Source organism: Pseudobutyrivibrio ruminis HUN009, from assembly GCF_000703005.1.
In the GTDB taxonomy this organism is placed as follows: Bacteria; Bacillota; Clostridia; order Lachnospirales; family Lachnospiraceae; genus Pseudobutyrivibrio; species Pseudobutyrivibrio ruminis_A.
The window spans coordinates 1237793-1292500 of record NZ_JNLH01000001.1 but is presented as its reverse complement, the minus strand read 5'-3'; the positions used below and the strand labels follow the sequence as shown (position 1 = coordinate 1292500).

Genomic DNA, 54708 nt, shown 5'->3' with positions numbered 1-54708 from the left:
TTATACCGAAAAACTTTTCACACTGCATCATGCGATACCGTGCGCTTATGCGGTATTAGCAGTCGTTTCCAACTGTTATCCCCCTGTACAAGGTAGGTTACCCACGCGTTACTCACCCGTCCGCCACTCAGTCAACAAATCGTCACCCCGAAGGGATCGTAATAAGCTGCTTCGTTCGACTTGCATGTGTTAAGCACGCCGCCAGCGTTCATCCTGAGCCAGGATCAAACTCTCATGTTAGACGCACAGTTCCATCGAAGATGGGACTGTGCTAGTAGCAAGCTTGCTTGCTACATTTAAAAAGTTTAATTCCGAATCAGTATAAAACTGACTTGTTTACTAATAAAGGTTTCGTTTCATTAAGAAACTTAAATGAATTTCAAGGATACATGTTTATATAAAAACTTGTATTAATTCAAGGTTTGTTTCACTGTTCAGTTATCAATCTTCGCTTTGTTGTTGCCCTCAGCAGCAACTCGTTTATATTATCACGATGCTGTTGTTTTGTCAACAACTTTTTTATTTGTTTTTCTTGATTTTCTTTGAAAAATCAAGGGCTGTGACTCTTTCGAATCAGCTTGTAAATAGTATCATCTGCGTTGATTTTTGTCAAGCATTTTTTACTATTTTTTGCCGCTGTTTTAGCGGAGCTTTTCGCTCATGCGACAGCTTGTTTATAATATCAAACAGCCCTTTTGGTGTCAACAACTTTTTGCAAACTTTTACAAGATTTTTTTCAATGCCTCAACATCCTCTTTTGTAGTTCCCCAACTGGTTGCAATTCTAATAACAGTATGAGCTTCATCATACTTTTCCCAGAAGTCATAAACCACATTTTCTTTAAGTTGTTCTAGCTTGGCATTATCCATAACAACAAAAATCTGGTTAGTAGGATTTTCCATATATAATGTATAACCCTTCGCCCTCAAATCTTCTCTGATAGAATCTGCCCACTTAACACCATTTCTTCCCATAGACATATATAGATCATCAGTAAACAGTTCTACGAATTGAATACCAAGCAATCTACCCTTAGCAAGAAGAGCTCCATGCTGTTTAATCTGAGTAATCATATGTTTAGGTGTATTGTTCTTTGTGAATACAACTGCTTCACCAAAGAGAGCACCGACTTTTGTTCCACCAATGTAAAATACATCACATAGTTTAGCAATATCTGCCATAGTCATATCGTCTGCGGCAGCAAGTCCATATGCTAAACGTGCCCCATCTATAAATAGAGGTATCTCATATTCATTACATATAGAATAAATAGCCTCCATCTCTGCTTTAGAATACAATGTGCCATACTCAGTTGGATATGATATATAAACCATTCCTGGATTAACCATATGTTCACAGCTCCCGTCTGCATAATGATCTGCAAGCATTTGCTTTAATTCATCAGCATAAATCTTTCCTGCATGACCAGGAAGAGTTATAACCTTGTGTCCACTATATTCAATTGCACCTGCTTCATGCACTGCAACATGACCAGTTGCTGCAGCTACAACACCATCATAGTTTTGTAGCATAGAGTCAATAACTGTTTGATTAGTTTGTGTACCACCAACTAAGAAATATATATCAGCATTAGGGCAATTAATGTAGTCTCTTATTTTTGCCTTTGCAGATTCACAATATGGATCTTCTCCATAACCCGAAGTAGAAAGCATATTTGTTTCTCCAAGAGCCTTTAAAATATTAGGATGACACCCCTGCGCATAATCACATTGAAAGTAAAGCATAACATTCCTCCTTTATACATCTGGCTAACACTAATATATAAATGAATATAACAAAAAAGGCAACCACTTTCGTGATTGCCTTATCCAGCGCAGAGGGTGGGATTCGAACCCACGCGCCCTTGCGGACAAACGGTTTTCAAGACCGCCTCGTTATGACCACTTCGATACCTCTGCATGCATCTCTCGAGCACGTTATGTATAATATCACCCTATAAGATGGATGTCAACAAAAAATCGTAAGTTTTTTTGAAAATCCTTGAATTCAGAAAATTGTGACAACGCCGCATTTTATCGTACTTTTCTGTATGTTTTTAATGGTGGTTTCTAAGTATTGCTTCTCCGAAGGTTGCATCCTCTGGAGTAGTCACTTTTATGTTCATATATGACCCCTGAATCATGTGTACATCATGGTCAGTTGCCATCTCTACCATCATAGCATCATCAGTGATTGATGGGTCTGCATTAGGCATAATTTTATCGTATGCGCCTCTAATAAGGTTGTATTCAAAACACTGTGGTGTCTGAACGGTCCATACAGTGCTTCTATCAGGTGTATCTAATACTTTTCTATGTGTATCTGTAATCTTGATTGTATCTTTTGTAGGCATACCTACAACACATGACTCATATAAAGCAACAGCCGACATACAGCGGTGGATTATATCCTCTGTAACAAATGCTCTTGCACAATCATGAATCAAAACATAACCATCATTGATAGCTTTGAGACCTGCGTATACGGAATCGTAACGCTCCTCTCCACCTTCAACGATAGCAATGCACTTATCTATGTGATATCTTTCAATTATTTCTTTACGGCACTTTTCTACATCACCTGGTGCCACTACAAGTACAATTTGAGTAACCTTGCTTTTCTGGAATGTACGAAGACAATGAGACATAAGTGGGGCTCCACCTATATTCATATACTGCTTAGGAACTTCCTGTTCCATTCTTTTACCACTACCTGCTGCAAGTACAATCGCTGTAAATTTATTCATTGTTATCTTTCTCCCAGTTTAAGATTTGGGATAGCATTTAAATCCCAACTATCCCTTCTGCCTGCCAAATATTCATAATATCCAGCAGCACCAATCATTGCCGCATTATCTGTACAAAGAATTGGTGATGGATGATAGAATTCTACGCCCTTACTTTTACACATCTCTTCCATGGCTGCTCTAAGTGTCTGGTTGGATGCTACGCCTCCAGCTATAGCAAACTTATCCATGCCAAATTCATCAATAGCCATGGCGGCATGTTCGCATAACGTATCAATAACCGTCTGCTGGAAGGACGCTGCAATATCTTTATCGTTAACTGTCTCACCCTTCATCTGAGCGCCATTTATATAGTTAAGTACCTGAGATTTAAGTCCACTGAACGAGAAGTCATAGACTCCATCCGATACTTTTGGGCGTGTAAATGTAATTGCATGAGGATTTCCTTCATGAGCCGCTTTTTCGATTTTAGGGCCACCTGGATAGCCCAGTCCGATAGCTCGAGCTACTTTATCAAACGCCTCGCCTGCAGCATCATCCCTGGTACGTCCAAGTATTTCGTATTTACCATAATCCTCTACTCGAACAAGGTGGGTATGACCCCCAGAAACCACTAAGCATAAAAATGGTGGCTTGAGTTCCTTATTTTCGATGTAATTGGCGCTAATGTGGCCCTCGATATGATGAACGCCAATTAAAGGCTTGCCTGTAGCAAACGCTATTGCTTTAGCCTCTGCAACGCCAACAAGTAACGCACCAACTAAGCCTGGACCATATGTGACAGCAATTGCGTCCATATCTTCCAAGCCCATATCAGCTTCTTCTAATGCCTGCTCAATTACCTGATTAATTCTTTCTATGTGTTTGCGGGATGCAATCTCAGGAACTACCCCTCCATAAAGTGTATGAAGTGGTATCTGAGTAGATATGATATTACTTCTAACATCTCTTCCGTTAACAACAACAGCTGCTGCTGTTTCATCGCAAGAGCTTTCTATTGCAAGAATTTTTATTTCTTTAGTATCCATTTATTTCGTCCTCTGTGGACAGCCTCCATGTAAGAATCTTCCAATTACCATCTGAATCTTTTCTCAGGCAGAAATCTTCGTATGTACGAGTATACGAACTTCCCTCGCGTACAAAATAATACGCTGAAACAAAAGCACACTCATAGCCATTTATCTTTTTATACTGAACTTCACCTGACTCACTAACAGAGCTCGATACGATAACTCTTTGACGATTATGATAATCCTCTATTTCAAGATTTAATGACGCAATGTAGGTATCTTTTGGATTGTATTGTAACAACTCATCATCCATAAGCTTTCTAGCCTGATCCGCCATCTGTTCAAGCTCTTCTTGAGTAAACTCTTCTGCATAGTAGGCTGTAATTATTCTATTGTACCATTTAACCACTGCACGAGGTGTAGCAGGGTAATTCTTATCAAAATCCTTTGAAATAATTGCCTGTACCTCTGACAGCTCAACACTATCATCTGCGGAAACAGAATCATTGCGGCGTGACAAATAAGCATAGTATCCCACTACAAGAGAAACCATACAGATTACCGCTATTCCTATTCGCAGTACCTTTTTCATCCTACTCCTCCGAAAAATCAAGTTCTATAAACTTGCCGTCTTCTCCCAATTGTGCCTGTGGAAAAATATCACAGACAGCTTTCATATATCTTTTATGCCCGGTCATGGATGGGGAAAAATGTGTAAGCCAAAGCTCAGATACATGAGCATCCTTTGCGACCTTTGCTGCTTCATAGAATGTCATGTGTTTATTCTGACGAGCTTTTGCAAGCTTTTCTTCCTCAGCATACATTCCTTCGCAGATAAGCAAGTCCGAGCCCTCGGCTGCTTCTACCAGTGATTGTGTAGGCCTTGTGTCAGTACAATATGTGACCCTCAAGCCCTTTCTAGCCTCGCCCATAACCATGTCAGGGGTGAATGTTTTTCCTTCGAATTCTACTGTTTGCCCCTTTTGTAATGGGTTCCACAGCTGAACCGGCAAGCCTAATGCTTTTGCTCCTTCTACGTCGAATCTGCCTTTTCTAGGTATATCTATCGTATATCCATAGCATAGCACATTATGATTAACTTTGAACGCGTGAATGTGATAACCCATTATCTCGAAACGTTCATCAGGCTCTGTAATTTCATGAAAATGTATTTCAAATGGAAGCTCAGGTGCGATAACCCTAAGTGAATTAACCACCCTTTCAAGCCCCTTTGGACCAACAATTGTAATTGGCTCAGTCCTGTCAGAATTGCCCATGGATAACAAAAATCCAGGTAAACCACTGACATGGTCTGCATGATAGTGAGTAAGACAGATAATAGAAATAGGATTAGGCGAAAAGCCTGCCTCTCTAAGAGCCACCTGTGTCCCCTCACCGCAATCTATAAGTAACCCCTCACCATTGAATCTCATAAGACAAGAAGTTAACCATCTATTAGGAAGCGGCATCATGCCAGCCGTTCCCAACAAACAAACATCTAACATTTATAAATCCTCTATAACCCTTATTACAAGCTCTTTGACATACAAATAGCATCTTCTATTGGGTTTGAATAAAAGTATTTGCGCTTTCCAATTTCTTCAAACTCAAAACGCTGATAAAGATTACGCGCTGGAGTATTTGAAACTCGAACTTCTAAAAATATAGTTTCAACATTTCTTTTTTGAGCCTCAGATATGGTGTATTCCAACAATCCTTTTCCAAGGCCTTTTCCCTGATACTTTGTATCTATTACAATGTCTGGGAGTTCAGCCTCTGGTGCTGTTATGTATAAAACCGAAAAGCCACAGATTATATCATTTTCTGTGACAACCATAATCAATGAATAATCAGAATCAAACGCCTCCTGAAAAGATTTCATAGACCATGGTGTAGGCATAACCGCCTCTTCTATTTGAAAAATAGCCTGCAAATCTGCTGATGTTGCATGTCTATATTCAAAGGCCATTAAGCTTTCCCTTCCTTTTCCATGCGCTCTCTCTCTGCCTGTGACAATCTGAGATAATCAGGTCTGTGATCAGCCGCTGGCTCGCATTCACCATTTTGATAGTATATCTGGCCCAAAGTTGCAACTGATGCTGCATGCTGTCTGTTCAGGTGGGCAGGTGCAAATCGGAATGGAACCTTTATGAGATTTGGTATTTCCTCCTTGAATACAGGAACACCATCACCTATAAATGTAACTGGCATTTGTAATTCGTTTATCTTTTCTGCTATTACTTGAAAATCCACCGCACACTGGCTGTGAATAGTATTGAAATGTCCATCCTGATCAAAAGAGTAAAGGCCTGTGTATACCTGTCCTCTTCTAGCATCCATGATAGGGCATATAAGCCCTGACTGGCCCCATAGGTTGAAAGCCATAGCATCAACTGTAGGGACAGAAACTATTGGGCATCCCAAAGCCAGGCCTAATCCCTTTGCAGTTGCCGATGCAATTCGAAGACCTGTAAAAGAACCTGGTCCTGCAGCCACTGCAATGGCATCGATAGTGTTTAAATCTAACTCAATCATCTTGCCAAGCTCATCAAGCATTGGAAGAAGAGTCTGAGAATGAGTCTTTTTGTACCCTGTAGTGTACTCACCAATTAAATTATCATCCTCTACAACGGCAACTGAAGCAACAAGCCCAGAACCGTCAATTCCTAATATCTTCATACTATATTTGCTCTATCGTAATTTTGCGATAGTCGAATCCTTTTTCTAAATTTTTCTCTATTGTGACCTGAGTGTAATGCTCAGGCAAAATGTCGGTGATAAGATTAGCCCACTCAATAAGAGAGACACCATCTCCATAGATGTAATCCTCGTATCCGATTTCATCCATTTCTTCGATATCGCCTATACGATATACGTCAAAATGATAAAACGGCAAGCGTCCTGTGTCGTAGACCTGAACAATAGTGAATGTAGGACTACAGATTGCTTCGTCTATTTCAAGACCATCTGCAAAGCCCTGGGTGAAGACTGTTTTGCCAACGCCCAAATCACCGATTAAGGTAAATACCTGACCAGGACTAGCTTCGCTAGCAAGCTTACGTCCAAGCTTTTCTGTTTCTTCTGGTGAATTTGTTTCTATTACTTCAATCATTTTATTTGAATCTTATAATCCTCTACGTGAGTTTTGATGTATGCAACAGCATCTTCATATTGGCTGGCTATATCTTCCTTTGGGATAATATAGGCATTAATCCTGTTGCTGTAAATAAGGAGATAATCCTTCCAAGTGGAAATCTTGTAGATGTACTCCCATGGAAGCTCCGAATCCTCCTCAGATACCGGTGAACTGACAACTATGCCTGTGTCAGTGAAGCGATATGTAAGAGGATGCATAAATACTTTCTGAGCCATCTGGGCCTTAGCTCTCATCTTGAGAGTCATAGGAATGTATAGTAAAAAAACTATTGCTACAAGCGGATATGCCACTCTGTATATTGGTGATAAAACTGAGAAACGTAATATCCAAACTGCCACTAAAAGCACAAAAAGAACTATTGAAAAGATTCCCTGTGTGCTGGTATATGCGTGATGGATATTGTAGCGATATAAATCCTCTTCTTTGATTTTTACGCTAAATGTAATTTCCTGTCCCATAATCCCAAAATCTCCCTATTTTTTGATATTTTACCATACTTTTGCGCAAAAAAATAGAGCAAGCCGAAACCCCTAACGACTCGCTCTAACCCATTTCTCCTAAAAAGCAAACTGACTGTTACTTTCTCTAACTAAAGTAGAGTATAGGAGTATTAGTTATAATTGTCAATATAATATAGCTTCTATTGATACAATTTGTACAATTACCACAATTTGACATAATCATTTATGTATATGATTACCCCTTGCAAAATAATTTGTTACTTATCTTTCTTTCCAAGCTTCATTGTAAGACTGATTCTGCCCTTCTTTTCATCCACTGAAAGGACTTCAACGTCAACAATATCGCCTACAGATACAACTTCCAAAGGATGCTTGATATATCTATCTGTCATCTGAGAAATATGAACAAGGCCATCCTGATGCACTCCGATATCAATAAATGCGCCAAAATCAATTACATTTCTGACAGTACCCTTGAGCTGCATTCCTGGCTTAAGGTCTTTCATCTCAAGTACATCACTCTTAAGGATTGGTTTTGGCATATCTTCACGAGGATCTCTTCCTGGCTTTTCAAGCTCCTTTATGATATCCTCCAAAGTCATCTCTCCAATGCCAAGTTCTGTGGATAACTCTTTGATATTATTAATACTCTTGTGAATATCTTTAAGAGTGCCTGCTGCAATATCCTTTGTATCGAAACCAAGCTTTTCAAGAAGAGCCTTTGCCGCATCATAGCTTTCTGGATGAACCGCTGTAGCATCAAGAGGATTTTTTCCTCCGATAATACGCATGAAACCGGCACACTGTTCAAAGGCTTTAGGTCCAAGCTTTGGAACCTTTTTTAGCTCCGCTCTTGAATTGAATCTACCATTTTCTTCACGGTAAACAACAATGTTCTTTGCAAGAGTTTTGTTGATACCTGATACATACTCCAGCAATGATGCTGATGCAGTATTTAAATCTACACCAACCGCGTTAACACAAGTTTCTACGACACCTGCAAGTGTCTCATCAAGCTTCTTTTGATTCATATCGTGTTGATATTGACCTACACCTACTGATTTAGGGTCGATTTTTACAAGCTCTGCCAATGGATCCTGAAGACGGCGAGCCATAGATGTAGCAGAACGCTGTCCAACATCAAAGTTAGGAAACTCCTCTGTGGCAAGCTTACTTGCAGAATAAACTGAAGCACCAGCTTCGTTTACAATGATGTACTCAACCTTTTCTGGAATCTCTTTTAGCATATCTACAATGATTTGCTCTGATTCACGGCTAGCAGTACCATTTCCAAGAGAAATAAGAGAAACATTGTATTTTTTGATAAGTGCTTTTATTACTTTCTTTGTCTCTTCTACTTTGTTCTGAGGAGCTGTTGGGTATACAACTGTTGTATCTAATACCTTTCCCGTTGCATCTACTACGGCAATTTTACAACCAGTTCTGAATGCAGGGTCCCAACCAAGGACATTACGACCTGCAATTGGAGGCTGCATGAGAAGCTGTGTAAGGTTCTTACCGAATACCTTGATAGCTCCGTCTTCTGCAACTTCTGTAAGGTTGTTTCTGATTTCATTTTCAATAGAAGGCGCAATAAGTCTTGTGTATGCATCTTCTATAGTTGCTTTCAAAACTTCATTCGTATTTACGTTATCTTTGCTGATTACTTTCTTTGAAAGGTAATTAATTATATCCTCTACAGGAGCCTCGATAGAGACCTTGAGAATCTTTTCTTTTTCACCACGGTTTAAAGCGAGAATACGGTGACCTGGAAGCTTTGCAATTGCCTCATCATAATCATAATAGTTTTCGTATACCGATTCTGCTTCGGCGTCCTTCGCCTTAGAGATAATTCGACCGTTTTTGAAAGTCTTCTCTCTAATCCAGGTACGATAATCTGCATCATCTGAAATGCTTTCTGCAATAATGTCACAAGCTCCAGCTATTGCATCTTCTACAGTCTCAACACCCTTTTCCTCATTGAGGAAAGCCTTAGCTTCTTCCTCAAGAGATTTGTTGGTCATCTGAAGAATGATGATATTAGCAAGTGACTCTAATCCTTTTTCTTTTGCGATAGTAGCTCTTGTACGGCGCTTTGGTCTGTATGGTCTATACAAATCATCAACAGCAACCTGTGTTGTTGCTTCAAGAATAGCTTTCTTTAACTCTTCTGTAAGAAGCCCCTGCTCTTCAATCGATGCTAAACAAGTGGCTTTCTTTTCTTCCAAATTACGTAAATACGTTAATCTTTCTGAAAGTGTACGAAGCTGTTCGTCATTAAGACCTCCTGTAGCTTCCTTACGATATCGAGAAATAAAAGGGACTGTATTTCCTTCGTCCAATAATTTAATTGCTGCATCTACCTGAGCTGGTCTAACCTGAAGCTCTGATGCTATCTGTTTAGTAATATCCATGTTGTACTCCTGTTTTATTATTTTGCCTTCTTTGGAAATAGAAAAGCATTTACCTTTGCTGAAAGTTTTATTACAAGCTCTGCTCCGCCCCAACTTAAAAGAACCATCATAATAAAGGCAACAAACAAATCCTTGCTTGTATATCCTTGAACATCTCTTGTTGAGAAGAACAGCCCAATTAATGCATGATGTACCAAAATAACACACCAGCTAATCTTTGAAATATAAGCAACTGCTGCATACATTCTGCCATCTTCCTTGAGAGTAACATCGCGAAGGCCAATAATCATAGCAACTGACCATATCGCAAATGCGATTTCTCCCGCTTCAGCTGAAAGCATGAACAACGCAGACTCAGGCGCAAAGCCCTGCACTAAATAATGACCCCAAATGAGAACTGTTATGACAAGGCAAACCCACTTAGTCCATGTAGGGATTTGCTTGGTTCCTATTGTTTCATGCATGAGCATTCCAATGTAGAAATAAACTAAAACAAAAAGAGGATTCATCAGTACATTTATTTGGAATGGATTGTAAACAAAAAGCATTACATTGCTAATAATCAAAAGAACTGCAAGGGTGATGAATTTTGCTTTTTTGAGAAGCCATGCCAGCAATGGATACACTGCATAACAAATAACAATACAAGACATGAACCACTCACCAATAAGGTAGAAGTTGGCCTCAACCTGGAACATCATTCCATCAATGCCTAATATGGTATAAATGAATTTCCATGGCTGTACAAATGAAGCTGTAATTCCATTATTTACAAAGAAATACAAGCATGTCATCAGTGTGTATGCTACATAAAAAGGAATGTATAATCCCTTAAATCGTTTAAGATAATACTGTTTAAGAGAAATGGTATCCTCCTTGTTGTACATAAGGGCATAACCCGAGATTATGAACAAGAAAAGACTGGCTGGTCTAGCCATAACATTAAAGAAATAATTAATGCCTGGCATTATGGAATCAGTTCCATTTCCTCTGTAAATATAGTCCACCGTAAAGTGATAGCAAAAAATAAAGATTACTCCAATGACTCTAAGAATATCAAGTCCTATGATTCGCTTTTTCATAAAACACTCCTAACTTAAATTATCTAGTTTAGTATATGCAATGTGGATATAAAAAAGCAAGTGGATAAACCACTTGCTTTCTCTTTATAAGCATGAGCCGGATTATACTGCCTCAACATTTCTAGTTGCTACAACATCCACGCCTGTGCCACATACATTTTTAACTACTACATCGCCAATGTGAACAGGAGCCTTCATAACGGCTGCATCAATTTCTTTCATAACATCATCAATTTTATCCTTTGGAATATTGCTTGCAGTTTTAACTGAAACTCTTGGCTTATCTCCTCCAAGAATAACAGCTGTAGATGTAACTGTTCTCTCAGGATGTGTCACTTCATTTCTTGCATATTTATCACCAATGCCACATGTGTTACCTGTCACCGATACAACTTCGCCATCATTTAATTCTACTGTAATCTGGCATCCCATTGGGCAGCCAATACATGTTAACTCTCTCTTTTCCATTTTCTGCCCCTCCTTACTCATTTTCAATCTTTACTGTAATTTTCTTTAAACCAGGCTTTTCTTCTAGCTTAGATTTAAGCAAGATAACCTGTTCCATCTCTCCAGGAGCCATAATACGTTTTTTGTTATGCATTACTCGCTCATCATCAAAATATACACTTACATATGAATCCTTATATACAGCGCCAACTCTGAATCTTACAGTAAGTTTATCATCCATTCTTCCAAGGTCGATTGTTGAAGGAACAGTATAGCGAGCACCTTCTGTAGCCACGATTTCAATTTCTTCTCCACCGTTATCAGCAAGCTCACCCTTGATGAATTTTGCTGCATTCTGTCCCGCTCTATCAGCTTCTTCCGAAACATAGTCAACAAGATCATGTACATGAAGAACATTTCCACAGGCAAAGACGCCTGGGATGTTTGTTTCAAGTGACTCGTTTACAATAGGTCCACTTGTAATTGGACTCATCTCTACTCCTGCATTTCTTGATAACTCATTTTCTGGAATCAATCCGCAAGAAAGAAGAAGCGTATCACATGTATATCTTTCCTCTGTTCCAGGAATTGGCTTTCCATGATTATCTACCTGAGCAATTGTAACTGCTTCAAGATGTTCTTTTCCTTCAATATCTACAACTGTGTGACTAAGCTTAAGTGGAATACCAAAGTCATCAAGACACTGAACGATATTTCTCTTTAATCCACCAGAATAAGGCATAAGCTCTGCAACTACTTTGACCTTTGCTCCTTCAAGTGTCATACGGCGTGCCATAATAAGTCCGATATCACCAGAGCCCAGAATAACTACCTCACGTCCTGGCATATATCCTTCGATATTTACAAGACGCTGAGCTGTACCTGCAGAGAATATTCCTGCTGGTCTGTAACCAGGAATGTTTAAAGCTCCTCTAGGACGCTCACGGCATCCCATTGCAAGAATAACTGCACCAGCCTTGATCTGATACATTCCATCCTCTCTGCTCATAGCTGTAACTACTCTATCTTCAGAGATATCCATTACCATGGTGTTCAGCTTATATTCGATTTTTGCATCAAGCACCTTTTCAATAAATCTATATGCATACTCAGGGCCTGTAAGCTCTTCTTTAAACGTGTGGAGTCCGAAACCATTGTGGATACACTGATTTAAGATTCCTCCTAATTCCTTATCTCTTTCAAGGATAAGAATTTTATCTACACCTGCGTTTCTAGCAGCTACTGCTGCTGCAAGTCCTGCTGGGCCTCCGCCAACGATAACAATATCATAATTAAGCATTACTGATTGCCTCCCTTCTGGTTCTTTGTACGATGTGTAACAATCTTTGATTGTCCACCACTCTTTGTAATCTCCTCATAAGGAAGACCTAACTCTCTGTGGATAATTTCCATAACCTTTGGTGAGCAGAATCCTGCCTGGCATCTTCCCATTCCTGCTCTTGTTCTACGCTTTACACCATCAAGTGTGCGAGCACCAAGAGGTCTGTGAATTGCATCTAAAATCTCGCCCTCTGAAATAGATTCGCAACGGCAGATGATATTTCCATAAGCTGGATTTTTCTTAATTAATTCATTTCTTTCTTCAAGAGTAAGATTCTCAGGATTTAAAATATCCTTACGTGTTCCCACCCAGTTTTCTTTCTTTGTGAGATTCATTGCCTCTTTAAGAATATCAGCTACCATCTCTCCAATTGCTGGACTAGCTGAAAGTCCAGGAGACTCAATTCCTGCACAATCAACAAATCCCTTAGCATCCTCTACTTCGCCAATGATAAATTCATGGCCGTCTTCATGAGCTCTAAGTCCTGCAAAGGATGTAATAACTTTTCTCATTGGAAGGTTCTTTACATGATCATTTGCCTTTGCAATAAGGTCGCCGATTCCTTCTCCTGTTGTATTTACCCCTTCTTTGTTTTCAATATCAATTGCTGTTGGCCCAACTAACAAGTTGCCATGTACTGTTGGTGTAACAAGAACACCCTTACCAAGGTCTGTTGGCTGAGGGAAAATTGTGTGTGTAACATGATTTCCAGCTTCTTTATCAAGCAAGCAGTAATCACCTCTTCTTGGAGTGATATGAATTTTCTTTGCACTAACCATGTTGTGAAACTTATCAGCATATACACCAGCAGCATTTACAACATACTTTGTGATGTATTCACCATTGTTTGTACGAAGATGCCACATTCCATCTTCACCTTTTTTGATATCTTCAACTTCAGTGTTAAATCTGAATTCTACGCCATTAACATTTGCATTTTCTGCCATTGCAATATTGAGCTTAAATGGGCAAATGATTCCACCTGTTGGAGCATATAAAGCGCCTTCAACGTTGTCTGAAAGATTTGGTTCCATTTCAAGTGCTTCTTCTCTGGTTAAAATCCTAAGACCCTTTACACCATTTTTTACACCTCTATCGTAAAGGTCCTGAAGTCCTGGTAATGCCTCCTTGTGAATGCAAACTACCATAGAACCATTTCTCTTAAATGGAACATCCAAATCCTTGCAGATTTCGTCCATCATCTCATTGCCTCGAACATTTAACTTGGCCATCAATGATCCCTCTGCTGCATCAAATCCAGCATGAACAATGGCTGAATTTGCTTTTGTTGTCCCCTCACAAACATCACTGCACTTATCTAAGACACATACATTTGCATTGTATCTTGATAACTCTCTTGCAATGGAGCTACCTGAAACGCCAGCTCCTATGATTACTACATCATACATATTATCTACTCCTTCTTTCTAATCCTTCACTAAGATTTCATATAAAAAAGAGTTGGCAAAGAGACGCATCGTAAATGCGTTTCTATACCAACTCCAATCTCACGGTATCATATTATTTAATTAATCAGTCTTTAGCCCAACCTCTTGTGGCTGCAACTGCCTTTGCCCATCCCTTGAGGGCTTCCTTACGCTTTTCGTCTGTCATCTCTGGCTTGAACTCGCGGCAGATGCCCCAGTTCTTGATGACGTCTTCTTTGCTGTCCCAATAGCCAACAGCAAGTCCTGCCAAGTATGCAGCACCCATAGCTGTTGTTTCTACACAGCAAGGACGAACTACGTTTGTATTTATTATATCAGACTGGAACTGCATCAGGAAGTTGTTGTTTGATGCACCACCGTCAACCTTTAATGAGTTGAGGTGCTTTCCTGAGTCAAGCTCCATAGCATGTAAAACATCATATGTTTGATATGCAAGTGATTCAAGTGTAGCTCTGATTATATGGTATTTGTTAACACCACGTGTAAGACCTGTGATTGCGCCTCTTGCATATGGATCCCAGTATGGAGCGCCAAGACCTGTGAAGGCTGGAACTACATAACATCCATTTGTATCATTTACTCTAGTTGCAAAGTATTCTGAATCAGGTGATGAATCAACTACCTTGAGCTCATCACGAAGCCACTGAATAGCAGCGCCTGCAACATATACTGAGCCTTCAAGAGCATAAGTAATTTTTCCATCCAAGCCCCAAGCAATAGTAGTAAGCAAATCATTCTTTGAGAAGATTGGCTTTTCGCCTGTGTTCATTAACATGAAGCAACCTGTGCCATATGTGTTTTTAGCATCGCCCTCATTGAAGCATGTCTGTCCAAACAATGCAGCCTGCTGATCACCTGCAGCGCCTGCGATACGAATTGGGCCACCAAAAAATTCTGGATCTGACTCTCCGTATATGCAGCTTGAAGGCTTTACCTCTGGAAGCATGCTCATTGGAATATCAAGTATCTGGCAAAGCTCCTCATCCCACTCAAGAGTGTTGATGTTGAACAAAAGTGTTCTTGATGCATTTGAGTAATCTGTAACGTGAACCTTGCCTTTGGTAAGCTTGTATATCAACCAGGAATCTACTGTTCCAAAACAAAGCTCGCCTCTTTCAGCTTTTTCACGAGCTCCCTCTACATTATCAAGAATCCATCTGAGCTTTGTTCCTGAAAAATAAGGATCAAACTTTAATCCTGTTTTTGACTGGAACTTTTCAACGATTCCTGGAATTTTGCCTTTCATTTGCTCAGCAAAATCCGATGTTCTACGGCACTGCCAAACTATTGCATGATATATTGGCTGGCCTGTAGCTCTATCCCAAACAATAACTGTTTCTCTTTGATTTGTAATACCGATTGCAGCAATATCATCTGCTGTTGCACCGATGCTTCTGACTGCTTCACGAGCTACTGATAGCTGTGTCTGCCAGATTTCGTTTGCATCATGCTCTACCCAACCAGGCTGCGGAAAGAACTGTGTGAATTCTTTATTGACCGCTGCACACATCTCTCCTTTTTCATTAAACAGAATACATCTGTTGCTTGTTGTTCCGGCATCTAATGCCATTACATATTTACCCATTATACTCCACTACTCCTTCTATCATTTGGTAGAAATACCTGGTGTTGCGCTATAGCTCCCAGACTGCTTCATTTGTAGAAGATACTGCAAGCACCCCATTATTAAGCGCATTCATAACATCTTCTCTATCTGAAATAAGTCCTCCAGCAATAACTGGAACCTTGCTAATACTGTTTATCTTTTTGATAATCTTTGGCTGAACTATTCCAGGGAGAATCTCGATGACATCTGGCTGAGCTATTCCGTGACGGTCCTGCTTTTCGATATTAACAAGAGCCATACTATCTATCACGAAATACCTGAGCACTGTGTACATTCCAAGCTGATTTGCTCGCTCTATCAAGCTTCCTTTAGTGGTAATTATTCCATCCGCTTTGACGGTATTCTTGATGTAGTCTACTGCAACATCCTTACCACTACCGAGGCCTGCTATTAAATCCATGTGCACCATAGCCACCTTGCCGTCTGACTTAATTTCCTCAACGATGTCAGAGATGTTGCAAATATCCCCATACAGAATGAAGATTATTTCGCACTCTGTCTTTAAGGCTTTTTCAAGGCCTTTATCGTCTTTGACTGCTGCAATAACTGGATTGTTCTCTAGTTTTTCGATAAACTCTCTGTTCATAGTTTATTCTCCTAATACTACTGTCTTTATTTAGACATAAAAAAAGAATATGTCTAAATAGACAAGGAGAAAATCCTTATCACAGCCACATTCTCTTCTCTCACGGGCACATATTATCTTGTAAGTTAATAATACACTTAGATTTGGGAAATATCAATATATTTTTATTGAATTCCCAAGCCTAAGTGTAAATAATTGACAAATTTGTAATTAGAAAAATAATTCTTCTAAAACTACAGCTAATCCTTCTGTATGATTAATTCTTTCTGACAGTTCTGATTTGACAAAGAAATCATTAGATATTCTATCATCAAACTGCTTGTAGGCTTCAATGAAGCTATCATAAATGCCCGGTATATCGAACATATAACCAATGAGAACCACTCTGTTTGGATCGATTAAGCTGATTGCGTTGCGAACATTGTGAGCAAGACGGTGTATCTTTTCGTCTAAAATTTCTTTAAGTGGTAAGTCACCAAGACCACTCCACTCCTTTATGTTCATAGGTGTCATCTGATTGCCTTTTGCAATCCATTCCCGAAGACAAGGCATAGTCTTATCTGATGCTTTTATATCGTTGATAATTGCATGCGTTGAAATGTAGGCTTCCAAACAACCTTTTCTTCCGCAATTGCAAACTCTGTCTTCACCAGAAGTCATGTGACCAATTTCTGCCGCCATACCATTAGCACCTTGGTAAATGTGTTGATCAACAATTATAGCTGAACCAACACCTGGCCCCCACTTCAAAAGAAGCAGATTACCTTCTTCTTTTCCTTTTCCAAAGTAAATTTCACTTTGAGCATAAGCTTTTAAGTTATTCTCAACGATAATTGGAAAACTCAGCTCATCTTTAACAATATCTGCAATCCTAACTTCGTCTGTCCAAATATTGTAGGTATTCAGGGAAATTCCACGTGCTCTATCTACTTTTCCTGGAACAGTTACTGCCACGCCAAGAATTGTATCCTTGAGAATGTCATTCTCCCAAAGGATTCTTTTGCACTCGGAAGTGATTTTTTTAAGAAATACTTCTGGCATTGTTTTTTTATCTGTAGGCATTGAATAGCCACATGTTACATTGCCTCTTAAATCTGTAACCGAGATATATGTTTCATCAGCCTCAATAGCAATGCACAGAACATTTTTATATGCATGGTTAATATCCACAAGAATTTTCTTGCGGCCTGCACGCTTTTCCTCTTCTGCTTCTCCAAGTTCAACAATAACGCCTTCTTCCAAAAGCTCAGTGGTTATCAGAGTAACAGAGGCGGCTGTTAAACCAACCGCCTCAGATATGTCTTTTCTTGACATTGCTCCATTGTTATTGAGTAATCGGAGAATTGAAGATCGGTTACTAATTTTTACGTTTCCTAAATTGATTCCCTGATATTTCATGCCCATTATTTTACACCATTTGCTCAGAAGCGAACAACTTCTATATCTAGCATATTTCCTAGTTTTTCCAACTCATCCGCTATGTTTTTATAGATTACAACATAGTGTGGCTCCCAGCCATGCTTAATAGTTTCCTTTACTATCTTTTCAGCAGACTCATTTGTCTTTACTACAATAGACGCACCATTAAATTGCTTTGGCTTATCCATAACTTCTCCGTCTGCAATAAAGAAGCGGAACTTCCCCTCTGCCGTACGACCTACTCTGAAAATTGTTGCTTCATCAGAAGACTTACAGCCAAAGTCCATAACAGGACCAATTTTTCTATTTGGATGAACGCCTACAGTTGCACCTGTATCGCATCTTGCCAAATTACAAGCTGCCATTCCACAATGCCAGAATGTTATTGAGCTTTCCTCTTCATCCATGGATACTGGATCTCCAAAAAATGTGGATTCTCCAGTAAATGCAGTTCCAATGAACATTGAAAGAGCGCCATATACATCAGCCTCACAGCTTGCAGGGATGTTGATTGCATTGAGCAAAGACAGCACCATACATACCGGTGTACCAAATTCTGTAAAGAAATCTGGCCAGCATCTGCTGGATATTGCACCAATGTGATTATCTTCTACGTATGTTTTGTATGCTTTATAAAGACGTGCAAAGTCTTTGATATTCTGCTCAGGCATATTTGAAAGACCAACTACCTGACGTTTAGCATCTTCAAGATATTCCTTGCATTCTTCGTCTGTGTATTTCATTGCTTTGTTAATAAGTTCTCTTGCCTCAATTGCCTCAAGAGTAACCCCAAACCTGCTCATAAGCTCAGCATCAAGAGCTCTACCAAAACCAAACCCCTGAGGAGTATGACCAATGGCAGACATTTTTAAGCCTGTAAGCTCCACTTTTACTTTTGCTGCAGCAATTGTTGCTGTCAGGGCTTTCTTAACCTTTTCCTCTGAAGGTGCTCCAAATACATGCTCAAACTTTCCTTCACCCCTAAATGCACAAATAGCATTTGCTGCAGAGTATGCTCCCGTAAGCGAATTGCTTCTCAAACGTGTTCCATCAATCACAGGCTCACGAAGAGTCCAAAGAAGAATTGGACAATCAAAGTGTCTAAGTATTTCACTTGCATATGCTGCATTGGCAAAAGTTATATTCTGCAATATTACAAGATTTGGATTTTTGTCTTTGATAAACTCAGCAACAGCATCAACTGTTAGAAGAATATCATCTGGAACAACGATATCCTCATCAATTGACTTTAGCAGTTCAATTGAATTATTAAACTGCTCATGCGCTGTCATCATTTCATATGTGCCGACACCAATTGGTACGTAAATAGCTTGAAATTTCATCAGTACTTTAACTCCTTGTTTTCTCCTATTAGTCCTGGAAATGCTCCCTGTTTAATAAGTGGTTCACGCTCTGGATGAGCGATCACCCATTTATTCTTCTGAAGAAGCAGTTTGTTTTCTCCATCACGATTTGCAGGTTTTGATTCTAGAGGTGTATTTGTCCCCTGGGGTAAAATAACTATTCCCTTGAAGCCTTCATCGTAAACTCTGCAAGGTGATAAATGAAGTGTAGTTTGAAACATTTCTATTGCTGTGCCTTTTGGTACGAAAAAGACTCTTGCGTCTTCTACTTTGTAAGTACCATCTTCAGCAATCAACCATGTATGACCAAGCACTAACATAAAATCAGTAACAGCCACATTTATCTCGCTTCCTTTGTGATATTCAAAGCCATTGTATGTGGTATTTCTTCCATTGCAATAACCTACCTGAATTGGCATGCCCCCATAGATTTCATTTCTTATCGCATTTACGATATTAGCTTTGTCCATTTCAGGTACTGATGCAACATATATATTTCCATTCTCCGGAATATCTGTATCCTTTTCCATATACGCAATTAGTTCATTGAAATTATAACCTGTTACAACATTTCCATAGGTTTTGAACTCATCATCAAACACAGAAAGGATTTTTACATCATTCACTTCATTTAGATGTGCTAACATAATTCCCCCAATTAATTTACTGTTCTCTTACAACCTTAATTGTTGCTCGGAAATCTTCCTTACCCATGCCCTTATCAAGAGCTGTTTGATATACTCGACGTGCATTCTCTTCACCAGGCATATTTACTTTGCACTCTTTTGCAAGATTACAGCAAATGTTTACATCTTTTGCCATGTTTTCAATGGAGAATGCTGTTGTATAATCCTCTGCGTCAAGCTTAGATGCCTGTCCATCCAAGTAGAAGTTTTGACCGCCACCATATGAAATAGCCTGAGCAAAAGTAGGAATTGAAATTCCGTTTGCCTTTGCAAGAGTAATGGTCTCGTTTACACCATTCTGAATCTGTGAAACAAGTGCATTGTGGCAAATCTTCATTACAAGACCTTTACCGTTATCACCCATGTGAATAACGTTTTCTCCCATGTATTTAAGTATTAGAAGAGCTTTTTCATAGTCTTCTTCACTACCACCTACATAGATTCCAAGTGTACCAGCAATAGCAGCAGGCTTACTCTTTACAACTGGAGCATCAATAAAGTGTGCTCCTGTCTTTTTTACCATTTCAGAAATCTCTACTGAAACGCTAGGATCAATTGTACTCATATCTATGCAGAACTTGCTGCTATCAAGATTTTCTAAAATTCCTTCATAGACCGCACGTGAGTGTTCACTCTTTGGAACCATAGAAATAATAACGTCGCATGCTTTTGCAAGTTCATTGGAATTTTCGCATGGCTTTGCCCCCTTTGACGCAAGCAAGTCAACTTTCTCTTTTACAAAATCAAATGCATAAACATCGTCGTCATGCTTCTTTACAATATTCTCACACATTGACTCGCCCATAATACCGAGTCCTATAAAACCAATCTTCATATCCTCTCCATTCCGTCCTTCCACCTAGACTACGACTGCTGTTACGTAATGCAGGGTCTGCTTCGCAGCTTCCTGCTAGACTACTAAATAGCTTCGTTTCTCTCGCTATTTAGCAGTCGATTAATGCAGGGTCTGCTTCGCAGCTTCCTGCTAGACTACTAAATAACTTCACTTCGTTCGTCATTTAGCAGTCGCATCCCAGGCATCACAGAATGTACCAAGGCCCTGGGTTGTGTATGCATGCTTCATGCAATCCTGATATACTGCTAGGCCTGTAGTTACGATGTCGGCACCTGCTACGGCGCAGTCAGCAATTTGCTTTGGTGTACGGATAGCTGCGCAAATGATTTCTGTTTTACCGTAGTAACCATAGTTCTTGTAAATATCTACGATATCTTTGATATATTGCTTGCAATCTTCACCGTTTGCTTCCTTCCATCCGATGAATGGTGAAACAAAAAGTGAACCATTCTTTGCTGGAAGTATTGCCTGTGCTGGTGAAAATACAAGAGTTACATTTGTGCGAATTCCCTCTTTTTCAAGAATGCGAGCTGCTGCAATACCAGATTCAATTGCTGGAATCTTGATTACAAAGTTTGGACTAATCTTTGCAACTTCGCGAGCCATCTTAAGCATCTCTTCTGTGTCTGTAAGATGTGGATTAATTTCTACTGATACTGGGAATTTATCAACTCCTTCTAATCCCTCTTCTTTAATCCAATTAGCAATATCTGTGATTGCTGTCATAAATGGCTTACCACTTAACATAATGTGGCGTGGATTTGTTGTTACTCCATCAATTCCAAATGTGTTGTACGCATATTTGATTTCATCGAGTTTCGCACTGTCTAAGAAAAATTTCATTTTAATTACCTCCCAATTTGCATTTAATTAACGCTTTTAATTAATTATTATAATAACTCTTTATCTTTTTTAATCAAGGATTATCACAGAAATAAATCCAACTATTATCGCAGTCATCATTCTCAGCACTGTAACCGGCAATCCTTTTCTCATAAGCTTTGCTGGATCGAGTCCGTAAGATACTGATATTGCCCTTACTGATACTGGAAGAAGTGACTCATAATTCATAGCCATTGCTGTTGCAAAAACATAAGGCAATGGGTTGAGTCCCAGCTTGCTAATTACTCCTATAACTATTGGTAATGTAACAGCCGCGGATACCGTACTGTTTGTCATCTCAGAAACCACACATGCAAAGATTGCAAATATAGCGATAGTTTCGAATCCTCCTGCAAGTTGCAAGGACGCAATAAGATTTGCAATTGTATCGTTTGCTCCAGAACCTGTAAGAATCTGCCCTAAAGCAAGACCTCCTGCAAATAGAAGAAGCATGCCCCACATAACTTCTTGCTGCGCTCTATCCCAAGTGAGAAGCATCTCCTTATTTTCCGCTGATACTATTACAAAGTTTAAAAATCCAAGTATTAAAAATAGGTATGCTGGCACAAGTCCTGGAAGAATATCTGCATATAACGGTCTGATAAATGAACCAACCATTGCCGCTATAAAGAGAATTAGACTTACTTTCTCATCCTTTTTCATTGGGCCCAATTGGGCGTAGCACTTTTCAAAATACTCCTTCGTTCCTGAAAGAGAATCTGTTTTAAGTGGTTGCAACAGCATTGCCACTAACACAACTGCCGTTGCAACGACAGTGTATGGAAGCATATTTATTAGCCAATCTACATACATAAACTCTTGGCCAGTGTATTCTTCTATAAAAGAAATTGCCGTGATGTTCATGGCGCCGCCTAATGGCGTGCCTGCGCCACCTACCTGAGAGCCCCATGCTATCGCACATAAGATCGGAGTAGCGACTTCGCAATTTTTTATATCCTTGTATCCAGCTGCTGCAAGCATAGACACAGCTATTGGTGTAAATATTGCTACTACAACAACATTTGGCATCATATTTGAAAGCACTACAGCTGCAAGTAGCCACACTGTAATCTGTGATTTCATAGATGGACCTATTAATGTCAGCGCCTTTAGCGATATTCTTTTATCCAAACCAATCTGAGACCAAGGTGCCGTTAAAAGGCAGGAGCCAAATATCAGAATGATACTGCTTGACGCATACTGACTAATAACATCTTCCATTGGTACAATATTGAATATTGCATTTATAACCCCAGGCAGCAAAGCTGTAACTGTGATATCCACCGGACGAGTTACCCACCAATATATCATCCAAAGTGCTGTTCCCAAGCCTTTAGCTGCCGTGTAATTCATAAAGCCACTTTTCCCTAAGCCTAATGAAACCAATAGAAATAGAATTGGTCCCAGACATAGTGAAAACAGCCTTTTTCTTGTATTCATTATTTCCCCCAAATCTGCTGTATCTATATTACAGTTTTACAGCATTTTCCTTCTTCCAAAGCTCATTATATTTAAAGCCTGTTACTTTCTCGCAGACTTTTATTTCTTCATCTGTAGCCTTGCTGCTATCTTCACCTTTTCTTCTTGCGATTTCTTTTTTCACAATATCAAACTCCCTTTTGTTCATTGGGAATATGATTGCAAATATGATGGTAAGAACCATAAGGACAATTGGTGCCCACACGTATAGCTGGGTAATGCCTGCCTGTGTTGATGCAGCCTGGCGAAGCTTATCCGAAGCTAATGTCTCGTCGTATCCTATCATCATAAGCAACAAACCAATGATTGTTGAGCTAAGACCAGTTGCTATTTTTCTGATGAATGTAGCCATTCCAGAAACGATTCCTGGCCTGCTGATAGATGTGATTAATTCATCTACATCTGCCATATCAGATAGAATTGCATAAATGCTAACCGATGATGCTGCCATACCAAGACCAATGATGAATGATAGAACCAAAATGATTGCAAATGGTGCCCCCTCATATGAGAAGAAGAGCAATGCTATCGTTGCCAATATTCTGACTGGAAATCCTACCAAAATTGGGAATTTCTTTGATGTACGTGGCATTACAATTGAAAAAATTATAGTGCCAGAAAATTGTGCAAGCAAAAGCACTCCCATCATGATAGTAAAACGACCACCCGAGTATGCGTTCAAAACATCATCAACGTAATATACAGCAAGTCCTGTGACGAAATCCGCTGCACCTTGACCTGCTAAGAATATGCAGATAAACAGTTTAAATGAAAAGCTTTTATATACTGTAAAAGACTGAACAAGGCTCTTCTTTAATGGAACATTTACAGGTTCTTTCTCTCTTTCCCATGTTCCTAAAAATGTAAGCAAGATAACCACAAAGAATATGATTGAAAAAATAACAGCAACTAAAAAATACTGAGAAGCATTTGTGTTATCCTTAATGATAATCGTTGGAACCAAACCAGCAATTATGGCGCCCAAACTAGAAAAGACTGTTCTGATACCGGAAAAGCTTCCACGTTTTACATAGTCATCAACCATATCTGGCAAAAGGCCATTATATGGAACCATAACAATAGTAAAACCAGTTGAGAAAAGCATATACATCAATACATAATATGCGTACTGGCCACCAGTGCTTTGGCCGCCAACACTTGTCCACAATAACAAAAATGTAATTGCAGAAATAATGCTTCCCAACAAGATATAGAATCTTTTGGCACCAAATCTGGAGCTGGTTCTATCAACAATGTTTCCCATAATAGGATCTGTGATAGCGTCCCATACTTTTCCAATCAACGGAATTGTTCCTGCTAGCGCTGGTGACATGCCAAGTGCTTTTGTTAGAAATACTGTAAAAAAAGTACTGATAACTACAAATGCACCACCGCCATAGATGTCTGCAAAACCATAAGAGCATTTTGCTAGGAAACTATTCTCCCTGTTTTTCCCCATAGTAAAAACCTCCTAAACCTTATTTAATTATCCCCCTCAAAAAATCTAAATCCGATGATTCTTTTCTAACAAATACCGGTGGCTGTCCTATTTCAGCATCCACGTACACGGTTCCTTTTTTATATTCTTCCCCTGTGAATAAGTGAACCCATGTATCATCCGGTAAAGTTACGTTCCTGCCTTTAGCCCCCGCTTTAAGAACAGGTGCAACAAGAATATCTCTTCCCAAAAGATATTCTGTTGTTTCACTATATGCCCATGGCTCATCATAGTGATAAAAAATCGGTCTCATCACCGGTGTACCTTTTTCAGTAGTCTGACTTACTAACCCCTTTAAATAATCAGCCAATGCTGAATGCCATTTTGTACACTTAGCTAAATGAGCCAACAGCTCTTTGTCATCATTAAACTGAACATTATTTCCCGGCTGATTGCCTTCATGAAATCTATACAATGGAGAGAAAACATTCATTTCCTCCCATCGCATAAGCAATTCCTCGGAGCGGCGCATGTGCATGATAGTGGTGTAACCACCAACATCTGAATGAGATATGCCAAATCCTGACATGGCCAGAGATAATGTTGCAGGTATTACCGATGGCATTCCATCATCGATTGACCAATCCACATGCTGGTCTCCTGTCCACATCATCGCTGAATCCTTAACCGTTCCTGTGTATCCTGCTCTAGTGAAAAAGAAAACTTCATCTTGGGCACCGCACTCTTCTATCGCCTCTCGATTAAGCTTTGCCCATATAGCAGGCCAGCTGTTATGGAGAAATTTTGCATCTCCGTTGAATAACACTGCATCATCTGGAAGATATTCTCCAAAATCTGCCATCCATCCGCCCATGCCTATACCAATCATGTTTTCCTTTATAAGACTTTTGTACCATTCATAGGCTGCTGGATTTGTGAAATCAACCATCGCTGCCGGAAAAGTGGTAATAGTAACTAAATAATCTTCCCCATTTTTATTTTTAACGCAGTACCCCTTTTCTTTGGCTTCCTGATATATGTCTTTTTCAAGAGCAATGAAAGGATTAATGTATCCCAGGAAGCGAACGCCTTTGGATTTCCACTCTTTTATTTTGTCTGGAAGATTTGGATATTGCTCCTCACTATATCTCCAGTTCCACATTACCTGATAACCAAATCCAGTACATCTACATCCACACCAGTCTTGGCACCAAACACCTACAACCTTTGCGCCAGCCTCATCTAATTCCTTAAGCTTACGATCAATATTGCCACAGCCATCATGACCTTCTACAACTTTGTCTCCATCCTTCACCCAGTCTTGCATAGCGATTATGCCACCGTCATAAACCCAGTCAGGTAGTTTACGCTGTCTTCCAAGAAGAGATGTAAGCTTTTCTGATAACTCCACAAAACTATCTGCTTTTTCACTATATATATGAGGAAGTTCCTGGGTGTAAAGAGTAATAGAATCAGGCTTTGTGAAATCAAATTCACCATATGCATTCATATCAACATGAATGTAATACTTATCAGATGAAATAAATGTAGGCTGAACATAATACGATTCGTATTTATCAAATTTAAGCTTTTTATTAGGACGTTTCCCTCTTATCTTTTCTTTGATAATCTTTTTTGAAATACGATTTGCATTCTGATGCTCGGCAACCCAAATCCTTACATTTTGTCCTTTCAAATCAAACTCTGAATATGTTTCTCCGCAGCCGTAAATATGCTCCTTACTGTTGGTAGGAAATGTAAGCCAAAACCTGTTCACTTCCTCATGATTACCTTCTAGATGAACCATGCTTAATTCCTTTTTATCGCCATCCTCTGACAAAACTAATTTGAATGTTTGATTCTTACTGGATGCCGAAAGAATTACTTCAACGCCATTTTCAGTTTTCTGTTTCGAAACTATCTTGCATTTTTCTTTCCAGTAAATCTTCTGCTTGTATTTAAAGCTACCTCTATCCATAGTGAAGTTGTTTTCGCCAAATCCAACTTCCACTGAAAAATTATTGTAATCTACTATAGTAATTCCCCCTTTGTGTATTTGATTAACTCTCTTAATTAATTTAAACCTATTTTAGTTTAATGAGTCCTTTTTATCAACCATTTTCCCCTTATTTATAGCTAAAAAAATACACAAAAATAGAAGCCCTATTTTTGGGCTTCTACAATTGCTTCATATAAATCATCATATTCTTCAAATGCAGGATACTGTGGGTAATCCTTTTTGATTGCATCTGTTGTTCTAAAAAGAAATCCAGCTTTAGATGCTTCAATCATGGCTAAATCATTGAAGCTATCACCGCTTGCGATTGTTTCAAATCCACAAGATTGTAAAGCACGAACTGTGGTAAGCTTGCTCTTCTCACATCTCATCTTGTATCCTGTGATTTCTCCATCATCTGCAACTACTAATTCATTACAGAAAATAGTTGGCATGCCAAGCTTTTCCATAAGCGGTCCTGCAAACTGTGAAAATGTATCGCTGATAATAATTACCTGTCCATGCGCTCTAAGCTTATCTAAAAACTCCTTTGCTCCAGGAAGTGGGTCAATACCTGCAATAGTTTCCTGAATCTCTTTTAATCCAAGACCGTGTTCTTTTAAAATTCCTATTCGATAATTCATAAGCTTATCATAATCAGGTTCATCTCTTGTGGTCTTTTCAAGCTCAGGAATTCCTGTGGCTTTTGCAAATGCAATCCAAATCTCTGGTACTAAAACACCCTCTAAATCCAAACATGTAACAAACATAATATCCTCCCAATCGTGTCCCAAGCAGCAATAATTAATAGAATCTAATTGCGGATATTATACCGCCTAGAGCAGTTTTTCTTTCATTGAACTCATGCTCTGTCATCTCAGCTGTAATAAATCCAGTCTCATCATCCAAATCTAAATTTGCATACTCTACATTTTCAAATTCATTTTCAATATTTGATTGAAGAGCTGAAGTTCTAACGAAATATCTATATTTCTGCTCATTAGCATCTGCAAGTTCAAGCTTTTCAGCTGACCAACCGATTCTAACATGTTTGTCTACATTTCTTGCAAGGAAAACCATATCACCAACTACTGCGGAAGCTGTTGGTAGAGCACCAGCACCTGCGCCGTAGTACATAGATTCGCCAAGCATATTTCCACGTACCGATACTGCATTCATAACACCTGCCACATGGTATATCATCTGACTAGGCTTTACTAAAAATGGAGCTACGCGACATGTATAAGTATCCCCAACCTTTGAGCTACGAGCAACCAACTTTATGCTGTATCCCATTGATTTTGCGTATTTAAAATCTGTTGCAGTAATTTTACTAATTCCTTCTGTAGGAATCTCGTTAAAATCTACATTTTTACCTGAAACAAGGGAAGTAAGAATAGCAATTTTTCTACAACTGTCATGTCCCTCAACATCAGCTGTTGGATCCTTCTCTGCGTAACCGAGTGACTGAGCTTCAGCTAAAATTTCATCGTAGTCACTACCAAACTGCTCCATATTTGTAAGCATGTAGTTTGTAGTACCGTTACAAATAGCTGAAATCTCCTCGATAACATCACCAGTAAGACAAGCTGTAAGTGTACGAATAATTGGAATACCGCCACCTACTGCAGCTTCAAATACAAAGTTAACATCATTTACTTTAGCTATTTTCATCAACTCTGCACCTTTGTCCGCTACAAGTGCCTTATTTGATGTAGTAACAGATTTGCCAGCTTCAAGCATAGCTTTGACAAAAGTAAATGCAGGCTCTACACCGCCCATAGTTTCAACAACAACTTTTACTTCTTTGTCTTTAGCTATTGCTTTGTAATCCTTAACAAAGCAATCCTCATGTGGATCACCAGGGAAATCTCTGAGGTCAAGAATATACTTAAGCTCTAGTGGCTCACCAAGTCTCTCTTTGATGATTTCACTGTTAGTATCAAGAACTTTTGCTACACCAGAACCAATAGTTCCGTATCCCATAATTGCTACTTTCATGTTGTCACTCCCTTGCTAATATTTTTACGTAATGGACACCGTTAACATTTTCAATTGCGCTAACTAGATCTGAAAAATCCCCTGAATCTTCAAGAACGTCTACCGAAATGGTAAGAGTTGCAAATCCCCCGACAGGGATACTCTGATGAATCGTAAGAATATTTACATGGAAATGAGCCATCTCATCCAATACACTAGACAAAATACCTGGCTCATCCTCTAGCTGGATAACCATATTTACAGTCTTTCCCTTGGTGTCCTCATGAAAAGGAAATATGTCATCCTTATACTTATAGAAGGAACTTCTACTAATTCCTACAGACTCCGTCGCATCTTGAACAGAATCGCATTTTCCTGTGGCTAGAAGCTTTTTAGCAGCCACAACCTTTAGCAATACCTCCGGTACAGCTTTTTCTTTTAAAACAAAATAGGTAGTTTTCTCTGCCATATCTCCTCCATAAGTGTCTTTCGTACAAAAACATTTGTACTCGTTCAGAAGATAATAACATTAAAAGCTACCTATTTCAAGTGTTAATTCATATCTGTGGCTCCACGATCTGGACATCCAAGTGAAAGCCATTTTAAATAAGCATTCATAAATGGTGTAATTTTACCATCCAGCACTGCATCAGTGTTTCCTGACTCTTCGCCGGTACGTAAATCCTTCACCATTGTGTAAGGCTGTAATACATAAGAACGAATTTGATTTCCCCAGCCTATTTCCGAAACTTCACCACGAATTCCGCTGGCCTTTGCAGCATTCTCCTCTTGCTTTAACAAAAGAAGTTTTGTTTTTAACATCTGCATAGCTTTGTCTCGGTTTTGGTGTTGGCTTCGTTCATTCTGACATGTTACAACAATTCCTGTAGGGAAATGTGTAATACGAATAGCTGAACTAGTTTTGTTGATGTGCTGTCCGCCGGCGCCTGAAGAACGATAAGTATCAACTCGAATATCATCATCCTTAATCTCTACATCAACATCTTCCTCGATGTCTGGCATAACATCACAGGAAGCAAATGAAGTCTGTCGCTTTCCCTGAGCATTAAATGGTGAAATACGAACAAGTCTATGAATACCTTTTTCTGATTTAAGATATCCATATGCATTTTCTCCATTCACCTGGAAAGTTACGGATTTAATCCCCGCTTCATCACCCTCAAGGTAATCCAATTCATCTACTTCGAAACCGGCATCGGAAGCCCATCGGGTATACATACGGTAAAGCATCTGCACCCAATCACAAGCCTCAACTCCGCCGGCGCCTGAATGAAGTGTAACTATGGCGCTATAAGCATCGTACTCTCCAGATAAAAGAGTCTTCATTCGAAGCTTCTCTAATGAATCCTCAAATTCCTCTATAAGCACAGCTACTGTATCAACGATTTCTTGGTCCTCTTCCTCGTTGCCAAGCTCTATATAGTCTTCTATTTCTTTATATAAGTCCTCTAGTTTATCGATGATTGAAACATCATCTTTCATGGATTTCAGTTCCTTCATCTTGGCCGTAGATGCTGCTGCATCTGTCCAAAAATCTGGTGCTTCCATTTCGCGCTCAAGCTCCTCTATACGAGCTTTTTTAGCTGCGACGTCAAAGTGAATCCCTCACTTCCGTCATAGAATTTTTCTGCGCCACAAGACGCTGTTTGAACTGATCAAGTTCTATCACGAAATCACCTCTTTTCAATAATGGCAATATTATCAATATTAATTAGAAGCTAAAACCTCTAACGCTTTTTGTATTTGGTTATCTAAGTCTACACTATATTGGTCGTCTTCACCACCCATAAACTCGTACTCAAGAACCTCGTCTGGTGTAATACCTGTTCCGTGGATGCACTCTCCACTAGGTGTGTAGTATGTTTGAGTTGTAAGCTTTACTGCAGATCCATCTGTAAGAGGAATTGTTGATTGAACAATACCTTTACCAAATGTCTGTGTGCCGATAATTGTACCGTACTCAAAATCACGAATTGCGCCAGTAAATATTTCAGCTGCTGATGCTGTATTTCCATTAACTAATACTGTCATTGGAATAGATTTATAATTGGCAGCATCTGATGTGTAATCTTCTCTATTTCCGGCCTTGTCCATTGTATATACAACAGTTCCCTCTGGAAGAAGATAATCAAGAATATCAACAACTGAATCAAGTAATCCACCACCGTTATTTCTCATATCAAAAATAACCGATGTCATTCCCTGAGCTTCAAGGTCTTCGTAAGCTGCTACAAAATCATCATATGTTCCATCAGTAAACTGAGAAACCTGAATATAACCGACATTATTATCAAGCATCTGATGCTCTACAGTAGGTGTTGAAATTGATGCACGTGTGCATGTGACAGTCATTTCTTCACCTTCACGATTAATGACTAATTCAACATCTGTTCCCTCTTCACCGCGGATATGTTGTACAAAAACATCCAAATCTTCTTCGGTTGCAATGTTTCCATCAGCTGAAACTATGATATCGCCTTCCTGTAGACCAGCTTGCTCTGCAGGTGTATCTTCATATACCTTTGTGATTGCTACTTCGCCTGTTTCAGCGTTCTTCTGAAGGAGTGCACCAATACCGGCATAGTTACCTGTAAGTGTATCCATTAAATCCTCGTATTCTTCTGCTGTATAGTATGCAGAATATGGATCATCAAGACTTTCTACGATACCAGCATAAACACCATCGATTAATGTCTGATCATCTACATCCTGATAGTAGTAATTCTTAATGATGTAAAGGATTGTCTGTAGTTTGCTTTCTGATGTTGCTGAATCGTCTGTCAGTGTGTCAATCACTCCCTGCGAGCTATCTGACACAGATGTCTTACGTCCAAATAAAACGATAACAGCCACTAATGTAGCAAGTAAAAATCCAACAAGTATGCCGACTGTTGTACCTATTACAACAGGCCATTTACTATTCTTTGGCTTTTCCTGGAGCTCAGGTGAATAGTTAGATTCGAATTCTGTATTCATATCAAATGCCTTTCCTTTATATTGATAAGAGTGCCTTAGCTACTGCCAAGGCACTCCCCGTAACTTCAAATATTATACTAGACTCTAAGATGCTTATGCAAGGTTACTCGTGAACCAAACCAGCCGATACCAATACCAAGTACTAATGAAATTGGCACTAGTGTATTGAATATAGTCTCGATTGGTATGAAGGATACCATGCTACTAAGGAAATTAAACTCTGATGTAGCATACTCAATTACCTTGCCGTAGATAAAATACAAAAGGATAAGTGGTATAGCTGAACCAATTAATCCGATAAACACACCTTCAACAACGAATGGCTGTCTAACGAATGCATCCTTAGCACCGATTAATTTCATGATAGCAATTTCTTCTCTTCGAACAGAAATACCAACCATTACAGTATTACTAATCAAGAATACTGATACTGCAAGAAGAATAATTACGATAGCCATTGATACAATTGTAATAGCTTTATTAATATCTGTAAGTGTTTTAGCAGCCACTTCTGATTTATTTACCTGACGTACTCCATCAAGTCCTTCAAGGAATGAAACCAAGGTAGACTGCATCGAAACATCACTAAGATAGATTTCGTAGTTTGCTGAATTTGCAAGAGGATTGTCGTCTGCAAATCCTGCTGCTAAATCTTCGTTACCTCCGAAATATTCTTCTTTGTATTCTTCCCAGGCCTGATCAGCTGATATGAAATCATAGCTTGATACCTCTGGGCGTTTTGAAATCTCTTCTCCTATTTCGTCTATGCGTGTCTGTGAGATTCCCTCATCAAAGAAAACTGTAACCGCTACACCTTCCTCTGCCGATTTAACCATTGCTTGGAAGTTTGTTCCTAATGAATAAAATATACCAAACAAAAAAATACAGGCTGTCATTGTTGCAATTGACGCCAGAGAAAACATTTTATTTCGCCAAACGTTTTTCAAACCTTGGCCGATGTTGTAAATATGTGTACTAATCTTCATAGTCATCACCTCCAACATCACTAACTACCACGCCTTTTTTGATGGTGATAACTCGTTTATTCATTGCTCTAACTATTTCCATATTGTGGGTAACTACTACTACAGTTGTTCCCCTTTGATTGATTTCGTCCAAAAGACGCATGATTTCCCATGTATTATCGCTATCAAGATTTCCTGTAGGCTCATCTGCAAGGATAATCTTTGGCTCGTTTACAAGAGCTCTAGCAATAGCTACACGCTGCTGCTCTCCACCAGAAAGCTGGCTTGGACGAGATTTGTATTTAGCTGCAAGTCCAACTAATGAAAGCATAGTTGGAACTTTCTTTTTTATTTCTCTGTTTGATGACTCTACAACTTTCATTGCAAAGGCAACATTTTCGTAGACATTTCTATCAGGCAAAAGTCTGAAGTTCTGGAATACAACTCCAACATTTCTACGATACATTGGAATCTTTTTATGTGTAACCTTTTTAAGGTCCTGACCATTAATATAGATTTTTCCTTTTGTAGGCTCTAATTCCTTTAATAACAATCTAATCAGGGTGGATTTACCTGAACCACTATCGCCCACTACGAATACAAACTCGCCTGGATCAATGTGTATTGTAACATCTTCCAAAGCTGGTTTACCAACTTCATACGATTTACTAACATGATCTAATCGTATCAATATCAATACCTCATTTCTATAAAACTAAGTGTACTTAGAATTTTTCATCTTCCATATACTTCATGTATTTTACAACCATCAAAGCAATTTTGAAAGTGATTGCATCTTCAAAAACTCTTAAATCCAATCCTGTGCTCTTTTCAAGCTTATCAAGACGATATACAAGAGTATTTCTGTGAATGTATAACTGTCTAGATGTCTCAGATACATTTAAGCTATTTTCAAAGAATTTATCAATAGTTGTAAGAGTCTCTTCGTCAAAATCATCAGGAGATTTGTTGTCGAAAATTTCTGATATAAACATCTTGCAAAGTGGAATAGGTAACTGATAAATAAGACGTCCTATTCCAAGGGCTGAGTAGGCAATGATTTTCTTCTCATTAAAGAAAATTTTACCAACATCCATAGCCATAGAAGCTTCTTTGTAAGAACGAGAGACTTCCTTGATTTCGCCAACAACAGTACCATAAGAAACGCGAATGTTTTTATTATCTTTATCGTGGAATGCATCGATTATAACTGCAGCAATTTTATCTACATCCTCGAATGTATCGTTCTCCCCAAGTTCCTTAACTACAATAATATTGTGCTCATCAACGGCTGTTACAAAGTCCTTTGTCTTGCCACCAAATACTGAACGAACTCTATCAAGCTCGTCGCCGTCTTTATCAGGCCCAACTTCAACAATCATAACAACTCTTCGTGCATTAATATCCACATGAAGCTTCTTAGAGCGATTGTAGATATCAACAAGAAGTAAGTTGTCGAGAAGCAAATTCTTAATAAAGTTATCCTTATCAAAACGCTCCTTATAAGCAATCATTAATTCCTGTACATGGAAAGCAGCAATCTTTCCAACAGTCGATGCCTCTTCATCATCCCCTTTGGCTAAAATAACAAATTCCAACTGCTGATCATCAAATACCTTGAAGAAGTGATATCCTAAAGCAACCTGACTATCTGCCTCAGATGCAGCAAATACAGCTATAGCATCTGCAAACTGGGCTGTATCATTAAAAGTAGATGCGCATACAACACCGTCAGAATCAGTAACTGCTAAATCTACTTTTGTAAGCTGATGTAATCCTTCAATTGTATTTTGCATGATTTGATTAGAAATCATAGGTCGTACCTCCTGATTAACTATGCAATATTAACAATGTCAAAACCTTTTTTTGCATACAAATTCACATAACCTATGCTCATTCTAATATAAATAACCAAAAAATGAAATAGCAAACTTACATTTATTTATGCAAATTCACAACTAGCCATAAAATTATGATTGTGTGGAGCTTTTGTGAACAGAGAATCAACTTGCATTATTGTCAGAAAATATACAGTGTATTCAGATATTTTTTCTTCTCTTCTAAAGTCAAGCATATTAAGCAATTTTACAAGTTTTGTTGATTTAGGCCAAAACAAGCGTTCTTGTAAATTGTGGATAACTTTTAAGATTCGTTCACATTTTCTGTGGATAAAGTGGATAAATGGTTTACAAGTCCGATTTTACGTGATGATTGTGTGATTTTTTGTTGAAAAATTATTTCATTTCCACATTGTCTGAAATTATATTCTAGTTTAACAATTTCTGTTTTTGTGCAAATTTTCACTAAACGCTTCATGGTTTGCAAAATAAGTTTTCTGACAATTATCTTCAAATTATTATAAATATTATTATTTTAATTGTTCTATATATACGGATTCACAATATAACATTTCTCAATTTAGCACAAGAAGAGAAAGTTTTACCATAAAAAAGGCACCGCCTAATGCGGTGCCTCAAAATTCTTTAATTAGAAGATTCTTCTTATTGCAAGAATCTGCTTGTAGTTTACATTTGAGTATGTAATACCAGTTCTGTATGTAGATGCATGAAGTAACTGACCGTTACCAGCATAAATACCAACATGACCTGAGTAACAAACGATATCACCTGGCTGCATCTCATCATAAGATACTCCATAACCAGCGCTACGAAGAGCACTTGATGAATGAGGTAGGCTAACACCAAATGCTGAGTAAACGCTCATTACAAATCCTGAACAGTCTGTTCCGTTTGTAAGAGAAGATCCACCGTAAACATATGGGTTACCAACAAACTGTGAACCATAAGCAACAACTGAGCTTCCATCAGTACCAGAAGGAGCTGAGTATGACTTGCTTGATGAAGAAGATGATGAAGAGTTTGCTTTCTCAACTGCAGCTGCTGCCTGAGTAGCTTTCTTAGCTGCTTCCTGAGCCGCTTTCTTTTCTTCCTCTTCTTTTGCTATTCGTGCGATTTCAGCGTTCTTAGACTCTGCTACTGTAAAGTCTGTTGAAAGATCAACGTAATCTGTGCTGACATAACCTTCACCAGCGTTACATGTAACCTTTACCCAACCTGTATCAGCCATTGACTCATCAATAACTGTAAGGTCATCGCCTACAGGAATCAAATCGATGATATCGGATTCTGTAGTAGCTTCTTCACGAACATAAAGAGTAGTTGTCTTAACTGTGGCTAAGCGTCTTGAAACTTCTTTTGCAAGTTCCTGATCACCCTGAACTACATATTCACTCTTTACATAACCTGTAACATCGCCAGATGTGATAAGTAACCATGTACCATCCTCTGCCTCAACAGTTTCAGAAACTGTAGCAGCTGAGTTGTTATATAACTTTCCGACATAATCGCTATCAGCTGATGCCGACTCACGGATATATACGTAATTATCTACCTGAGCAATTGCAATATCTGCATATGGATTTTCCTCAGAAGCAGCAACTGTACTAGCTTCGTTGTCTGCTAACTGTGATTCTGCAGCAAGTATATTTGCATTTGCAATCATATCATTAACTGAAAGCTGTGCACCTGCGAAAGCAGTGTAGTCTGTTGTTTCTAAAACGCCTGTTGCACTAGATAATGCGCTGACACCTGATGTAGCTGTAGCAGCACTAGCGCTAAATGAAAGGCTTGAAACAACAACACAAGCAGCAAGTGTATAACTAACAGCTTTTGTCATTTTTGAATTCATTCTGTAAAAAAAACCTCCGAATTTGTTACAAACTTATTACAACTGTTGTCATTATATAATCTAACAGTAAATGTGTCAAGTCCGATTTAACCTTACATTTTCCAATAATCTGAAAATATGTTGAGTTTGTAACATTTTAGTAAACTATTTTAAATTTAAATAATTGGTTATAGATGTTATTGCATTCGCCCCATCAGCGGTTGCAGTAATTACCTGACGTAATTGCTTGGTTCTAACATCTCCTGCTGCAAATACTCCTGGAATATCAGTTTCGCATGTTTCACCTGCAATTATATAACCTCTATCATCTAATGAAGGAAGACCAGAAATAGTTTTGGTGTTAGGCACTGTACCAACTGCAATAAATACACCTTCTACTTCCAATTCTTTTTCTTCATCTGTTTTCTTATTCTTTATAAGAAGTTTTTCAACAGAATCTTTTCCGATTATAGATTCCACGGTTGAATCTAATACCAATTCTACATTATCAAGAGATTTAATCTGATTTTGTAAAACTACTGCTCCTCTAAACTCATCTCTTCTATGAATAAGATAAACTTTTTTGCAGGTCCTAGCTAGGTAAGCTGCATCCTCGAGGGCTACATCTCCACCGCCAACAACTGCTACTACCTTATCTTTGAAAAATGCACCATCACATGTAGCGCAGTAAGAAACGCCCATGCCTGAAAACTCATCCTCACCAGGACATCCAAGCTTTCTGTTTGTAGCACCTGTAGCAATAATAACTGTCTTTGTCTGGAAATTTTCTTTCTTAGTAATAAGCTCTTTTATTTCACCATTATCTACAATGGAAGAAACACGGCCTCTGGCAAACTCCACGCCAAGCTTTTCACAATGCTTTTTCATAGCATCTGCAAGCTCTGTACCTGATACTCCAGGAATACCAGGATAATTATCTACCTCATATGTGTTGAGTATCTGACCACCGCTGATAGAACTTGTGTCTAAAACAAGAATATTATAGCCAGCTCGCTTACCATATATTCCAGCAGCAAGGCCAGCAGGCCCCGCTCCTATAACAATAACATCATAAACCATAACACTTCTCCGATTTTATTTGATTGCAATTGCCTCTGCTTCCAAGAGAACATCCTTAGGAATGCGAGCAACTTCAATACATGAACGAGCTGGAAATGGCTCTGGGAAGTACTTTGCATATACTTCATTAATTGCTGCGAAATCATCCATATTTTTAATAAAGACTGTTGTTTTAACAACGTTTCCCATGGATGTACCAGCTGCCTCTAATAGAGCACTCATGCTCTTGAATACTCTGTCAGCCTGTGCTGCAGCACCTTCAGGAATAACACCTGTTTCTGGATCAACTGGAATGATACCTGATGTATAAACCATTCCATTTACCTCGATGGCCTGTGAATATGGGCCAATTGCCGCTGGCGCAGCTGTTGTTGAGATTACATTTTTCATAAGTATGTCCTCCTTATAGTTTGCGTATCTTTCCATCTACTAAGGAAATCTTTCTTTCCTTGTAGAGTCTTCCAATAGCGCGCTTGAACGCTGCTTTTGAAAGACCTGTTTCCCTTTTTATAACTTCTGGTGATGCCTTTTCTGAGAATGGCAATACACCAGCATAGCTATCAATTAAGTCAAGCAAAGCTTCTGCATCATCTTCCATTTGGATGTATGCTTTATCTCTAATTGTAACATCGCATTTACCGTCTTCTTTGATGCCTGTGATGCGAACCATAAGAACATCGCCAACTCGGTACTTGCTTGTATCCTCATGCTTTGGAATCATTGCAGAATATTTATCCTCGATAGCAACAAATGTACCAAAGTCATGGCCAAATTCGTATATTCTAGCCTCTACTTCATCCCCCACCTGATATGGAGGCTTTGTAGAAAGCATCTCGTATAAGCCCTTCATGCTGGCACAAAGACGCTGACTTTTATCGATGTAGACTCTAACTAAAATCTCGTCACCTTCAGATGGCTGCTTTGTCATTTCCTTGAAAGGAAGGAATAAATCCTTTTCTAATCCCCAATCAAGGAATGCGCCTACTTTATTAACCTGGCTAACTGAAAGCACACCCATCTGTCCAAAGGTAAGCTTTGGAGTATTTGTTGTACAGATTAATCTATCTTTAGAATCCTTGTATACAAATACCTTTATCTCATCTCCGATTTTGGCATTCTCTGGAACCTGCTTCTTTGGCAAAAGAACTCTTTCTGTTCCATCTGAAAGATAAACACCAAATTCAACCTTCTTCTCTATTTTTAAAACTTGTATTTCGCCTAATTTCATTATTTGTACTCCACTATTGTATAAACTTCATCTTCTTTTTTGAGGACTACCTGATATCCCTCTTCTATTTTTCCTATGTACACATCTAGCTTGTCATCTAACAATGCTGCTTTTTTATAGTTGATATTGATTGTATTGAATGACTGCTCTGGTAAATAATAGCGAGTGACATCTATGTAGTGAGAGTTATTCATGTGGTTGTTTGTGTCTAGATATCTGTCTGTAACTGTAAACTCTCCAACCTTTTCTATATCTGTGCTAAGCCTAAGCTTTTTGCGCTCTATATTAAACTGAGGCAAGCTTGCATCCTCTGGATAAGCCTTTGCAATTTCTTCTGTAAATCTGGATGGCTTGAGCTTATCCAAATCCATAAGTACCCAGAGGGAATCTGCATAAACCAAAACCTCTCCATCCTCGGTTTCGATTGAGTAAAGACGATGCGCCATCATGCCTCTAACCTGATATGGCCATGTGCATACCTTTACTTTCTCTGAATACCTTGGCAATCTTTTAATATGTATTTCATAGCTTGTCACAAACCAACCTAATTTTTTAGGAGCTAAATAATATACACCAACGCCTACATCATCAGAATGAAAGCAGCTACAGTTTTGCATGTAATTAACTAAGCCGAAATATGTGAGATCAAGATTTGCATCAACTTCGCTGTATTTAATTCTGTCCTGATATGAATACATCACTTACCTCCAAAACCACCGTTAGCAAATATTATATATTAACAGTTTGATTTGTTCCATAAATTTCAGGTAAAAAAAAGACCTAAGCTAATGCTTAGGTCTTAGCTGGCCCACAAGGATTCGAACCTTGAAATGACGGAGTCAGAGTCCGTTGCCTTACCATTTGGCGATGGGCCAATATTATTCGCTGAGCGCTTTGTTTAACTGCTTTACCGCGTCAACGAATGCTATTATAGAGCATAGATTTTAAAATAGCAAGCACTTTTTTCAACTTTTTTTAAAATTTTAAAATCTGGCCATCTAAAATATCGAATTTAACCTGAGAATCCCACGTAATTTCGGCATTTCCTGCCGTTTTGTCTGCAACAATTTTTTCTAGATTTTCTTTGAAATTACATTCTACTACAGATGAAATTATTACTTCTGCTCCAAATTCTGTATTTAAAATCGGAAGATTATTTTCTCTGAGAACATATTCTATTTTTCCATAGCCATTATAATCTGTTTTTATTTCACATGGATATCCATCTTTGGGTTCAAGAAGTTTGCAATTTTTTAGTCCTTCCTGAACAGCTGACTGATATGCCCGTACGAGTCCACCTGTCCCCAAAAGAACTCCACCAAAATAACGAGTTACCACTACCACACAATTATGAATATTCTCTCTAAGAAGAACATCCAACATTGGTCGACCTGCAGTTTGCGCAGGCTCCCCATCATCATTACATCTTGTAATTTCGTTGTTTTCTCCTATTAAAAAGGCTGAGCAATTATGCCTTGCATCCCAGAACTCTTTCTTTTTTGCGGAAATAAAATCTACAGCCTCTTTTTCAGATGTAACAGGGCAAATATGAGCAATAAATCTCGATTTCTTCTCTTCTATCTCCCCTGTTCCGCCTTCATATACAATTCTAAAAGTCTTATTTTCCATAGGTTTATTATAAGTGATAATTTTGGTATAATGAAGTCTAAATTGGAGGTTATTATGAATTACGGAAAAGAAAATGCAGCTAAGCAGTCCGCTAAGCTTTCAGGACGTAAGAAGCGAAAACGTCACAGTGCCGGATTGGCCATTATTCGTATTTCGCTGATATGCATCGTCTCTGTAGTCATAGCTGGTGGTATTTTTGCTTACCTCTATGCAAAGAATCTCATTGACCAGCTTCCAGATGTATCCACAATAGATATCTCACCAACTGGTTACATGAGTACAGTTTATGATTCAGATGGAAATGAAATCGAAACCTTAGCATCAACAGGTGCCAATAGAACCTATGTTACTTTAGATAATATTCCTATCGATTTGCAGCATGCTTTCGTTGCAATTGAAGATGCTCGATTCTACGAGCACAACGGAATTGATCCACAGGGTATTATAAGAGCAGCAATGCAAGGTATCCTTGATGGTTTTCATTTTACTCAGGGTGCCAGTACAATCACCCAACAGCTGTTAAAGAATAACTATTTCACCACATGGACATCTGAGCGTACTAAGCTTGATAGTATTAATCGTAAAATCCAAGAACAGTACTTAGCTGTTCAGCTTGAGAAAATTGTTAGTAAAGATGTTATTTTAGAGAACTATCTTAATAGTATCAACTTAGGCCAGAACACTCTTGGTGTTGAGGCAGCAGCCGAGAGATACTTTAATAAATCTGTTTCAGATTTAACTCTTTCAGAATGTGCTGTTATTGCTGGAATCACTCAAAACCCAACAAAATACAATCCAATTTCTCATCCTGAGGAAAATGCAACTCGACGCAAAAAAGTCCTCAAAAACATGTTGGATCAAGGGTATATTACAGAAAGTGAATACGAAACAGCTCTCGCAGATGATGTTTACGATAGAATCCAGGTACTTAACACCGAAATTTCTACATCATCAACTTCTTATTTTGTTGATGCACTAACAGATGAAGTTATAGAAGATTTACAAACAAGACTTGGTTACACTGAAACTGAAGCATATTCACTATTATATTCAGGTGGTCTTTCAATCTACTCTACACAGGATACTTCAATCCAAAATATAGTAGAGGAAGAAGTTAACAATACTGATAACTACAAAGGAATTGAAAAGTATTCATTCTCCTACAGATTGACCATTACAAAATCAGATGGCTCCACAGCCAATTATTCTGACACAACAATGCTTTCTTATTATCAGTCAAGCAACTCTGGTTATACTCTTGAGTTTGATACCAAAGAGGAAGCAGCTGCTGCAATCGAAGAATACAAAGCAGCCATCATGGAAGATGGGGATGAAATCGCTGGAGAATCTGTAACATACACACTTCAGCCTCAAGCTGCTATGACAATTATCGATCAGTATACTGGTCAGGTTGTTGCAATGGTTGGTGGTCGTGGAGATAAAACAGCTGCCAAAACCCTTAACAGAGCAACAGGCATTACTCGTCAACCAGGTTCTACATTCAAGGTTATTGCTTGTTATGCTGCAGCACTTGATGCTGGCGGAATGACACTTGCATCAGTAGAAAATGATATGCCTACTACATATGCTGATGGCACATCACTTAAAAACTACAACAACACATACCTTGGCTGGACCAATATCAGAACAGCCATTACAAACTCTATCAACGTTGTTACTGTCGAGGTAATGGGTGATATCGGAACAAGCCTTGGCTTCCAATATGCAAAAGATTTAGGAATTACAACTTTAACTGATGGCGATAATAACCAGGCCCTTGCCCTTGGTGGTATCACAAATGGTGTTACTAATGTAGACCTAACATCTGCATATGCTACAATCGCAAATGGCGGCGAATATAACTCACCAATCTTCTACACTACTGTAGTTGATCATCAGGGAAATATAATTCTTGATAACAGAGATAACACTTCAACCAGAGTATTAAAAGAAACAACTGCTTGGTTGCTTACAAGTGCTATGGAAGACGTTATGACTTCAGGCACAGGTAAAGCTGCCAACTTTGATGTAAATGGTATTGCTGTAGCCGGCAAATCCGGTACTACAACAAAGAATCGTGATACAGTCTTTGCAGGCTTCACTCCATACTATACAGGCGTTATTTGGGGCGGATTTGACGATAATACACCTCAAAGCTACACAACCTACTCTAAAGTTATTTGGAAAGCTGTAATGAGCCGTATTCACGAGAGTCTGTCAGCAAAAGACTTTACAATGCCTGATGGTATCGTGACCGCACAGGTATGTAAAAAATCCGGTAAACTTGCTATCGATGGTGTGTGTGACTGTGACCCTCGTGGTTCTATGGTTTACACAGAATACTTTGAGGAGGGCACCGAGCCTACAGAATACTGTGATAAGCATTATCTCGGTACTGTATGTACTCAGTCACACATGTTTGCAAATTCAGAATGTCCTGCCTACTCAGGAGTATTTATCGTAGGCGCAGCTGCCGGAACTGCTGATGAAGCATACGGAGTTGATGCAGCCACCTTCGGAACATATTGTCCATATCATGGTGGATACCAAATGCCAAATACTGGTGTAATCGGTGGTTCATCATCCACAACAAGTGATTCTTCAGGAGGCAGTGAAGGAACTATTCAAGTAATTGGTGGCGAATAATATGCATAAAAAAAGAGCTCGTTTGAGCTCTTTTTTGTTTGCTTTATTTTATACTTCGAAAATCATATCTCCATAGCTAGGCATTGGCCAGCATTCTTTGTCTACAATCATTTCTAAGGCATCTACAGGAGCACGAAGCTCTTCCATAGCCTTTATAACTTCATCGTGGTAGAAGTTGGCTTTTTCGCAGCTAGAAGCCTTCATAGTATATGCCTTATTGTTTGTCTCTTTGAGCTTTACAAGGGCTTCCTTTGCCTCACGTAGATAATTAGATACCTTAATGAGAAGTTCCTTCTGAGTGCTTACATCGGCCTCAGGACAAGCATCCTGAATTGTACCAATAGAAAGTCCAAGCTCTGTAGCATAGCCTATTACAGCTGGAATAATCTGCTTAGAAGCCATGTCTATCATAGTCTTTGCTTCGATGTTGATTGACTTGATGTACTGCTCGTATTCGATTTCAGCACGTGACTCAAGCTCTACCTTTGAGAATACTCCAAACTTTTCAAACATTGAAACTGTTGCATCTGTTGTAAGAGCTGGAATTGCCTCTACTAAAGAATTGATGCTTGGCAAGCCTCTCTTCTTTGCTTCCTCAATCCACTCTTCTCCGTATCCATTTCCGTTAAATACGATACGCTGATGCTCTGTAGCAAGCTTCTTTATCATGTCATGAACTGCGCTATCAAAATCCTTTGCTTTCTCAAGCTCATCACAAGCCTCGCAAAGTGCCTCTGCCATGATTGTGTTTAAAACTACGTTTGGCTCACCAACTGAATCCTGTGAACCAACCATTCTGAATTCGAACTTGTTTCCAGTAAATGCAAATGGTGATGTACGGTTTCTATCTGTTGCATCTTTTCTAAAGTCAGGAAGCGTTTTAACGCCTGTAGCAAGCTTTTCACCCTTCTTTGACTTAGTAGCTGTACCAGTAGAGATGAGCTGTCTTAAAACGTCCTCCAGCTGCTCTCCAAGGTATACAGAGATGATTACAGGAGGCGCTTCATTTCCACCTAATCTGTGATCATTACCAACGTCTGATGCAGACTCACGAAGAAGATCTGCATGTAAATCAACAGCCTTAAGAACAAGGCAAAGCACAAGCAAGAACTGGATGTTCTCATGTGGTGATTTACCTGGCTCAAAAAGATTGATTCCATCGTCTGTAACAAGTGACCAGTTATCATGCTTACCTGAACCATTTACGCCTGCGAATGGTTTTTCATGGAGGAGGCACTGTAAACCATGACGGTTTGCAACCTTTCTAAGTGTCTCCATGATAATCTGGTTGTGATCTACTGCAACGTTGCACTGTGCATAGATTGGTGCAAGCTCGTGCTGAGCTGGAGCAACCTCATTATGCTGTGTTTTAGATGAAACGCCAAGCTTCCAAAGCTCAATATTAACATCACGCATATAGGCCTCAATTCGCTCTGGAATCGAACCAAAGTAATGGTCGTCCATTTCCTGTCCCTTAGGTGGCATTGCACCAAAGAGTGTACGACCTGTATACATTAAATCCTTACGGGCAAGATACATTTCACGGTCAATTAGGAAGTATTCCTGCTCAGCACCAACTGAAGGAATTACACGCTTAGAATTTGTGTTACCAAATAATCTAAGAAGTCTGATTGCCTGCTCTGATAAAACTTCCATAGAACGAAGCAAAGGTGTTTTCTGGTCCAATGCTTCTCCTGTATATGAACAGAAAGCTGTAGGAATGCAAAGTGTTGCACCTGCTGCATCCTGTCTAACAAATGCTGGAGATGTTGGATCCCAAGCTGTATATCCTCTTGCCTCAAATGTGGCTCTAAGTCCTCCTGAAGGGAACGATGATGCATCTGGCTCACCTTTTATAAGCTCTTTACCAGAGAAGCTCATAAGCACCTTACCACTTGGTAATGGAGCAGAAATGAATGAATCATGCTTTTCTGCTGTAATACCTGTAAGTGGCTGGAACCAATGTGTGTAGTGGGTTGCACCCTTCTCAATAGCCCACTCCTTCATTTCGTGTGCAATAACATCAGCAGTCTCTAAATCAAGCTCTTCTCCTGCAAGAATAGTCTGCTTAAGCTTCTGATAAGTCTTCTTTGGAAGTCGTTCCTGCATAACTGTATCGTTAAATACATTTTCTCCAAAGATGTCTGCCACATTAAAATATTCTTCCATTTATAAAGTATCCTTTCCCATAACATATATAAAGAAAGACAATCAGCAAGGATCCCCACCGATTGTCTTCCATAAAGCTCATAAGAAAGCTAAATCGGGCAAACCGATTAAGCCTTTCCAACTGAACCGAAAAGTTCCATCTTTTCTTTAACTGTTGCCTTGATAGCATCTGTACCAGGAGCTAAAAGCTTACGTGGATCGAAGCCCTTACCCTCAAGGTCCTTACCAGCCTCAATATATTTACGTGTAGCGTCAGCAAATGAAAGCTGGCACTCTGTGTTAACGTTGATCTTTGAAACACCAAGCTCGATAGCCTTCTTGATCATATCAGCTGGGATACCTGTACCACCGTGAAGTACGAGTGGCATAGCACCTGTCTTCTGCTGAATAGCATCAAGTGTCTCGAAAGAAAGTCCCTGCCAGTTCTCTGGGTACTTACCGTGGATGTTACCGATACCTGCTGCAAGCATATCTACACCAAGGTCAGCGATTGTCTTGCACTCGTTAGGATCAGCGCACTCGCCCATACCTACAACACCATCTTCTTCACCACCGATTGAACCAACTTCGCACTCGATAGAAAGGCCAAGTCCGTGAGCAACATTAACAAGCTCTGTAGACTTTGCAAGGTTCTCCTCGAATGGATAGTGTGAACCATCAAACATGATTGATGTGAAACCAGCTTTGATGCACTTGTAGCATCCTTCGTATGTACCATGATCAAGGTGAAGTGCTACAGGAACTGTAATTCCGAGCTCCTCGTCCATAGCCTTAACCATAGCAGCTACTGTACCGAAGCCTGTCATGTACTTACCAGCACCCTCAGATACACCAAGGATTACAGGTGAGTTAAGCTCCTGAGCTGTAAGAAGAATGGCTTTTGTCCACTCAAGGTTATTAATGTTGAACTGACCAACTGCATAGTGGCCTGCTTTTGCTTTATCAAGCATTTCTTTTGCAGAAACTAACATAATTATATCCTCCATATAATCGTTTTTGGGTTCTAAAGAACCCCATCTACCGCAAATTTTAACATAACGTAAAATTCTATTCAATAGCTATTTCAAGGGCACTGTTCTCGTCTACGACGCTAACAACCTTGTGATTACCACCGAATTCTCCGTCCAATGTCCATGGGACATCTTCACTACATGTAAACTTAATTTCGCTAGTTTGGAAACTGTATACCATCTCTGAATCTGGAATAATACCAGTCATAAAGCCTAGGATTTCATTAAGCTCCATTGGATTACGAGGCATTTTGATTAATGTAGCTTCAAACACACCATCGTTTAATCCAATATTTCCTCTTATGATACCCTGAAAACCACCGACAGACTTAGAATTTGTAATCATGCCGTATATAAATTCATCATATATAACATTGCCATCGTATTCCACCTGCATGCGGAATGATGGGATATCGCGAAGCTGCTTTGCACCTTCGATTATATATGCGGCATGCCCCAAAAGATTTTTCAAATCCTGTGATGTAGCATAAGAAACTTCTGTAAAAATACCAAATGCAGCCACATATACAAATGAATCTGAATTGAATCTACCTATATCACATGGAAATAGTTTATCAGAAACACTAATCTGCGCTGCATTTAACATGTTCTTATCTATACCAAGTGAATTTCCAAAATCGTTTGTAGAACCAGCTGGAATATACCCAATTGGTTTTCTTTCTGATGGATCTAACTGCATCATACCAGTAACCACTTCATCAAGTGTTCCATCACCACCAGAGCAAACGATTCTATCGAAATTCTTGGACTGTTCTATTGTCTGTCTTGTTGCATCGCCACCAGCCTGTGTAATGTGTACACTAACCTGATAGCCAGCCTTAATCATTATATCCAGAATGTCAGCCAGATGTTCTTTTATCTGCCCTTTACCAGAGCGTGGATTGATAATAAATAATAATCTTTTTGACATATATCCCTCGATAATAATTTATTTTGTAAGGAAATCAGCAAGTTCTGTGACAGCCTTTTCTTCATCATCTCCTGTAGCATCAATAACTACCTTTGATCCTGAAGCTAATACCAAACTCATCATACCCATAATACTTTTAGCATTAACCTTCTTTTCATCCATCTCAAAATAGATTGAGCTTGCAAACTGGTTAGCTAACTGCACAAGGTGTGCTATTGGTGTAGCTTCCATTGAATTTGACATCTGAATAGTAACTTCTTTCTGCATGACGTCCTCCTGAAAAACTAAATAAAACCTATTGCTGGTATGCTATAACTGTTCTGCCATTTGAACCAGCTTTTTCAATCGATGATTAACCCCTGACTTGCCTATAGGTGGATCTAAGTACTGTCCTAAGGCTCCTAGCGGTGTGTCTGGATTATCAAGTCTGACTTGGGCAATTTCCTGTAGCTGCGGTGGCAATGTATCAAGCCCCACCTTTTCATCCAAAAGGCGGATTGCCTCGATTTGCCTAACAGCTGCATTAACTGTTTTGCCTATATTTGCAGTCTCGCAATTGACTTTTCGATTGATTGTGCCTCGCACTTCTTTAACTACTCTAATGTTTTCTAGTTCCATAACAGAATGAGCAGCTTCCATAACTCGTAATATTTCTACGATTTGTGCGCCCTCTTTGAGGTATACAACATATTTACCATTTCTGCTAACATATTTTGCTTCCACATCGAATGTGTTCATAACCTTTGTTAGCTGCGAAGCCATAGCTTCTTCGTTGCATACTATCTCAAAATGATATCCCTTATTAGGGTCTGAAATGGAACCAGCTGCTAAAAACGCTCCTCTTATGAATGAACGCTTGCAGCATGGCTGCTGGATAACTAAATCGTTTGCTACTTTGCTATCATCAGATAGCTTAAGCATTTTTTTAGTCTCCAATAAGACATCAGTAGACAGTGCTGTGACATCTTTTCCTATATTAAGTGTTTTATTTAATAAAGTAAAGACTTTTCTGTTTAATGGTTCATCTGAATAGTTCTGAAATGCATTTAATCCTTCCATGAGAAAAATGCCAGACATTTCAGCAACCATACAGTGACGGCTTTTAGGAATAACAGAAAAGAGTTCCTCTTTTACCTCTTTTGAAAATGACAATTATTTTCCTCTCAAAGCATCCTTGCCTATATCACGATGCTCAATTTTAAGTCCATAAGACTCATCATGATTTAGTGCCTCAAAAATCTCATCTGCCAGGCATACACTTCTGTGCTTTCCGCCTGTACATCCAACTGCAATAACAAGCTGATTTTTTCCTTCTTTTATATAGTTAGGAATCAGGAACTTGATTAAGTCAGTTGTTTTCTCTAAGAAAATCTGAGACTCCTCATATTTTAAAACGAAATCCTTAATTGGCTGGTCGTTTCCTGTAAACGGCCTAAGATCTGTATCATAGTATGGGTTAGGTAAAAATCTTACGTCAAAAACCAAATCAGCATCTTCTGGAATTCCGTACTTAAATCCAAATGAAATGATAGTTACGAAAAGGCTCTTGTAATCTGCATCATCAACAAATATCTTTTCAAGCTCTTCCTTTAACTCTCTTGTTAAAAGGTGAGTTGTGTCGATAACATAGTCTGCCTCATCACGTAAAAATCCGATTGACTCTCTTTCTTGCTGAATGCCTGCTGCAATTCTTTCTCTACCAGAAAGTGGATGATTACGTCTAGTCTCTTTGTATCGTTTAATTAATACATCATCCTCTGCATCCAAGAACAGAATAGAAAAATGTTTATTGTCGTTGTCTAATTCCTGCAAAATATCAGGCAAAAGTTTCATAGCTCTACCATTACGGACATCTATTCCAACAACAATCTTTTGGTCAAAAGCGCCATTTTCAGCCAATTCGACAACACTCTTTAACAATTGGATTGGAAGATTGTCCATGCAATAATAGCCCATATCCTCCAGCATTTTAAATGCTGTGTTTTTTCCTGCACCTGACATTCCAGTTAGAATTAATAGCTTCAATTCACGTTCCTCCCTATGATTCGAACCTCTGGAACCAAATGAACTCCAAATTTATTAAATACTTTATCATTAACATCTGACATTAATTGCAAAACTTCAGCTGCTGTTGCATCACCCTTGTTTACCACAAAACCACAATGCTTTTCTGAAACCTGAGCGCCACCAACAGTATATCCGCGCAGGCCTGCATCATCAATTAGCTTTCCTGCAAAATATCCCTCTGGTCGCTTAAAAGTAGAACCTGCACTTGGGAAATTCAGTGGTTGCTTTTCTGTGCGCTGTTTTTTAATCTCGTCAATTCTTGCCTGAATTTCTTCTGGATTTCCCGGACTGAGCTTTAGAACAGCAGAAAGAACATATCCTCCATCTTCCATTAAAGATGAATGACGATACGACATTGATAATTCCTCTGGTGTAACAGTTTTCTTTTCCAATTCTGATGTTAGGATGAGAACTGATTCAATTATGTCCTTCATTTCTCCGCCATAGGCTCCTGCATTCATGAAAACTGCACCGCCTATTGAACCTGGAATTCCTGATGCAAATTCCATTCCAGTAAGCCCTGCTTTTGCAGCTTTGTTAGCTACAGTTGAAAGCAAAGCTCCTGCTTCTACAACCACTGTATCACCATTGATTGTTATGTCATTTGATTGTTTACCAAGGGAAATAACAACACCTTCAATTCCCTCATCAGACACTAGCAAATTGCTTCCATTTCCTATAACAATAAATGGAATCTCCTGCTCTTTAAGAAATTGAATTAAAGGAATAATAGCGGCATAATCCGGCTCGATATAAATATCGGCCGGACCTCCTATTCTAAAAGTCGTGTGACTTTTCATTTCTTCCTCTAAAAGGATTAAAGATTTTGGAAATTGTGCTTTTAATTCTTCTGCTAATTTCTGGTACTTCTCATTAAGCATATTTAATAAACGCCTCGTATCCTAATAATGCTTCGTATAAATCAACCTTTGAAATAATCTCACATGGAGCGTGCATAGAAAGAACAGCAACACCTGAGTCAATTACCTGCATGTTGTAATTACCCATAATGTATGCGATTGTTCCACCGCCACCCTGGTCAACCTTACCAAGCTCAGCTGTCTGCCAGAATACATTGTCCTTGTCCATGATGTTACGTACATCAGCTACATACTCTGCAGATGCATCGTTTGAACCACTCTTACCTCTAGCGCCTGTGTACTTGTTGAATACAAGACCACGTCCAAGATATGCTGCATTGTTCTTTTCAAATGCCGATGCATAGTTTGGATCAAATGCTGCAGATACATCTGATGAAAGTACCTTGCAGTTTGTAAGGGCTCTACGAAGCTTAAGCTCTGAATAGTCTCCTGTAAGATTGTAAAGCTCTGCAAAAATATTCTCGAAGAATCTAGATTCCATACCTGTTGCGCCTACAGAACCGATTTCTTCCTTATCTACAAGAAGGCAGCATGCTGTCTTCTTTAATTTTTCTTTGCAATCAATAAGCGCCATAAATGATGAATATGCACATACTCTATCATCGTGACCATATCCTAAGATCATCGAACGATCAAAGCCAAAGTCTCTAGCTGGACCGGCTGGAACAACTTCGATTTCTGCTGAAATGAAATCCTCTTCCTCGATATCATACTTGTCCTTGAGAAGCTTGAGAACATTCTTCTTTACAGATTCCTTTTCCTTCTCACCCTTTTTATCAAAGCCTGGGATGCTTCCTACGATAACATTGAGGTCTTCACCTTCAACAACCTTTGCGCCCTTTTTGTCCATCTGGTCTGCTGCAAGGTGAATAAGTAAATCTGAAATACCAAATACTGGATCATTCTCATCTTCACCTACATTAACAGGCATTACTTCACCTGTCTTTTTAACAAGTACACCGTGAAGTGCAAGTGGAATAGTTACCCACTGGTATTTCTTGATACCACCATAATAGTGAGTGTCAAGTAATGCGATATCTGCATCCTCGTATAAAGGATTCTGCTTTAAGTCCATTCTTGGGCTATCGATATGAGCACCAAGGATGTTCATGCCAGACTCTAAATCTTCTGAACCTACGATAAATAAAGCAAGCTCCTTGCCCTTATTTACAGCGTAAACCTTATCTCCTGCTTTAAGCTTCTTGCCACTTGCAATAGCTTCATCAAGATTCTTAAATCCAGCTTTTTCTGCCTTTTCTACAAAGAATGAAACACATTCTCTTTCTGTTTTGCATGTTGATAAAAACTTTCTATAGTCTTCACCAAAGGCCATAACCTTTTTCTTATCTTTTTCTGAAGTATACTTACTCCAAGCATTCTTGCGTTCCATAAAACCTAGCATCTCCTATCCATTAATATTATTCTGAACTCGCCTGTAAAGCTCCTCGGCAGCATTATAGCCCATCTTCTTCTGACGATGGTTTACTGCGGCAGCCTCGCAAATAATAGCGAGATTTCTACCTGGTCTAATTGGAAGTGAATGACATGTTACATCAATACCAAGGATGTTCATGTATTCATCTGTCATACCAAGACGATCATATTCTTTTTCCTTTGACCAATCCTCAAGCTTAATAACTAAATCAATACGCTGCTCATCCTTTACAGCCTCAACACCATAAAGTGATTTAACATCGATAATTCCAATACCTCTAAGCTCAATAAGATACTGTGTAATCGATGGCGCTCTTCCGTATAATCTTTCGTTGTTTGGACGACGAATCTCTACAACATCGTCTGATACAAGTCTGTGACCACGACGGATAAGCTCAAGTGCAGCTTCTGATTTACCTATTCCAGATTCACCTGTGATAAGCAAGCCTTCACCATAAACATCAACTAATACACCGTGGATAGTTGTGTATGGTGCAAAGTCTTTATTCAAAGAATAAATCAAAGCTGACATAAACTCTGATGTAGCACGATCAGTTCCTAATACTGGAACCTTTGCCTTAACTGCTTCCTTAAGTAATATTTCTCCTGGCTTTTCTCCTCTGCAGAAAATTACACATGGAATATCATATGTTAATAGCTGAGCAAAGCTTTCAGCCTTCTCTTCATCTGTCTTTTTATTTAAGTATGCCGCTTCTACATTTCCAATAACCTGAATACGGCTTGAATCGAAATGCTCATAAAATCCGTGTAGCTGAAGCGCTGGTCTATTGACATCAGCAACTGTTACCTGAGCCTCTTCAAGATTGAGCTCTGGTGTGAAATTGGTAAGATTAAATCTTTCCTGTAGTGTTGCTACTGTTACAAATTTATTATTTGCCATAAAAACCTCCCATCAACTGAAAATTCATAGATTATTTTAGCTCATTTTCTGCGGAATTAATAGGGTGAAAGTAATTGTATACATTCTCTGCCGCTTCTTTGCTCATAGATTCTGTATCCATTAAATCTTCCACTGTGGCATTTGCCATTTTTTCTGCAGAAACATATTTTTTCATAAGGGCTTTTCGCCTCTTTGGACCGATTCCCTCAATATCGTCAAGAAAACTGTGAACCTGGCCTTTACTTCTAAGGCTTCGATGATATTCAATTGCAAATCGGTGTGCTTCATCCTGAAGTCTTGTGATTAACTGGAAGCCTTCAGAGTGAGTATCTATCGGTATTTCTTCGTCTCTATAGTAAAGGCCTCTCGTTCTATGATGATCATCCTTTACCATACCTGCTATAGGAATATGAAGGCCAAGTTCTGACATAACCTGCTCGGCGATATGAACCTGTCCCTTACCACCATCCATCATTATAACATCAGGAAACTTGGTAAAGCTGTCTTCGATTACGCCACCATTTTCTTCAAGTTCCTCAATTCCATGTGAAAAACGGCGTGTGAGCACTTCGTGCATGGATGCATAATCATTTGGACCTTCAACTGTTTTGATTTTGAATTTACGGTAATCTGAGCGTTTTGGCTTGCCTTTTTCAAACACTACCATGGAACCAACTGATTGGAATCCGGAAATATTTGAAATATCGTAGGCCTCCATTCTGCTTGCTCCAGGAAGTCCTAGAATATCTGCTATTTCCTTCATGGCTCCAATTGTTCTGCCCTCTTCTTTTTTTATTTTTTCTCTATCCTGATCCAAAACCATCTGAGCATTTTTAGCTGCAAGCTCCACAAGCTTTTCCTTTGCCCCACGCTTAGGCGTTCTTATGTAAACTCTAGAGCCTTTTTTATTTGTGAGCCATGTCTCGATTAATTCTGATTCAGTCATTTCAAACTGAACAAAAATTTCTCTAGGAATAAATGGTGTACCTGTGTAGTAATCCTTAAGGAAATACTCAAGCAAATCTTCATCTGTATCATCCACACGAACATTTATAAAGAAATGCTCTCTGCCAATCATTTTGCCGCCACGAATAAAGAATACCTGAACAACAGCATCTTCTTTGCCTTTAGCCATAGCGATGATATCTCTATCCTCTCCATCTAGCTGAGTAGCTTTTTGTCTTCCTGCGCAAGCCTTTACTGATTCAATCAAATCTCTGTAAAGGGCAGCCTTTTCGTAGTCCATATCCTCTGATGCCGCAAGCATTTTTCTTTGTAAATCTTTTATTGTGTCAGCATAATCTCCGTTTAAAAACTCGATTACCTTTTCTACGTTTTTACGATACTCTTCTACAGGAACATTTCCCTGACAAGGACCTAAGCACTGTCCAATATGATAATTTAAGCATGGTCTGTTTTTTCCAAAATTCTCTGGCAGTTTCTGTGAGCATGTACGTATCTTGTATAGCTTTTGAACCAACTCGATAGTGTCATGAACAGCTCCCGCAGATGTGAATGGACCGAAAAATTTGCTGCCATTCTTTTTCATCCTTCTGGAGAACAAAACCCTTGGATATGCTTCCTGTAAAGTGACCTCGATATATGGGTAAGTCTTATCGTCACGAAGCATTGTGTTATATTTCGGACGATATTCCTTTATTAAATTACATTCTAAAATAAGAGCCTCTAATTCAGAGTCAGTGACTATAAACTCGAAATAATCAATATTTGCCACCATCTGCTTTTTCTTGAGGCCCTCATCATGGCTCGGTTGAAAGTACTGTCTCACTCTGTGACGAAGGGACAACGCTTTACCTACATATATAATTTCATCATTTTTCCCGTGCATTAGATAAACTCCCGGTTGATCCGGGAGTTTACTAAGGTCTTTTTCAGTTACCATATAAATTACTCATCAAAAATACTATCTGCTACCACATTCTGTGGGTCATTAACATCATCAAAAAGACTATGTCTTTCTGGCTCTTTCTTTTCTTCTGGGTCTGGAATTCCTTTTATTTCTCTGAAGATTGACATGAATTCCTTACCTGTGATTGTCTCGTGTTCAAATAGATAGTCGGAAATCTTATCAAGACATTCCATGTTATCTGCAAGAAGCTGCTTTGCTTTTGCATAAGCATCTGTAATCATCTGAAGAACTTCTTTATCTATTTCAGCTGCTGTGTTTTCGCCACAGATTAATGATGCTCTGCCATCGAGATACTGGCTCTCTACTGTTGCAAGTCCCATCATTCCAAACTTATCAGACATACCAAATCGAGTAACCATCGCTCTGGCAATCTTTGTAGCCTGCTCGATATCATTTGCTGCTCCTGATGTATATGAGCCAAACTTAATATCTTCTGCCGCACGACCGCCCATGTAAGTAACAATCTTTGCAATTAGCTCGTCCTTGGTTTCAAGGAACTTTTCTTCTTCTGGTGTCTGAAGTGTGTATCCCAATGCTCCCATTGTTCTAGGAACAATTGTAATCTTTTGAACTGGCTCAGCATCCTTTTGTAATGCAGAAACAAGAGCATGTCCAACTTCGTGATATGAAACGATTTTACGTTCTTTCTCACTCATTGCTCTATCTTTCTTTTCCTTACCGCCGACTGCGACAAGTTCAAATGCTTCGAATAAGTCTTTTTGATTTACAAACT

At 39.0% G+C, this 54708-nt stretch carries 50 protein-coding genes, 2 tRNA genes and 1 rRNA gene (2 of these 53 only partly in view); 1 reads left to right on the top strand and 52 read right to left on the bottom strand.

What is annotated here, in order from left to right; translation table 11 throughout:
* The 41 genes from BO15_RS0105900 to BO15_RS0105700 all read right to left on the bottom strand — a co-directional run.
* Positions 1-240 (bottom strand): 16S ribosomal RNA (locus BO15_RS0105900); it reaches 1291 nt to the left of the window's first position.
* A gap of 482 nt (positions 241-722) precedes the next feature.
* On the bottom strand, positions 723-1745 hold the full coding sequence (locus BO15_RS0105895; RefSeq protein WP_033153232.1) for a threonine aldolase family protein: 1023 nt from the start codon (positions 1743-1745) through the stop codon (positions 723-725).
* An 88-nt stretch (positions 1746-1833) separates the two neighbouring features.
* A tRNA-Ser gene (locus BO15_RS0105890) sits at positions 1834-1919 on the bottom strand.
* Positions 1920-2056: 137 nt separating this feature from the next.
* A complete protein-coding gene (gene ispD / locus BO15_RS0105885; protein WP_033153230.1) occupies positions 2057-2746 on the bottom strand; it encodes a 2-C-methyl-D-erythritol 4-phosphate cytidylyltransferase in 690 nt (229 codons plus the stop codon).
* A 2-nt stretch (positions 2747-2748) separates the two neighbouring features.
* Positions 2749-3774, bottom strand: a complete 1026-nt coding sequence (gene tsaD, locus BO15_RS0105880; protein WP_033153229.1) for a tRNA (adenosine(37)-N6)-threonylcarbamoyltransferase complex transferase subunit TsaD — start codon at positions 3772-3774, stop codon at positions 2749-2751.
* Positions 3764-4348: a DUF6715 family protein gene (locus BO15_RS0105875; RefSeq protein WP_033153225.1), complete on the bottom strand. Its 585-nt coding sequence runs from the start codon at positions 4346-4348 to the stop codon at positions 3764-3766. Before BO15_RS0105875 ends, tsaD begins: the two co-directional genes overlap by 11 nt.
* 1 nt (position 4349) lies before the next feature.
* A complete protein-coding gene (locus BO15_RS0105870) occupies positions 4350-5261 on the bottom strand; it encodes a ribonuclease Z (RefSeq protein ID WP_033153223.1) in 912 nt (303 codons plus the stop codon).
* Positions 5262-5284: 23 nt separating this feature from the next.
* Complete coding sequence (rimI, locus tag BO15_RS0105865; RefSeq protein ID WP_033153222.1) at positions 5285-5725, bottom strand: ribosomal protein S18-alanine N-acetyltransferase; 441 nt, start codon at positions 5723-5725, stop codon at positions 5285-5287.
* Positions 5725-6435 carry a tRNA (adenosine(37)-N6)-threonylcarbamoyltransferase complex dimerization subunit type 1 TsaB gene (tsaB, locus tag BO15_RS0105860; RefSeq protein ID WP_033153221.1) on the bottom strand — a complete coding sequence of 237 codons (711 nt, stop codon included), beginning with the start codon at positions 6433-6435 and terminating at the stop codon, positions 5725-5727. The genes rimI and tsaB overlap by 1 nt, the downstream gene beginning before the upstream one ends.
* Before the next feature lies 1 nt (position 6436).
* Entirely contained in the window at positions 6437-6868 is a 432-nt protein-coding gene (tsaE, locus tag BO15_RS0105855; RefSeq protein ID WP_033153220.1) for a tRNA (adenosine(37)-N6)-threonylcarbamoyltransferase complex ATPase subunit type 1 TsaE, read from the bottom strand.
* Positions 6865-7371 carry a YcxB family protein gene (locus BO15_RS0105850; RefSeq protein WP_033153218.1) on the bottom strand — a complete coding sequence of 169 codons (507 nt, stop codon included), beginning with the start codon at positions 7369-7371 and terminating at the stop codon, positions 6865-6867. Before BO15_RS0105850 ends, tsaE begins: the two co-directional genes overlap by 4 nt.
* A 260-nt stretch (positions 7372-7631) precedes the next feature.
* Positions 7632-9788 carry a Tex family protein gene (locus BO15_RS0105845; protein WP_033153216.1) on the bottom strand — a complete coding sequence of 719 codons (2157 nt, stop codon included), beginning with the start codon at positions 9786-9788 and terminating at the stop codon, positions 7632-7634.
* A gap of 17 nt (positions 9789-9805) precedes the next feature.
* Positions 9806-10870 (bottom strand): acyltransferase family protein, encoded by a 1065-nt coding sequence (locus tag BO15_RS0105840; protein WP_033153214.1) that lies wholly within the window; start codon positions 10868-10870, stop codon positions 9806-9808.
* 102 nt (positions 10871-10972) lie between these two features.
* A complete protein-coding gene (locus BO15_RS0105835; protein WP_033153212.1) occupies positions 10973-11338 on the bottom strand; it encodes a DUF1667 domain-containing protein in 366 nt (121 codons plus the stop codon).
* A 13-nt stretch (positions 11339-11351) separates the two neighbouring features.
* Positions 11352-12617, bottom strand: coding sequence for an NAD(P)/FAD-dependent oxidoreductase (locus tag BO15_RS0105830; protein WP_033153210.1), 1266 nt, complete (start codon positions 12615-12617; stop codon positions 11352-11354).
* Positions 12617-14068, bottom strand: a complete 1452-nt coding sequence (locus BO15_RS0105825) for an NAD(P)/FAD-dependent oxidoreductase (RefSeq protein ID WP_033153208.1) — start codon at positions 14066-14068, stop codon at positions 12617-12619. The genes BO15_RS0105830 and BO15_RS0105825 overlap by 1 nt, the downstream gene beginning before the upstream one ends.
* A gap of 124 nt (positions 14069-14192) precedes the next feature.
* On the bottom strand, positions 14193-15692 hold the full coding sequence (gene glpK / locus BO15_RS0105820) for a glycerol kinase GlpK (RefSeq protein WP_033153206.1): 1500 nt from the start codon (positions 15690-15692) through the stop codon (positions 14193-14195).
* A 49-nt stretch (positions 15693-15741) separates the two neighbouring features.
* On the bottom strand, positions 15742-16320 hold the full coding sequence (locus BO15_RS0105815) for a glycerol-3-phosphate responsive antiterminator (protein ID WP_033153204.1): 579 nt from the start codon (positions 16318-16320) through the stop codon (positions 15742-15744).
* Positions 16321-16530: 210 nt separating this feature from the next.
* Complete coding sequence (locus BO15_RS0105810; RefSeq protein ID WP_033154724.1) at positions 16531-17718, bottom strand: ROK family transcriptional regulator; 1188 nt, start codon at positions 17716-17718, stop codon at positions 16531-16533.
* A gap of 23 nt (positions 17719-17741) precedes the next feature.
* Positions 17742-19082, bottom strand: a complete 1341-nt coding sequence (locus BO15_RS0105805; protein WP_033153202.1) for a fucose isomerase — start codon at positions 19080-19082, stop codon at positions 17742-17744.
* Positions 19082-19750, bottom strand: coding sequence for a DUF4867 family protein (locus BO15_RS0105800; RefSeq protein ID WP_033153193.1), 669 nt, complete (start codon positions 19748-19750; stop codon positions 19082-19084). Before BO15_RS0105800 ends, BO15_RS0105805 begins: the two co-directional genes overlap by 1 nt.
* 16 nt (positions 19751-19766) lie before the next feature.
* A complete protein-coding gene (locus BO15_RS0105795) occupies positions 19767-20624 on the bottom strand; it encodes an NAD(P)-dependent oxidoreductase (RefSeq protein WP_033153191.1) in 858 nt (285 codons plus the stop codon).
* A gap of 180 nt (positions 20625-20804) precedes the next feature.
* Entirely contained in the window at positions 20805-21488 is a 684-nt protein-coding gene (locus BO15_RS0105790) for a transaldolase family protein (protein ID WP_033153190.1), read from the bottom strand.
* Between the two features lie 69 nt (positions 21489-21557).
* Complete coding sequence (locus BO15_RS0105785; RefSeq protein WP_033153189.1) at positions 21558-22967, bottom strand: SLC13 family permease; 1410 nt, start codon at positions 22965-22967, stop codon at positions 21558-21560.
* 28 nt (positions 22968-22995) lie between these two features.
* A complete protein-coding gene (locus BO15_RS0105780; protein ID WP_052169794.1) occupies positions 22996-24465 on the bottom strand; it encodes an MFS transporter in 1470 nt (489 codons plus the stop codon).
* A gap of 19 nt (positions 24466-24484) precedes the next feature.
* Positions 24485-26455, bottom strand: a complete 1971-nt coding sequence (locus BO15_RS0105775) for an alpha-glucosidase (protein WP_052169793.1) — start codon at positions 26453-26455, stop codon at positions 24485-24487.
* Between the two features lie 152 nt (positions 26456-26607).
* Positions 26608-27210 carry a bifunctional phosphoserine phosphatase/homoserine phosphotransferase ThrH gene (gene thrH, locus BO15_RS0105770; RefSeq protein ID WP_033153186.1) on the bottom strand — a complete coding sequence of 201 codons (603 nt, stop codon included), beginning with the start codon at positions 27208-27210 and terminating at the stop codon, positions 26608-26610.
* A gap of 34 nt (positions 27211-27244) precedes the next feature.
* Positions 27245-28441 (bottom strand): homoserine dehydrogenase, encoded by a 1197-nt coding sequence (locus tag BO15_RS0105765; RefSeq protein ID WP_033153171.1) that lies wholly within the window; start codon positions 28439-28441, stop codon positions 27245-27247.
* 4 nt (positions 28442-28445) lie between these two features.
* Positions 28446-28889 (bottom strand): ACT domain-containing protein, encoded by a 444-nt coding sequence (locus BO15_RS0105760; RefSeq protein WP_033153163.1) that lies wholly within the window; start codon positions 28887-28889, stop codon positions 28446-28448.
* Between the two features lie 83 nt (positions 28890-28972).
* A protein-coding gene (gene prfB / locus BO15_RS0105755; RefSeq protein WP_099047347.1) for a peptide chain release factor 2 occupies positions 28973-30110 on the bottom strand; the annotation gives its coding sequence in 2 pieces (ribosomal slippage) (positions 28973-30034 and positions 30036-30110; 1137 coding nt in all).
* A gap of 38 nt (positions 30111-30148) precedes the next feature.
* Positions 30149-31417: a S41 family peptidase gene (locus BO15_RS0105750; RefSeq protein WP_033153158.1), complete on the bottom strand. Its 1269-nt coding sequence runs from the start codon at positions 31415-31417 to the stop codon at positions 30149-30151.
* A 77-nt stretch (positions 31418-31494) separates the two neighbouring features.
* Positions 31495-32403 carry a permease-like cell division protein FtsX gene (ftsX, locus tag BO15_RS0105745; RefSeq protein ID WP_033153156.1) on the bottom strand — a complete coding sequence of 303 codons (909 nt, stop codon included), beginning with the start codon at positions 32401-32403 and terminating at the stop codon, positions 31495-31497.
* A complete protein-coding gene (ftsE, locus tag BO15_RS0105740) occupies positions 32393-33073 on the bottom strand; it encodes a cell division ATP-binding protein FtsE (RefSeq protein WP_033153148.1) in 681 nt (226 codons plus the stop codon). Before ftsE ends, ftsX begins: the two co-directional genes overlap by 11 nt.
* A gap of 34 nt (positions 33074-33107) precedes the next feature.
* Positions 33108-34196, bottom strand: a complete 1089-nt coding sequence (locus BO15_RS0105735) for a PucR family transcriptional regulator (RefSeq protein WP_033153146.1) — start codon at positions 34194-34196, stop codon at positions 33108-33110.
* Positions 34197-34869: 673 nt separating this feature from the next.
* The gene (locus tag BO15_RS0105730; RefSeq protein WP_033153145.1) at positions 34870-36090 is read right to left on the bottom strand and encodes an SH3 domain-containing C40 family peptidase; all 1221 of its coding nucleotides are present in this window, start codon (positions 36088-36090) and stop codon (positions 34870-34872) included.
* Positions 36091-36234: 144 nt separating this feature from the next.
* Positions 36235-37149 (bottom strand): thioredoxin-disulfide reductase, encoded by a 915-nt coding sequence (gene trxB / locus BO15_RS0105725; RefSeq protein WP_033153143.1) that lies wholly within the window; start codon positions 37147-37149, stop codon positions 36235-36237.
* 15 nt (positions 37150-37164) lie between these two features.
* Positions 37165-37539, bottom strand: coding sequence for a RidA family protein (locus BO15_RS0105720; RefSeq protein ID WP_033153141.1), 375 nt, complete (start codon positions 37537-37539; stop codon positions 37165-37167).
* A 13-nt stretch (positions 37540-37552) separates the two neighbouring features.
* Positions 37553-38377, bottom strand: coding sequence for a S1 RNA-binding domain-containing protein (locus BO15_RS0105715; RefSeq protein WP_033153139.1), 825 nt, complete (start codon positions 38375-38377; stop codon positions 37553-37555).
* Positions 38377-39075, bottom strand: a complete 699-nt coding sequence (locus BO15_RS0105710) for an acyl-[acyl-carrier-protein] thioesterase (RefSeq protein WP_052169792.1) — start codon at positions 39073-39075, stop codon at positions 38377-38379. The genes BO15_RS0105715 and BO15_RS0105710 overlap by 1 nt, the downstream gene beginning before the upstream one ends.
* A gap of 105 nt (positions 39076-39180) precedes the next feature.
* Positions 39181-39252 (bottom strand) — tRNA-Gln (locus BO15_RS0105705).
* A 100-nt stretch (positions 39253-39352) separates the two neighbouring features.
* Complete coding sequence (locus BO15_RS0105700; protein WP_033153138.1) at positions 39353-40006, bottom strand: YigZ family protein; 654 nt, start codon at positions 40004-40006, stop codon at positions 39353-39355.
* Between the two features lie 54 nt (positions 40007-40060).
* On the opposite strand from BO15_RS0105700, the gene BO15_RS0105695 reads away from it, so the two are divergent.
* On the top strand, positions 40061-42652 hold the full coding sequence (locus BO15_RS0105695) for a transglycosylase domain-containing protein (RefSeq protein ID WP_052169791.1): 2592 nt from the start codon (positions 40061-40063) through the stop codon (positions 42650-42652).
* Positions 42653-42700: 48 nt separating this feature from the next.
* Here the strand turns inward: BO15_RS0105695 and BO15_RS0105690 are convergent, their stop codons facing one another.
* The 11 genes from BO15_RS0105690 to ftsH all read right to left on the bottom strand — a co-directional run.
* On the bottom strand, positions 42701-44821 hold the full coding sequence (locus tag BO15_RS0105690; protein WP_033153136.1) for a glutamine synthetase III: 2121 nt from the start codon (positions 44819-44821) through the stop codon (positions 42701-42703).
* Between the two features lie 107 nt (positions 44822-44928).
* The gene (gene fba, locus BO15_RS0105685; protein ID WP_033153129.1) at positions 44929-45792 is read right to left on the bottom strand and encodes a class II fructose-1,6-bisphosphate aldolase; all 864 of its coding nucleotides are present in this window, start codon (positions 45790-45792) and stop codon (positions 44929-44931) included.
* Between the two features lie 76 nt (positions 45793-45868).
* A complete protein-coding gene (locus BO15_RS0105680) occupies positions 45869-46762 on the bottom strand; it encodes a diacylglycerol/lipid kinase family protein (protein ID WP_033153127.1) in 894 nt (297 codons plus the stop codon).
* An 18-nt stretch (positions 46763-46780) separates the two neighbouring features.
* A complete protein-coding gene (locus BO15_RS0105675) occupies positions 46781-47029 on the bottom strand; it encodes an HPr family phosphocarrier protein (RefSeq protein WP_033153126.1) in 249 nt (82 codons plus the stop codon).
* Between the two features lie 42 nt (positions 47030-47071).
* A complete protein-coding gene (whiA, locus tag BO15_RS0105670; RefSeq protein ID WP_033153124.1) occupies positions 47072-47914 on the bottom strand; it encodes a DNA-binding protein WhiA in 843 nt (280 codons plus the stop codon).
* A complete protein-coding gene (gene rapZ / locus BO15_RS0105665) occupies positions 47915-48787 on the bottom strand; it encodes an RNase adapter RapZ (RefSeq protein ID WP_033153122.1) in 873 nt (290 codons plus the stop codon). It lies immediately after the preceding gene.
* On the bottom strand, positions 48784-49710 hold the full coding sequence (gene murB, locus BO15_RS0105660) for a UDP-N-acetylmuramate dehydrogenase (RefSeq protein ID WP_033153120.1): 927 nt from the start codon (positions 49708-49710) through the stop codon (positions 48784-48786). The genes rapZ and murB overlap by 4 nt, the downstream gene beginning before the upstream one ends.
* A complete protein-coding gene (locus BO15_RS0105655; RefSeq protein WP_033153118.1) occupies positions 49703-51100 on the bottom strand; it encodes an aminopeptidase in 1398 nt (465 codons plus the stop codon). Before BO15_RS0105655 ends, murB begins: the two co-directional genes overlap by 8 nt.
* Before the next feature lie 15 nt (positions 51101-51115).
* A complete protein-coding gene (gene hprK, locus BO15_RS0105650) occupies positions 51116-52045 on the bottom strand; it encodes an HPr(Ser) kinase/phosphatase (protein WP_033153116.1) in 930 nt (309 codons plus the stop codon).
* A 31-nt stretch (positions 52046-52076) separates the two neighbouring features.
* The gene (gene uvrC, locus BO15_RS0105645; RefSeq protein WP_033153114.1) at positions 52077-53948 is read right to left on the bottom strand and encodes an excinuclease ABC subunit UvrC; all 1872 of its coding nucleotides are present in this window, start codon (positions 53946-53948) and stop codon (positions 52077-52079) included.
* A 5-nt stretch (positions 53949-53953) separates the two neighbouring features.
* Positions 53954-54708, bottom strand: the final stretch of a protein-coding gene (gene ftsH / locus BO15_RS0105640; RefSeq protein WP_052169790.1) for an ATP-dependent zinc metalloprotease FtsH. It continues 1249 nt past the right edge of the window; the window shows 755 of its 2004 coding nt (coding positions 1250-2004); its start codon lies beyond the right edge, outside the window; the stop codon is at positions 53954-53956.

Coding starts and splice junctions, on each gene's coding strand:
- BO15_RS0105895 (WP_033153232.1), bottom strand. CDS start 1,745: ATGCTTTACTTTCAATGTGATTATGCGCAGGGGTGTCATCCTAATATT.
- ispD (WP_033153230.1), bottom strand. CDS start 2,746: ATGAATAAATTTACAGCGATTGTACTTGCAGCAGGTAGTGGTAAAAGA.
- tsaD (WP_033153229.1), bottom strand. CDS start 3,774: ATGGATACTAAAGAAATAAAAATTCTTGCAATAGAAAGCTCTTGCGAT.
- BO15_RS0105875 (WP_033153225.1), bottom strand. CDS start 4,348: ATGAAAAAGGTACTGCGAATAGGAATAGCGGTAATCTGTATGGTTTCT.
- BO15_RS0105870 (WP_033153223.1), bottom strand. CDS start 5,261: ATGTTAGATGTTTGTTTGTTGGGAACGGCTGGCATGATGCCGCTTCCT.
- rimI (WP_033153222.1), bottom strand. CDS start 5,725: ATGGCCTTTGAATATAGACATGCAACATCAGCAGATTTGCAGGCTATT.
- tsaB (WP_033153221.1), bottom strand. CDS start 6,435: ATGAAGATATTAGGAATTGACGGTTCTGGGCTTGTTGCTTCAGTTGCC.
- tsaE (WP_033153220.1), bottom strand. CDS start 6,868: ATGATTGAAGTAATAGAAACAAATTCACCAGAAGAAACAGAAAAGCTT.
- BO15_RS0105850 (WP_033153218.1), bottom strand. CDS start 7,371: ATGGGACAGGAAATTACATTTAGCGTAAAAATCAAAGAAGAGGATTTA.
- BO15_RS0105845 (WP_033153216.1), bottom strand. CDS start 9,788: ATGGATATTACTAAACAGATAGCATCAGAGCTTCAGGTTAGACCAGCT.
- BO15_RS0105840 (WP_033153214.1), bottom strand. CDS start 10,870: ATGAAAAAGCGAATCATAGGACTTGATATTCTTAGAGTCATTGGAGTA.
- BO15_RS0105835 (WP_033153212.1), bottom strand. CDS start 11,338: ATGGAAAAGAGAGAGTTAACATGTATTGGCTGCCCAATGGGATGCCAG.
- BO15_RS0105830 (WP_033153210.1), bottom strand. CDS start 12,617: ATGCTTAATTATGATATTGTTATCGTTGGCGGAGGCCCAGCAGGACTT.
- BO15_RS0105825 (WP_033153208.1), bottom strand. CDS start 14,068: ATGTATGATGTAGTAATCATAGGAGCTGGCGTTTCAGGTAGCTCCATT.
- glpK (WP_033153206.1), bottom strand. CDS start 15,692: ATGGGTAAATATGTAATGGCATTAGATGCCGGAACAACAAGCAACAGA.
- BO15_RS0105815 (WP_033153204.1), bottom strand. CDS start 16,320: ATGAACAGAGAGTTTATCGAAAAACTAGAGAACAATCCAGTTATTGCA.
- BO15_RS0105810 (WP_033154724.1), bottom strand. CDS start 17,718: ATGAAATATCAGGGAATCAATTTAGGAAACGTAAAAATTAGTAACCGA.
- BO15_RS0105805 (WP_033153202.1), bottom strand. CDS start 19,082: ATGAAATTTCAAGCTATTTACGTACCAATTGGTGTCGGCACATATGAA.
- BO15_RS0105800 (WP_033153193.1), bottom strand. CDS start 19,750: ATGTTAGCACATCTAAATGAAGTGAATGATGTAAAAATCCTTTCTGTG.
- BO15_RS0105795 (WP_033153191.1), bottom strand. CDS start 20,624: ATGAAGATTGGTTTTATAGGACTCGGTATTATGGGCGAGTCAATGTGT.
- BO15_RS0105790 (WP_033153190.1), bottom strand. CDS start 21,488: ATGAAATTTTTCTTAGACAGTGCGAAACTCGATGAAATCAAATATGCG.
- BO15_RS0105785 (WP_033153189.1), bottom strand. CDS start 22,967: ATGAATACAAGAAAAAGGCTGTTTTCACTATGTCTGGGACCAATTCTA.
- BO15_RS0105780 (WP_052169794.1), bottom strand. CDS start 24,465: ATGGGGAAAAACAGGGAGAATAGTTTCCTAGCAAAATGCTCTTATGGT.
- thrH (WP_033153186.1), bottom strand. CDS start 27,210: ATGTTTGTTACATGTTTGGATTTAGAGGGTGTTTTAGTACCAGAGATT.
- BO15_RS0105765 (WP_033153171.1), bottom strand. CDS start 28,441: ATGAAAGTAGCAATTATGGGATACGGAACTATTGGTTCTGGTGTAGCA.
- BO15_RS0105760 (WP_033153163.1), bottom strand. CDS start 28,889: ATGGCAGAGAAAACTACCTATTTTGTTTTAAAAGAAAAAGCTGTACCG.
- BO15_RS0105750 (WP_033153158.1), bottom strand. CDS start 31,417: ATGAATACAGAATTCGAATCTAACTATTCACCTGAGCTCCAGGAAAAG.
- ftsX (WP_033153156.1), bottom strand. CDS start 32,403: ATGAAGATTAGTACACATATTTACAACATCGGCCAAGGTTTGAAAAAC.
- BO15_RS0105735 (WP_033153146.1), bottom strand. CDS start 34,196: ATGATTTCTAATCAAATCATGCAAAATACAATTGAAGGATTACATCAG.
- BO15_RS0105730 (WP_033153145.1), bottom strand. CDS start 36,090: ATGAATTCAAAAATGACAAAAGCTGTTAGTTATACACTTGCTGCTTGT.
- trxB (WP_033153143.1), bottom strand. CDS start 37,149: ATGGTTTATGATGTTATTGTTATAGGAGCGGGGCCTGCTGGCCTTGCT.
- BO15_RS0105720 (WP_033153141.1), bottom strand. CDS start 37,539: ATGAAAAATGTAATCTCAACAACAGCTGCGCCAGCGGCAATTGGCCCA.
- BO15_RS0105715 (WP_033153139.1), bottom strand. CDS start 38,377: ATGAAATTAGGCGAAATACAAGTTTTAAAAATAGAGAAGAAGGTTGAA.
- BO15_RS0105710 (WP_052169792.1), bottom strand. CDS start 39,075: ATGTATTCATATCAGGACAGAATTAAATACAGCGAAGTTGATGCAAAT.
- BO15_RS0105700 (WP_033153138.1), bottom strand. CDS start 40,006: ATGGAAAATAAGACTTTTAGAATTGTATATGAAGGCGGAACAGGGGAG.
- BO15_RS0105695 (WP_052169791.1), top strand. CDS start 40,061: ATGAATTACGGAAAAGAAAATGCAGCTAAGCAGTCCGCTAAGCTTTCA.
- BO15_RS0105690 (WP_033153136.1), bottom strand. CDS start 44,821: ATGGAAGAATATTTTAATGTGGCAGACATCTTTGGAGAAAATGTATTT.
- fba (WP_033153129.1), bottom strand. CDS start 45,792: ATGTTAGTTTCTGCAAAAGAAATGCTTGATAAAGCAAAAGCAGGCCAC.
- BO15_RS0105680 (WP_033153127.1), bottom strand. CDS start 46,762: ATGTCAAAAAGATTATTATTTATTATCAATCCACGCTCTGGTAAAGGG.
- BO15_RS0105675 (WP_033153126.1), bottom strand. CDS start 47,029: ATGCAGAAAGAAGTTACTATTCAGATGTCAAATTCAATGGAAGCTACA.
- murB (WP_033153120.1), bottom strand. CDS start 49,710: ATGCTTAATGAGAAGTACCAGAAATTAGCAGAAGAATTAAAAGCACAA.
- BO15_RS0105655 (WP_033153118.1), bottom strand. CDS start 51,100: ATGGAACGCAAGAATGCTTGGAGTAAGTATACTTCAGAAAAAGATAAG.
- hprK (WP_033153116.1), bottom strand. CDS start 52,045: ATGGCAAATAATAAATTTGTAACAGTAGCAACACTACAGGAAAGATTT.
- uvrC (WP_033153114.1), bottom strand. CDS start 53,948: ATGGTAACTGAAAAAGACCTTAGTAAACTCCCGGATCAACCGGGAGTT.